This window comes from Nonomuraea sp. NPDC049625 (genome assembly GCF_040675285.1).
Taxonomy (GTDB): domain Bacteria; phylum Actinomycetota; class Actinomycetes; order Streptosporangiales; family Streptosporangiaceae; genus Nonomuraea; species Nonomuraea angiospora_A.
The window spans coordinates 884253-940228 of record NZ_JBFAOQ010000003.1; the positions used below are offsets into that span (position 1 = coordinate 884253).

The window sequence follows — 55976 nt, forward strand, 5'->3', positions numbered from 1 at the left end:
GAGATGGCCCCCGACAGGAACGGCTGCGTGGCCGCCATCATGCGCACGTGGCCCATCGGCGCGATCGCCCGCTCGCCCATCGCGCAGTCGAACACCTCGTAGTGCTCCTGGCGCAGGCCGGGCGCGTCGACGACGTGGCTGTGCTCGCCGATGTACTCGACGATGGCCTCGATCTGCTCCTGCTGGTAGCCGAGCTGCTTGAGCGCCCGCGGGATCGTCTGGTTGACGATCTGCATGGAGCCGCCGCCGACGAGCTTCTTGAACTTGACCAGCGCCAGGTCCGGCTCGATGCCGGTGGTGTCGCAGTCCATCATCAGGCCGATGGTGCCCGTGGGGGCCAGCAGGCTGGCCTGGGCGTTGCGGTAGCCGTTCTTCTCGCCGAGCTTGAGGCACTCCGACCACTGGCGGGACGCCTCGGAGTGGATCTTCGCGTCCATGGAGCCGACGGTGCGCAGGTCGTCGTTGGCCGCCGCGTGCTTGCGCATGACGCGCTTGTGCGGCTCCGCGTTCCGGGCATATCCGTCGTACGGGCCGACCACCGCGGCCAGCTCGGCACTGCGGCGGTAGGACACGCCGGTCATCAGCGACGTGATCGCCCCCGCCACGGCGCGGCCGCCGTCGGAGTCGTAGGCGTGGCCCGTGGCCATGAGCAGCGCGCCGAGGTTGGCGTAGCCGATGCCGAGCTGACGGTACGCCCGCGAGGTCTCGCCGATCTTCTCGGTCGGGAAGTCCGCGAACGTGATCGAGATGTCCATCGCGGTGATGATCAGCTCGGTCAGCTTGACGAAGTTGGGGACGTCGAAGGAGTTGTCGTCCTTCAGGAACTTCAGCAGGTTGATGCTGGCCAGGTTGCAGGAGGAGTTGTCCAGGTGGACGTACTCGGAGCACGGGTTGCTGGCCGTGATCCGCCCCGTCTCGGGGGTGGTGTGCCAGTCGTTGATCGTGTCGTCGTACTGCACGCCCGGGTCGGCGCACTCCCAGGCGGCCTTGGCCATCTTGCGGAACAGCTCCCGGGCGTCGACCGTCTCGATGACCTCGCCGGTCAGGCGGGCACGCAGGCCGAACTTCTCGCCCTTGTCCACCGCGCGCATGAACTCGTCGGAGACGCGCACGGAGTTGTTGGCGTTCTGGTACTGGACGGAGACGATGTCCTTGCCGCCCAGGTCCATGTCGAAACCGGCGTCACGCAGCGCGCGGACCTTGTCCTCTTCGCGCGCCTTGGTCTCGATGAACTCCTCGATGTCGGGGTGATCGACGTCGAGGACGACCATCTTGGCCGCCCGGCGGGTGGCGCCGCCGGACTTGATCGTCCCCGCGGACGCGTCGGCGCCGCGCATGAAGCTCACCGGGCCGCTGGCCGTGCCGCCGCTCGACAGCAGCTCCTTCGAGGAACGGATGCGAGACAGGTTGACACCCGAGCCCGAGCCGCCCTTGAAGATCACACCCTCTTCCTTGTACCACTCGAGGATCGACTCCATCTGGTCGTCCACCGAGAGGATGAAGCAGGCGCTCACCTGCTGGGGCGACTTGGTGCCCACGTTGAACCAGACCGGCGAGTTGAACGCGAACACCTGGTGCGCCAGCGCGTGCTTGAGCTCGTGATCGAAGATCTCGGCGTCCTCGTCACTGGCGAAGTAGCCGTGCTCGATGCCCGTCTTGGTGTAGACGCCGACGACCCGGTCGATCAGCTGCTTCAGACTCCACTCGCGCTGCGGGGTGCCCACGGCGCCGCGGAAGTACTTGGTCGTCACGATGTTGGCCGCGTTGACCGACCAGAACTCGGGAAACTCGACGCCCCGCTGCTCAAAATTGATCGAGCCGTCGCGCCAGTTCGTCATGACGACGTCGCGGCGCTCCCACTGGATCTCGTCATACGGGTGCACGCCGGGCTTGGTGAAGATCCGCTTCATCTTCAGCCCCTTACGCGGACGCTTCCCCCCGCGCGCGACTGAACCGCTGGCCGTCTCCGTCATGACTCCCCCTTCTCCGCCTTCAACTGTGAGATCTCGGCCTCGAAGTCCGCCAGGCTCTCGAAACCGCGATATACCGATGCGAACCGCAGGTAGGCCACCTCGTCGAGGTCCCGCAACGGGCCCAGGATGGCCAACCCCACCTCGTTGGAGGGGATCTCGGCCGCGCCCTTGGCCCTGATGGCCTCCTCCACCCGTTGCCCGAGCTGCGCCAGCGAATCCTCGCCCACCGGTCTGCCCTGACAGGCGCGCCGCACGCCCGCGACGACCTTGTCCCTCGAGAACGGCTCTGTCACTCCGCTGCGCTTGCTCACCATCAGCAGTACGGTCTCCTGCGTGGTGAACCTGCGCCCGCACTCGGGACAGGTGCGGCGTCGCCTGATGGCCGCGCCGTCATCCGTGGAGCGGCTGTCGATGACCCTCGTGTCAGGGTGGCGACAGAACGGACAGTGCACGCTTTCGCCTCCTAGACCTACGGCCACCACACGCCGCGAAACCGCCGTCGAGGGACGCTCGCGCACGCTCCACGGCTAGCCGTGGAGCGGTACATAAAACACAAGGTGTGGTGAACTACATCGGTGTAACTACTAGATGTTGTGGTCCAACCGTAGAAGCGAGCGACCATGAACGCAAGTTGAGCAAGCCCATCGAACCGAAGTCGCTGATCAGCCCGCCGTCACCGGCGGAGCTTGGGCGTGTCGCCCGTCGAGGTGATCTTTGTGCTGCTGGAGGCGTCACACGAGTTGCTTACGCACCCCTTCGTGAACAAACCTCACAACGGTACCCAACCCCCAAACCTTCCCCCACCAGCCCCACCACCGCACCCCCCGAACCACTCCACAACCGGACAGCCTCATAACGCCAACGGCCCCACGGGCAACCGTTCCCATGCCCCGACCCGGCCCCCACCGCCAGGCCACTCCGCACCCCACGCGACACACCGCCAGTCAGTCGCACCCGAGCAGCCTGACGACGCAGCTCCCACGCGTGAACCTCGCGGCCCAGACGGACTCCCGACCCGGACGGACTCCCGGGTTCAAGCGGACCAGCGTCTCGGTCGCAATCACGGTCCGAGCGGACTGGCGGTCCGAGCAGGCTCGCAGGTTCGAGCGGGCTCGCAGGTTCGAGCGGGCTCGCAGCCCAAGTGGACCAGCGTCTCGATCGCAATCACCGTCCGGGCGGGCTGGCGGCCCCAGCAGGCTCCCGGGCCGAGCAGATCCACAGCCCAGCCAAACTGGCGGCCCGAGCAGACTCACAGCCCGAAGCAGGGTTGCGGCCCGGGCAGCCCGGCGAACCGAGCGGACCGGCAGCCCGGCGAACCGAGCGGGCCGAGCAGACCGGCGGGCCGAGCGGGCCGGCCGAGCTGGTGACCTGGGCGGACTGGCGAGCCGAGCGAACTCACAGCTCGGGCGGACCGGCGGGCCGGACGCACCCGCGGGTCGGGCGGTCAGCGTAAGGCGGCGGTGTTGCTCGGGACGTACAGGCGGGTGCCCGGGCGAACGGGGGAGTCGGACAGGCCGTTCAGGCGCTTGATCTCCTCCACCACAGGGCCGGGATCGTCCCCCTGGGAGAGCGCCTCCCCGATGGCCCAGAGCGTGTCACCCTCGCGCACCTCCACCCACGGCAACCCCGCATGGCTGGTCACGACGACCTGCACCGCTGCCTGCCCCACCGCACGCGTACCGAGCCAGAACCCGCCGAGCGACAGCAACGCCACGGCGACCACCAGCACGACCCGCCCGCGCCGGGTCAGCCGCAACGGCGGAGCGGACCGCCGACGCACGCGCGCCAACGCCCGCCGCGCGCGCCACCTCGCCACCCGACGGCCCCACCGGCGAGATCCCCACCGCCCGCCACCTGTGCCACGCCGAGATCGGCCGGCCCGGACGACGCCTCCCCGCGCAGCCCGATCACCCCCGCCAGCACCCCGAACGCCCTTCCCGTCCCCCTGGACACCCCCACTCCGAACACCACGAACGCCTCCCCCAACACCCCGGACGCCACGCCGGACACCCCGAGCGTCCCTGCCAGCGCCTTGGACACCACTCCGGAGCCCCCGCACGTCCCCGCCAGCACCGTGGACACCACCCAAGGGCTCCCGAGCGTCCCCATCAGCACCCTGGACACCATCCTGGGGGCCGCGAGCGCCTCCCCCCGCACTCCGGGCACCACTCAGCGGGCTGCGAACGCCTTCCCCAGCACCCTGGGCGGCACGACGACCGCCGCGAGCGCCCTTTCCAGCACTTCGGCCATCACCCCCGGGACCGAAGTCCTTTCCCCCAGTGCTTCGGATGCCGCCCCTGGGGCCAAGGATCTTTCCGACGGCTTTCCGGACGCCACCCCTGGAGCCAAGGGCCTTTCCCACGGCTCTCCGGGCGGGACCCCGGGGACTGCGCGCGCCTTCCCCAGCGCTCCGGGCCAGGCCCCGGGCACCGCGAACGCCTTCCCCGGAGCCCCGGACACCACCCCCGAGACCGAGAACCTCTCCCCCAGCACCCCGAGCTCCGTCGACGTCTCCCCCCGCGATCTGCGCGGAGCGCCGACTGCCGCGTGTGCCACCCTCGGCGGACTGGACGCCACCTCGAGGGCCGACGGCGCCTCCCGCTTCTCTCGTCCCGGAGTTTCCTGGTCCGCGCGCCCGCGACCGCGCGTCGCCCGCAGGGGCGCGTGCACCCCGATCGTCCACTCTCGTCCCCCGCCCAGCGTCGGCACCCCCGCCCGAGCGCCGTTGGTCTCTGTCTGCGCCGGATCTCCGGCCGGCCGCCGTTTCGTCGCCCTCGTCCGCACGGGCTCCTCCCCTGCCCGGCGGTACGGTGGCGTCCGCGTCGGAACCCGGACGCGGCGGCGGTACCAATCGCAAATGGGGCCTTCCACCATGAGCCGTGCGGGGCCCCAACCTCTTCCCCGAATTCCCGCGGGAACCGGCCTCAGTCCGCGTATTGTCTCCCCGTCGATCGTTACCCTGCGTGGCGTCGGCGATGAGTGTGAGTCGTTTGGCGTCTTGGCTGGTCGTGTCGGTATTTGTGGGTGTTCGCATGGTTGACCTCCTGCCGTGCGGCCCGAGGAAAAGGCCAAATAAAGATCAGCAAATCGAACACGGTGTCGATCGAACTCCCGTACGATGTTGTACACCACGCTGGCGACAATTTCGAGGAAGACTCGAACAATTGTTTGAAGATGATCTTCAACAGCGATACGGTCGCTGTGTGCGACATTGGGACCACAGACCGGGAGGTGCGCCGGTGAGGCGGGCCGCCAGGCGAGGAGGAAGAGCATGAGCGAGCAGGATGGCGCAAACGGGGTCAGCGACCTCGCGGTGCGCCGGCGCGACTCTCTGGGCCTGACGCCCAGGCAGCGCAAGATCCTTGAAGTCATCCGCGACTCGGTGCAGCAGCGCGGTTATCCGCCCTCCATGCGCGAGATCGGCGAGGCGGTCCAGCTGACCAGCACGTCGAGCGTGTCGCACCAGTTGACGGCGCTTCAGCGCAAGGGTTACCTGCGTCGCGACCCGCACCGGCCGCGCGCGCTCGAAGTGCGCCTCCCGGGCGAGCCCGTGCTGTGGGTGGACCCTGACGCGACCGACGAAGAGCCCACGATCAACCGCCCCACGGCCGCCTATGTCCCGCTCGTCGGCCGCATCGCCGCCGGTGGTCCGATCCTGGCCGAGGAGAGCGTGGAAGACGTCTTCGCGCTGCCCAAGCAGCTCGTCGGCGAGGGCACCCTGTTCCTCCTGCAGGTCGCCGGTGACTCGATGATCGAGGCCGCCATCGCCGACGGCGACTGGGTGGTCGTCCGCCAGCAGCCGGTGGCGGAGAGCGGCGACATCGTGGCCGCCATGATCGAGGGCGAGGCCACTGTCAAGACCTTCAAGCGCAAGGACGGCCATGTCTGGCTCGTCCCCCACAACCCCAACTACGAGCCCATCCCCGGCGACGAGGCCAGCGTCCTGGGCAAGGTCGTGGCGGTCCTGCGCCGGCTCTAGCAGCGGTCAGGGCCCCGAAAGGGTCTCGGGCGCGCGTCCAACCGCTCGCGCCGCGTTCCGGCGCGCGCCGAAACACACCTGTTCATGGGTACGTACGGCTCCAACTCCACCTCGCCCTCGGGCCGAAGCCCCGTCACCGGCCATCCGGACCGGCGAGGGACGCCATGCCCCTGGAGACTGAGCCGTCCGGGGGGCGCCATCCAGTCCCATGTTGTCGGTCGCGGCGCTCAAGGCCACCCAACGCCGACATCGCACCGTGTCGCCACCCCGCCATCGGACATTGGCGCCGAACTCGGTCTCGGCATCGAACCATTCCGCGAAACTCGGTCTCAGCATCGCTCCATGTCGCCACCTGGCCCTCGGGCACTGGCGCGGAACTCGGTCTCAGCATCGCTCCATGTCGCCACCTGGCCCTCGGGCACTGGCGCGGAACTCGGTCTCAGCATCGCACTGTGTCGCCACCACCCCATCCTTCGCCCACACCCGCAGTACCCGGAAGTCGCCGCCTCCATGACCGCTTGACGAAGCCACAAGCCGCCCGCTCGACTCGATCAAGGGCCCAGATCGGGAGGGCGTCTACAACGCACCGCCTTCAGCAACGCCCGATGGGGAAACGTCGCGCTGTTTGGGGCAGCCGCTCGGATGCGCGCCCGGCGCGGTGCAGGAAGTCGCCGCACCGGCCCGCTCACTCCAGCACGAAGCTCGCGCTGCCCTTGAAGGCGCTCGACCCGTCGTTCTGCTCGACCCTCGAGCCGCGGCCCGCGTGCGGCACCGACTGAAGGTCCCGGGGCTTCTAACGGGCCGCGTACAGCTCGTGCGCGGCCATGATCGCCTGGTCGGCGAAGGCGAGCACGTCGCGCCGCCGTTCGAACGGCGAGCCGTACAGGGACTTGCGGGGGGTGCCGAAGTGCTCGCTCAGCCCGCTGACCGCGCCCGAGAGCGTCGGCAGCGCGGTCTCGTCCTCCTCGCGCAGGCGTAGCGCCTCGTTCACCACCCGATGCCAGCGCTCGGGGAACACCGCCAACGCGTACTGCCCGGCCCTCGACTTGGAGGTGATCTCGCCGGTCGCCAGCGTGTAGTGGAGCCGGGCGACGCCCGTGACGACCCAGACCGTGTTGTAGCCGCCGAGACAGGCCAGCCCCCAGGGCGAGGCCAGGTGGGAGGCCCTGGCCACCAGGCGGCGCCAGTACCGGTCGAGGTTGCCGTCGGTCCAGGCCGCGAGGACGGCTGGATCGTGCCAGATATCGATCTCGTCCGGCTTGGGGCCGCGGCAGGTCAGGCCGTTCTGGGCCAGCGTGTGCCAGGTGACCGGGTTGAGGCCGCCCCGTGGGTTGATCTTCCCCGCGTGCGCCCGGGGACGCGTCCCCAGCTCCGCGGGGTCCCGGCCGAGGTCGTCCCACGTGAGGTAGCAGCCCTCGAACGGGTACGCGCCCAACCGGGCGTGAATGCGCTCCACCACCCCGAACGGCGCCTCCGAGGCCGTCACCGCGACGAAGTCCACGTCGCTCGCGCCGGGCCGGTAGTCGCCCAGCGCCGCCGAGCCCTCCAGATAGAGACCCTCCACGAGCCCGGGAGCCTCCGCGTCGGCCACCGACAGGTAGGTCTCGACAATGGCATCGACCTTGGGGTTAGACATCATCGCCGTCCAGCCTCCCATAAGCGGCCTCGCCACCTCATCACAATCAATAATCCTAGAATTGCCGCGTGAATGAGGCATATACCCCTGAAGACCTCAAGACATCCCACGATGGCATCAAGTGGTCAGAAGTCCCACCGGGCGTCATCCCCGCCTGGGTCGCCGACATGGACCTGTCCACCGCTCCCGAGGTGATCGAGGCACTGCGGCGCCGGGCCGCCGGCGACCTGGGCTACCCGACCTGGCTCGAACAGCCCTCAGCCGGGCCGCTGGCCGAGGCGTTCGCCGAACGCATGGCGAACCGATACGGCTGGCAGGCCGATCCCTCGCTCGTGCGCTCGTTCAACGACCTCAACCAGGCGCTCCAGGTCCTCCTCCAGGTCTGGACCCGGCCGGGCGACGGGGTCGCGTTGCACACCCCGGCCTACCATCCGTTCCTGGAGACGCTGAAGGTCATGGAACGGCCCCTCCATCCGATCCAGCTGGAGCCCGACGGGGACGCGTGGCGCTTCGAGGTGCCCGACCTGTCGGGCTGCCGGGTGCTCCTCCTCGTCAACCCGCACAACCCGACCGGCCGCTCGTTCACCCGCGAGGAGCTGGCGAAGCTGGCCGAGCACGTCGAACGCCATGACCTGCTGGTCATCGCGGACGAGATCCACGCGGACCTCACGTTCGAGCCGCACCAGCACATCCCGTTCGCCACGATCCTCCCCGAACGCACCGTCACACTCACGTCCGCCACGAAGGCGTTCAACCTGGGCGGCATCCGCTGCTCGGTGGCCCACCTGGGACACGCGGGCGTCCGCAAGGCCCTGGAGGCGCAGCCGCCCTTCGTGTACGGCTCCGCGAACCTCTTCGGCGTGGAGGCCACGGTGGCGGCGTGGCGGCACGGGGACGCCTGGCTGGAGTCGACCCGCGCCCTGCTGGACCGCAACCGCCGCATCATCGCCTCCCGGCTGCCGGCATCGGTCGGCTATCGGGTTCCGCAGGCCACGTACCTGGCGTGGCTGAACGTGGGGCGGCCGGGCATGGCGGAGGTGTACGAGCGGGAGGCCCGGGTGCGGCTGGTCGACGGCGCGGTCTTCGGGCCTGGCGGCGAGCATTACGTCCGGCTGAACTTCGCCACCACGGAGGCGATCCTGGCCGAGATCCTCGACCGGCTGACCCAGATGCCCTGACCCTGGTTTTCCCAAGGGGCGTGGCGGGATCCCCACGACACTCCTGCCACGCCGCCCGGCTGGGTGGTGATGGACCCGCGCACCGGACAACGAGGCGCCAGGCAGGCGCCCGTCCCACTGGGCGCGCGAATGGCGCGACGCACGAGGTGGCGCGGCACGCATCGCGTGGAGAAGGGGCACGGCGGGCTGCGCAGAGCGAAGGCGTGGGCGGCCCAGCAGTGCAGCGTGCCGGCGCCAAAGGCGCGCGGCTCGGTGTGGCGGCATGGTGTGGCGGCGCGGCGTTGGCGGCGCGGCGTGGCGTTGGCGGCGCGGCGTGGCGACGTTGGTGCGGAGGTCGGCAGGGGTGCGGCCCGGTACCGGAGGTGGCGGAGCGGCGGGAACGCTCGGGGCGCGGCACGTCGGTGTGGACATGAGGCGCAGGGGGGGTGGGCCCGACGGCGAGGCTAGCTGCCAGGTGGCGAATGGGGGGTGAGTGGGCAGAGGCCCCGACGGCGAGGCTGGCGGCCGGGTGCCGGTCGGGGCGGTGGGTGAGGCGGTGAGTGGGGGGTTACCGCAGCGAGGTTACTGCAGCGGCGGGAGGTCCGGCGGCGTGGCGGATGGGTGTTCTTCGAGGGCGGCCAGCGCCAGCTCGATCGCCTTCTCGAGCTGCGGGTCCCGCCCCGCCACCCGGTCCTGTGGCGTGATCACCACCTCGATGTCCGGCTCCACCCCGTAGTTCTCCACGCCCCAGCCGTGCCCTTCGAGCCAGAACGAGTACCGGGGCTGCGTGACCCGCGTCCCGTCGACGAGCGAGTACCGGGAGTCGATGCCGATCACCCCGCCCCACGTCCGCGTCCCCACCAGCGGGCCGATGCCGCGGATCTTGATCCCGGCGCTGACGATGTCCCCGTCCGAGCCCGCGAACTCGTCGGTGATCGCCACGATCGGCCCCCGGGGCGAGTCCTCCGGGTAGCGCATCGGCTCGTAGCCTCGTGCCCGCGACCACCCCGTGACCTTGCGGGACAGCTTCTCCAGCACGAGCTCCGACAGGTGCCCGCCGCCGTTCTCGCGCACGTCCACGACCAGCCCGTCGAAGGCCATCTCGGTACGCAGGTCGCGGTGGAACTGCGCCCACCCCGTCGCCACCATGTCGGGCACGTGCAGGTATCCGAGCCTGCCGGCGGAGGCCTCCCGGACGCGGGCGCGGCGGCTCTCCACCCAGTCGTGGTAGCGCAGCCGGGTGTCCTCCGCGATGGGGCTGACCACGACGCGGCGGGTGTCCCCGCCGGCGGCCGGCCGTACGGTCAGCTCAGTGGGCTGGCCGGCGGTGCCCGCCAGGAGGGCCAGCGGACCGCGTACCGGATCCACGGGACGCCCGCCCACCGCGACGATCGCGTCGCCGGGACGGACGGCCACCCCGGGCGCGAGCAGCGGGGAGCGCGCGTCGTGGTCGGAGGACTCGCCGGGCAGGATGCGTACGACCCGCCACACGCCGTCGTCGTCCCTGGCGAGGTCCGCGCCCAGGAGCCCCTGGCTGCGGCGCGGGTCGACGCCGGCGCCGGTGGCGCTCGCGTACGCGTGGGAGGTGCCCAGCTCGCCCTGCGTCTCCCAGAGCAGGTCGATCAGCTCGGAGTGAGCGCCGATGCGCCCCACCAGGGGCTCGTAGCGGTCGAGCACGCCTTGCCAGTCGACGCCGTTCATGTCCTCGCGCCAGAAGTGGTCGCGCATGAGGCGGCCGGCCTCACGGAAGCCCTGCCGCCACTCGGCGATCGGGTCGATCTCCACGGCGATCCGGTCGAGGTCGATGGAGACGACCTCGTCGCCCTCGGTGGCGGCGCGGGTCTGCAGGCCGTTCTTGCCGTTGGTGACGAGCCTGCCGCCGTCGCCGCTGACCTCGAACGCACGCACCTCCTTGCCCAGCTCGGACTTGGCGCGCTTCTTGAGGTCGTAGCGTTCGAGCACGATCTCGGTGACCGGCTCGGTGCCGTCGCCGATCTGCCCCGCGAGGGGGTGGCGCAGCCAGAGCAGGGCGTCCTTGGCGGTACGCAGGTTGCCGTAGCGGCCCGCGGGCACCGGCACCGGCACCACGCGCGAGGGGAGCCCCTCGGGATCGACCTCGGTACGCGGTGCGGCGTCGTCCTTCTTGTCGTCCTTGGCAGGCTTGTCGTCCTCGCCGTTGAACCCGCGTCCCTGCAGGGAGGGGTCGAACGGCGACGGCGTGGTGGCCTGCAGGGGCACAATGTACGGCTTGCACCCGCCATGGAAGGACATGTCGAAGACGTGCGCGTCGTACACCGGGTCGAAGGTCCGCATCGACAGGAACGCCAGGTGCTTCCCGTCCTTGGTGAACATCGGATCGAAGTCGGAGAAGCGCACCGACGTCACGTCGATCACCGACGTCCCGTCGACCCGCCCCATCTTGATCTGCGACAGCGGCTCGTGGTGCGGGTGCACCCAGGCCAGCCACCCCGAGTCGGGCGAGAACGTGAGCCCGCTGACGTCTCCCTGCGTGGTCCGGTCGAGCTGCCGGATATTTCCGGACTCGATGTCGACGACCAGCAGCCGCCCGTCATGCGTGGCGACCGCCACGTGCTTGCCGTCGGGCGAGACCGTCAGTTCGAGCACCCGCCCGAGCTCCCCGGTGGCCAGCGTCCTGATCTCGCCGCCCGGCGTGCCGATCTCCAGCCCGTCCTCGCCGCTGGCGTCCGACACCCAGACGGCCCGGCCGTCCGCGTCGAGCACCTGCGGCAGCCGTACGCGGACGCCCGGCTGCGCCCGCAGCACGCCCGCGGGCCCGTCGCGGTGGGTCACCCAGTGGGCGGTGCCGCGGATCTCCACGGCGCTGGCCCGCCCGCTCGCGTCCGGCGAGAACGCGCCGACCCGCAGCGGCGCGGGGCGCTTGGCCCGCCCCGGCCGCGGCCCGCCCAGCGTCACGTCCAGCCGGTACGGCTCCGCGTCCAGGCTCTCCAGCAGCCAAAGGTCCCCGGCGTGGCCGTAGATGACCCGCTCCCCGTCACCGACGGCGTGGCGGGCGTAGAACTCCTGGTGATCGCTGTGCCTGCGCAGGTCGGACCCGTCGGGCAGGGCGGAGTAGACGTTGCCGACGCCGTCGACGTCGGACAGGAAGACGAGCCGGTCCCCCACCCAGTTGACCGCCCAGTACTGCGCGGTGCTGTCGGCGAACAGGCGGGCGAACTCCCCGTCGCCCTCCGCGTCGACCCAGATCTTGCCGGCCGTGCCACCCCTGTACCGCTTCCACTGCGACGGCTCGCGCCACATCGGCGACACGGTGGCCACCCGCGCGCCGCTGACGGCCACGTCGCTGACCCACCCGTACGGCAGGCGCGTGGCGGGGCCACCGTCGAGCGGCACCGCGTACGCCCAGGTCCGGCCCCGCTCGCTCTGCCCGGCCGCGGTGACCGCCAGCACGTCGCCCTCACCCGTCCAGCCGCGTACGCCGGTCGTGGCGCTACCCCAGTAGGTCAGCCGCTCGCCCTCGGGGCCGTCGATCCCGGCCGCGAACACCTCCGGCGCGCCCTCCTTGCCGCCCGTCCACGCGATGCGCGTGCCGTCGGGCGAGAATCTCGGGTGCGACACCGGGACGCGGTCGGCGGTGAACCGCCAGGCCCTGCCTCCGGACAGGGGAGCCAGCCAGACATCGTCGTCTGCGACGAAGGTGACCATGTCACCGTGGATATGCGGGTATCTGAGGTATGCGCCATTTGTCACATGTGCACATTAATGCCAGATGCCAAGGTCAGCCCAAGAATTCTCCCTCGAACGGGCCCACCACGTCCCGCGAACTGTCAAGTAGGGGATGTGCCTGAAATGCCGGGAAGAGGGTGGACTATGAAGTTTTGCGCCCGTCCACACCAGCTCCCGTCCCGCCTGGCGGCCGCGGCCGTCATCCTCAACTCCGGGCTCAGCAAGGTCCACGCCGACGAGCAGACCGCGGCGGGCCTGCACGGCATGGCCGCGAACACGTACCCGTTCCTGCGTGACATGGACCCGGTGGCCTTCACCAGGCTGCTCTCCAGAAGCGAGATCGCGCTCGGGACCGCGCTGCTCGTGCCGATCGTGCCGTCGCTGGTGGCGGGGGCCGCTCTGACCGGGTTCGCGGCGGGGCTGGTCGGCCTGTATCTCAGGACGCCGGGGATGCGGCAGGAGGGCAGCCTGCGCCCGTCCGAGCAGGGCATCGGGCTGGTCAAGGACATCTGGCTGCTCGGGATCGGCATAGGGCTGGTGCTGGAGGAACTCCAGTCCGGCGACTAAGACCGACAAACCCGGGTACGCGGCACCATATGGTACAAATCGGCTACACCTTGATGTCCGAACAGACCCCCGCGCGGGAGCTGGTCGATCACGCCGCGGTGGCCGAGCGGATCGGCTTCGACTACGCGGTCATCTCCGATCACTACTTCCCGTGGATCGAGGAGATGGGGCACTCGCCGTACTGCTGGTCCGTGCTCGGCGCGGCGGCCCAGGTCACCCGGCGCCTGCCGCTCATGACGTACGTGACCTGCCCCATCATGCGCTACCACCCGGCCGTGGTGGCCCAGAAGGCGGCGACCATGGGCGTGCTGAGCGAGGGCAGGTTCACGCTGGGTCTCGGGGCTGGCGAGAACCTGAACGAGCACGTCATCGGCGAGGGCTGGCCACCCGTGGACACCCGGCACCGGATGTTCGCCGAGGCGATCCGGATCATCAAGCTGCTGTTCGGCGGCGACTACGTCACGTACCAGGGCGAGTTCTACGACGTCGACTCGGCCAAGCTCTACGACCTGCCGAAGCGGCCGGTCCCGCTCGCCATCGCCGCCTCGGGCGGCCAGTCCGCGGAGATCGCCGCCGAGTACGGCGACGTGCTGGTGGTCAACGAACCGCTGCCGGACGTGGTCAGGCAGTTCAACGCCGCGGGCGGGCACGGCAGGCCCGTGTACGGGCAGCTGCCCATCGCGTACGACACCGATCCCGAGGCTGCCAGGGATCGGGCACACCGCCTGTGGCGCTGGGCGGCCGCCGGCGGTTGGAAGGTCATGGCCGAGCTGCCCGGTCCGGTGAACTTCGCCGCCGCGACCGGCACCGTACGGCCCGAGGACGTGGCCCAGAGCGTGCCGTGCGGGAACGACGTGGACGCGGTCGTGCAGGGCGTCAGGCAGTTCGCCGACGCCGGGTACACCCACGTCGCGCTCGTCCAGATCGGGCACGACCAGCAGCAGCCCTTCTTCGACTGGGCGGAGAAGGAGCTGCTGCCGGCACTGCGCGAGCTATGAGTTACGGGACGATGTTGACCAGCTTGGGCGCCCGGACGATCACCTTGCGGGGCGAGTTCGTCAGGTAAGGGGCGACCTTCTCCGAGGCCAGCGCCAGCTGGCGCAGCTCGTCCTCGGTGATGTCCGGCGAGACCTCCAGCCGGTCGCGCACCTTGCCCGCCACCTGCACCACGCAGGTGACCGACTCCTGCACCAGCAGCGCGGGCTCGGCCACCGGCCACCCGGCGAAGGCGACGGCGCCGGTGCGGCCCAGCCGCTCCCAGCCCTCCTCGGAGGTGTACGGGGCCACCAGCGACAGCATGATCGCCAGCGTCTCCGCGGCCTCGCGCACCGCGGGGTCGCCCGCGCCGGGGCCGGAGTCGATGGCCTTGCGCGTGGCCGAGGTCAGCTCCATCATGCGGGCCACCGCGACGTTGAAGCGGTAGGACTCGACCAGCTTGGTGACCTCGTCGATCGTGCGGTGGGTGACCTTGCGCAGCTCCACGTCGCCGCCCTCGAACGCCACGCCGGGCGCGCTGTCCACCTCGGACATGACGCGCAGCGCGCGGGCCAGGAACTTCAGCGACGCCGCCGGCGAGAGGTCGGCCCAGTCGATGTCGTCCTCGGGCGGCCCGGCGAAGACCATGGTCAGGCGCACGGCGTCGACGCCGAAGTCGTCGATCTGCTGCCCCAGATCGACGCCGTTGCCCAGGGACTTCGACATGGCCTTGCCGCCGTTGATCACCTGGCCCTGGTTCAGCATGCGCCGGAACGGCTCGGTGAAGTCGACCATGCCCATGTCGTGCAGGACCTTGGTGAAGAACCGCGAGTAGAGCAGGTGCAGCACCGCGTGCTCGATGCCGCCGACGTACTGGTCGATCGGGCCCCACTTGCGCACCCGCTCGACGTCGAACGGGCCGTCGGTGTAGCCGGGCGAGCAGTAACGCAGGTAGTACCACGACGAGTCGACGAACGTGTCCATCGTGTCGGTGTCGCGCTTGGCCGCGCCGCCGCACTTGGGGCACTCGACGTTGACCCACTCGGTGGCGCTGGCCAGCGGGGAGACGCCCTTGGGGGCCAGTGCCTCGCCGCGCATGTCGGGCAGCGTGACCGGCAGCTGCTCGTCGGGGACGGGCACCTCGCCGCAGTCGCCGCAGTGGATGATCGGGATCGGGGTGCCCCAGAACCGCTGGCGGGACAGCAGCCAGTCGCGCAGCCGGTAGTTGACCGCGCCCGTGCCCCTGCCCTCGCGCTCCAGGATCTCAATGATCTTGGAGATGGCCTCGACCTTGGTCAGGCCGTCGAGCGGCCCGGAGTTGACCAGCGTGCCCTCGCCCGGCGTGGCCTCGCCGGTCTCGCCCGGGTCGGCCAGGCCGGTGTGCACGACGACCTTCACCGGCAGCTCGAACTTCACCGCGAAGTCCAGGTCGCGCTGGTCGTGGGCGGGCACGGCCATGATGGCGCCGTGGCCGTAATCGGACAGCACGTAGTCGGCCGCCCAGACCGGGATGCGCTCGCCGTTGACCGGGTTGACCGCGTAGCGGCCCAGGAAGACGCCGGTCTTCTCCTTGTCGGTGGACAGCCGCTCGATGTCGCTCAGCTTGGCGACCTCGGCGCGGTAGGCCTCGAACTCGGCGCGGTGCTCGTCGGTGACGATCTCGTCGGCCAGCTTGGCGTCCACGGCGACCACGAAGAAGGTGGCGCCGAACAGCGTGTCGGGCCGCGTGGTGTAGACGTGGACCGGCTCCTCGCGGCCCTCGATCTCGAACAGCACGTCGGCGCCCTCGGAGCGGCCGATCCAGTTGCGCTGCATGGTCAGCAGCCGCTCGGACCAGCCCTCCTGCAGCTGGTCCATGTCGTCCAGCAGGCGCTGCGCGTAGTCAGTGATCTTGAAGTACCACTGCGTCAGCTCGCGGCGGACGACGTCGGCGCCGCAGCGCTCGCACTTGCCGGCCACGACCTGCTCGTTGGCCAGCACGGTCTGGTCGTTGGGGCACCAGTTGACCAGGCCGCCCTTGCGGTAGGCCAGGCCGCGCTCGAAGAACCGGTTGAACAGCCACTGGTTCCAGCGGTAGTAGTCGGGGTCGCTGGTGTGCAGACGGCGCGACCAGTCGAAGGACAGCGCGTAGCGCTTGAACGAGGTGACCTGCGTCTCGATGTTGGCGTAGGTCCACTCGGCCGGGTGGGCGTTCCGCTTGATCGCGGCGTTCTCCGCCGGCAGGCCGAAGGAGTCCCACCCGATCGGGTGCATGACGTTGTAACCCTGCTGGTACCAGTAACGAGCGACCACGTCGCCCAGCCCGAAGGCCTCGGCGTGCCCCATGTGCAGGTCGCCGGACGGGTAGGGGAACATGTCGAGCATGTAGCGGCGCTCGCGCGGGTCAGCCGGGTCTTCGCTCGCCCGGTAGGGTTCCTGCTCCTCCCACCGCTGCTGCCACTTGGCCTGCAGCGCCTGCGGATCGTACTCACTCACGGCTACTGTCCTTCTGGCTTGATTCGGACCCCATAAGAAAACCCCCCGTGCACACAACGAGGGGTAGCCGCGACGGCGAGAATCTTCAGGGCCGTCGCGGCCCGCTAAGAAGCAGGGTCGCGGAACGCATGTGTCAAGCCTAGCGCACGTCTTCGGCTGAATGCAGATACTCGATCGAGGTCCGCAGGCACAATGGACCCTTCAGGTCCAGCGAGACCTGATGGTGATGTATCCGTTGTGACCTCATTCGTCCCCTATGAATACCCTTGTCACCGTGGTGTACCCAGCTGAGCCCGAGCGACCGGAGGCAGGCCTGCCCATGCAGGACCCGCCGACGGATCCGCACGGCTTCGCTCGTTTCGCTGCGGAACCACCTGTATCTCCTGGAAAATCCCATGAGATCATGCCTGGTACGTCGAATCCGGATATAACGGGCTATCCGGACAGATACTCGGGAGGGCCGGCAGCAATGGCAACGGAGAATTCCGGACCACACCTGCCACCGTCCTGGCCAGACGCACCGCGCCGCGACGCGCCCGGCTCCCCCGCAACGGAGGTCCCCATGTCCTGGCCCGAGGCCCCGAGGTCCGCTCAGCAGGACCCGGCGTGGCCCGAGCCGCCGCGCACGGACGACTCCTGGCCGGAGCCACCCCGCAGGTCCCGCCCCGAGCCCGCCCGTTCCGAGGCCGGGGGCCCGCAGTCGTGGCCGGACCTGCCGCCCCAGGGCGCCACCGGACCCTCCTGGCCGGCCCCGCCGGCCCGCGACGCCACCGGCCCCTCCTGGCCCGAGCCCTCCCCGCAGGGCGCCTCCGGCCCTTCCTCCTGGCCGGACGTGCCGCCCCCGAGCGCGGCGGGCCCGTCCTCCTGGCCCGACTCGTCGCCGCAGAGCGCCGGACCGTCCTCCTGGCCGGAGGCGTCGCCGCAGAGCGCGCCGACCGCCTGGCCCGACTCTCCGCCGCAGAACGGCCCCTCCTCGTGGCAGGACTCCCCGCCACAGAACGGGCCTTCCTCCTGGTCCGACTCCCCGCCGCAGAACGGCCCGGCCTCGTGGCCGGATGCCGCGCCGCAGGGCGGGCGGTCCTCCCGGCCCGACCTTCCGCTCCCCAGCGGACCGTCGCCGCTCCCCGGCGGGCCGTCCTCATGGCCGGACGGGCCTCAGCAGGGCAGCGCCGGGCCGGCCTCCTGGTCCGAGGCGCCGGCACGGGGCGGCTCGGAGTTCCCCCCGCGAGGCGGGGAGCGCCCGGTGCCGGACCCGATCCCCGCGTGGGAGCAGCCGCCGGACCCGATCCCGGCGTGGGAACAGCCGCCCCCGGCCGCCGGCTCCTGGTCGAACCTCTCCTCCCCCGCCCCCTGGCCCCCCGCCGAGCGGGACAACGCCGGCTCCCCGGAGCAGGCGACGGCCATGTACCAGGTCGACGACCTTCCGCAGGGCGCGCACGCGCCGCCCCGGCAGGCACACCCTTCCGAAGAGCGGACGATGACGTACGGCCAGCACACGGAGAACCTGCTCAACGACCGCGCCACCCCCTCCCCCACCATGGACTCATCGAACATCAGCGCCACGCCCCCCGCCGAGGACACCGGCGCCCCGCGCCCCGGCTCGAACCTGAACCGCGACCCCTCGGACCCCGACCGCCCGTTCGTGACCGCAGGCCAGATCAGCGGCTCCCGCACACCGCCGCCGGAGCGCCAGCAGGAGCTCTGGAACACCGTCTTCGGCGACGACTACCAGGCCATGGGCGACGAGGACTCCCTGGAGGAGGAGAGCCAGGGCAGGCCCATCTGGATCTACGCGCTCGGCGGCTCCGTGGCGATCGCGCTGGTCGCGGCGCTGCTGTGGGCGTTCCTCGCCGGCCCGCTGGCCGGTGACGACCCGGCGGCCTCCAACACCGTGGCCGAGAAGCCCACGACCTCGCAGAAGCCGAGCTCCACGAGGTCCTCGACCACGATCGGCGCGCTGCCGAAGTACCCGGGCAAGGCTGCCCCGATCCTCGGCAGAGTGCCCGACGCCGCCGCCGGGATCTCGCTCCCGCGCCTGGGCGGCACGTGGCGGCTGGACACGCGCACCACCGTCAAGGCCACGTACAACTACGACACCCGCCAGTTCGTCCCGATCACGCAGGACACGAGCGCCCAGCTCATGTCGGGCCCGCTGCCGCAGAAGCTGGCCTCGTACTACGAGAAGGACAACCTGGAGCCGGTCATCAAGCAGGTGGTGCTGGACGCGCGCAAGCGCTTCTTCCCCACCGGCAACAAGGTCCGCAAGATCGCCCAGCAGCCGATCAAGGTGGGCGACAACACGGGACGGCTGATCGCGTACTCGCTGACGTCGGAGACCGAGAAGGCCACGATCGTGACGATGGCCGTCAACACCGGGGGCAACGTCCCGGCCATCGTCTACATGTCGATCCCGGCGGACAGCAAGCAGCTCCTGCCCGACATCCGCACGGTCATGAACCAGCTGAGGATCGGCGCCCAGGGCTGATCAGAAGTCGCACTCCATGTGCTTGATCCCGTTGATGAACATGGAGTGCAGCCGGTCGGGCCGGCCGCCCTCGATGCGCGGCACGCGGCGCAGCAGCTCGCGGAACATCACCGTGATCTCCCGCCGGGCCAGGTGCGCACCCAGGCAGAAGTGGGGCCCGGGCCCGCCGAAGCCGACGTGCGGGTTGGGCTGCCGGGTGATGTCGAAGCGGTGCGGGTCGGCGAACACGCTCTCGTCCCTGTTCGCCGACCAGTAGAACAGGACCGCCTTCTCGCCCTTGCGGTACAGGTGCCCGTTCATCTCGTGGTCCCTGGTGACCTTGCGGCGCATGAAGTTCACCGGGGAGGCCAGCCGGACGATCTCCTCCACGGCGCCGGGCGCGTGCCCGTCGATGTCCTCCAGCCAGAGCGCGCGCTGGTCGGGGTTGTTGGTGAGCAGGCGCAGCCCGTACGAGATGGCGTTCCTGGTGGTCTCGTTGCCCGCCACCACCAGCAGGATGAAGAACGACCCCAGCTCCTGCATCGTCAGCCGCTCGCCGTCGATGTTGGCGTTGACCAGGGACGACGTCAGGTCCTCCGTGGGGTTCTCGGCGCGGTGGGCGGCGAGGTCCTGCACGAGCTGCTGGAGCTCCATGCCGGCGGTGAGCAGGCGCTCGGCGAGCTGGGTGAGGTCGGCGCCGCCGTACTCGGGGTCGAAGCCGCCGAGGATGACGTTCGAGTGCTCGAAGACGAACCGGTAGTCCCGCTCGGGGATGCCCATCATGTCGCAGATGATCTTCAGCGGGAGGCGCGCGGCGACCTCGGTGACGAAGTCGCCGCCCGGCCCCTTCGCCAGCAGGTCGTCCACGATGCCGGCGGCCGCCGCCTCCACGTCCGCCTCGAACTGCTTGATCATCTTGGGCGTGAACGCGCGCGAGACGATCCTGCGCAGCCTCGCGTGGCGCGGGTCGTCCATGTTGATCATCGAGCCGAAGTACTCGGCGAACTCGGCGGGCATGTCGGGGATGTTCGTCGCGCCGCCGTCGCCCGAGCAGAAGACCTCGGGGTTGCGGCTGGCCTCGAGGATGTCGGCATGCTTGACGAGGGCGTGGTAGCCGGGGCCCCTGGGCGCGAAGTCGATCTCCATCTCCTGGAAGAAGGCGGGGGTCCGCAGCGCGCGCAGCCGCTCGAACGCCTCCTCGCGCTCGCTCATGGGCCTGGCCCAGAAGTCGCGATCAGACAGATCGAAGTCAAGGACGCTCATAAGGCCATCTTTTGTGAAAGCAACCACTTACGTCAATGTGCTCATGGCCCCGGAAAACCAGTGGCTCCCGGTGGCGGGCGGGCTCTAGGGTGGCGCGCATGACGTTCTTCTTCTTCCACCTCCGGTAGCGATCCGCCGGCGGGTCGCGGACGACCCCACCGCCGGCGATGCGGGACGGCTGAGCGAGCGCCGTCCCGGGTCGCGACGTGGGAGAAGGACACGTGCATACCTTTGCCGTGGCCAGGGCGGTGCATGGCATCGAGCCCCTGGTGGCCACGGAGATTCGACGTTCCCGGCTGGGTGTGGTGCACGGGGTGCGCCATCGCGAGGTGTGGTTCGAGGCCGCGCCGGGAGCCGACCTGACGGGCCTGCGGACCGCGGACGACGTGCTGCTGGCCGCCGCCGTGGTGGACGGGATCGGCCACGGCCGCTCCGCACTGCGCCGGCTGGCCCTCGCGGCCCGCTCCGTGAGCCTGGGAGGGCTGACGGGCAGCGGGGTGGAGGTGTCGGCGTCGTTCGTCGGGCGGCGCAACTACACCCGGTTCGAGATCGAGGACGCGGTCGGGGCCGAGCTGGCGCGGCCGCTGCGGCTGCCGTACCACTCCAGGAGGGACGGGGGGCGGCCGCCGCGGGACGCGATGTCGTGGCGGGTCACGATCGAGGGCGACCGGGCGCTCATCGCGCTGCGGCTGGCGGACCGGCCGCTGCACCGGCGGGCGTACAAGACGGACTCGATCCGGGGCACGCTGCACCCGCCGGTGGCCGCCGCCATGGCGGCGATGGCCCGCCTCGGGGGCGCGGGGACGGTGCTCGACCCGTGCTGCGGCGCGGGCACGACGCTCATCGAGGCCCACGCGCTGGCCCCCAGGGCGCGTCTCCTGGGCTTCGACCACGACCCGGCCGCACTCCGCGCCGCCACCGCCAACGCACGGGCCGGGGGCGCAGCAAGCGCCGGGGTCGGGGGCGGGGCGGCGTTCGGGTGGGGGGTGGCGGACGGCGGGCGGATCCCGCTGGCCGACGGGAGCGTGGACCGGGTGCTGGTGAACCCGCCCTGGGGGCGTCAGGTGCCGCCCCGCGGGCTGCTCGCGCGGGACCTCGGCCCGCTCTGGCGGGAGGTCCGGCGGGTGCTGGCCTCCGACGGGCTCGCCGTGGCGCTGGTGCACGACGGGATCCCGCGCGGGTTCGCGCTGGAGGAGGCGGTCCGGGTCAGCCTCTCGGGGCAGCATCCGGAGATCGCGGTCCTCAGGAAGGAGGCGGGCCGCGTCAGGAGGTGAACCCCCGCGGGCGGACCTGGGTCATCTCGGCCGCGGACGGCGAGCCGAGCCAGTCCAGGATCAGCCGGTTGACCTCGGCCGGGCGCTCCAGGTGGAGGAAGTGCCCGGCGCCCGCCACCAGCTCGGCCCGCGACCCCGGGGGCAGGTGGCTCATCGCGTTCTTGGCCAGCTCGGCGCTCAGGCATCCGTCCTGGGCGCCGTGCAGGAACAGGACGGGGGCGGTGATCCCGCCCTCCAGGGCCGGGTAGCGGCCGGACGGAGGCGTGGTGCCGAGCATGGCCCGGTAGTAGCCGAGGGCCGCGCTCAGGTTGGCGGGCTCGCCGATGCTGCGCCGTACGAACTCCAGGTCCTCGCGCGCGTCGTAGCCGGGCGACCAGTCGCGCCAGAGGTTCTCGAGGAAGCCGGGGCTCGCGGCGGCCGCCTCGCCCACGGCCGTCTGGAAGAGGAAGACGTAGAACGACCGCTTGAGCTGCTCGTACTCCAGGAACCCGGCGCCGAGCGAGCCGGGCGGCGGCACCGCGAGCGTGACGGCGCGCCGGAAACGTCCTGCCAGGTGGTACACGGGGAAGGCGCCCCAGTCGTGCCCGATGACGACCGCGTCCTCGTCGCCCCCGAGCTCCTCGTGCAGCGCGCGGACGTCGGCGACCAGCGCGGCGTCCTCGTACGCGCCGTCGGCGGGCACCTCGGTGGGCGCGTATCCCCGCATGAACGGCGCGACCGCGCGGTAGCCGCGCTGGGCCAGCGCGGGCATCAGGTGCCGCCAGGTGTGCGCGGAGTCGGGGAAGCCGTGCAGGCACAGCGCCAGCGGCCCCTCACCCAACGACAGATACGCGAACTCCACCCCGTTGGCGTGGATAGTCCTGATCTCCATGACTGCGAAACCTAGCATTCGGCCCGCCTCGGAGGTACCACTACTCGAAGGGGCCTGTATCACAGAGGAGAACTCATGCGGCGGGGATGGGTGCTCGCGCTCGCGTCATTGACCATCGTGCTCGTCGTGGTGGACCTGACCGCCGTGACGATCGCGCTGCCCGACATCCGCTCCGGCCTGGGGGCGAGCCTGCCCGAGGTGCAGTGGGTGGTGGACGCGTACGCGCTCACGCTGGCCGCGGTCCTGTTACCCGCCGGGGTCCTGGCCGACCGCTACGGCAGGCGCCGGCTGCTGACGATCGGGGTCTCGGTCTTCACCCTGGCCTCGCTGGCCTGCGCCCTGGCCCCGACGGCGCCCCTGCTCGACCTGGCCAGGGGCGTGCAGGGCCTGGGCGCGTCGGCGCTGTACGGGACCACGACACCGTTGATCGCCTCCGTCTACCCCGAGGGGCCGGAGCGGGGCAAGGCGCTCGGGATCTTCAGCGCGGTCTCCGGCCTGGCCATGACGCTGGGCCCGGTCGTGGGCGGGGCGCTGACGGGGGCGTTCGGCTGGCGGGCGATCTTCCTGATCAACCTGCCGATCGGCGCGTTCGTGCTGGTGGCGCTGCGGCAGCGGGTGGCGGAGTCGCGCGGCAGGGGCCATCTCGACCCGGCGGGGATCGTGCTGGTCGCGGCGGCGCTGTTCGCGATCATCCCGGCGCTCATCCACGACCTCCCGTGGCTGCTGGTGGCGGGGCTGGTCCTGCTGGCGGCGTTCGTGGTCGTGGAGCGGCGCTCGGCCGAGCCGATGATCGACTTCGGGCTCTTCAGGAACGGGGTGTTCGCGGTCGGCACGGGAACGACGCTGCTCATGCTGGCCGCGCTGCTGGGCGCGTTCACGTACCTCACCCTGTACGTGCAGGGCGAGCTGCACACCAGCCCCGTCGAGGCGGGCACGCGTTTCCTGGCCTTCAGCGCGGCGGCCGTCATCGGGCCCGTCGCGATCGGCCGGGTGCTGCACCGGTGGCCGATGGGCGTGCTCATCGCCGCCGGCCCGGCGCTGATCGCGGTCGCGCTGCTGGTCATGAGCGTCCCCGCGGCCGACCCGTGGACGCCGATCATGTTCGGGCTGTTCCTCGGCGGCCTGGGCCTGGGCGCCGGGAACGTCGTCGCCAACCAGGTCGGCCTGACCGCGCCGATGGACCGGGTGGGCATGGCCACCGGCGTCGTGAACACGGTCAAGCAGGTCGGCACGGCCGTGGGCGTGGCCGTGCTGGCGGCGCCGTACCGGGCGGGGGTCACCTCGATGTTGCTGGTGGCGGCCGGGCTGGCGCTGGCCGGAGCGCTGCTGCCGGTGGCGCTGCTCCGGCGCGCAGGTCAGAAGGTGTAGCTCATGTGCTTGATGCCGTTGATGAAGTTGGACAGCAGGTGGTCGGGCTCGCCCACGGCCTTGATGTGCGGCACGCGGGTGAACAACTCGCGGAACATCACGGTCATCTCCCTGCGCGCCAGGTGCGCGCCCAGGCAGTAGTGCGGCCCGGGCCCGCCGAAGCCGACGTGCGGGTTGGGGTCGCGGGTGATGTCGAAGGTGTCCGGGTCGGCGAAGACGGCTTCGTCGCGGTTGGCGGAGTTGTAGAAGAGCAGCACCTTGTCGCCCTTCTTGTACCGCATGCCGTTCATCTCGTGGTCCCGCGTCAGCGTGCGGCGGAACTGGATCACCGGCGTGGCGTAGCGGATGATCTCGTCGCACGCGGTGACGATGTGGCCGTCGAAGTTGTTCAGCAGGATCGCGCGCTGGTGGGGATGCTCGGTGAAGAGCCTGAGGCCGTGCGCGATGGCGTTGCGGGTGGTCTCGCTGCCCGCCACCACGAGCAGGATGAAGAACGACCCGAGTTGCTGCGGGCTGAGCCGCTCCTCGCCGTTGACCAGCAGGCTGACCAGGTCGCCCGTGGGGCGCTTGCGCCGCTCGTCGCCGAGGCGGGCGGCCAGCCGGTTGAGGGAGTAGCCGGCGCGCAGCAGCTTGCCCAGACCCTTGGCGACGTTGCGGCGGGTGAGGTCGGTGCCGACGCCGGTGTACTCGGGGTCGGTGTTGCCCAGGATGACGTTGGTCTGCTGCAGCACCATGTCATGGAACTCGGCCGGGATCCCCATCATGTCGCAGATGACCCGTACGGGGAGCTTGGCGGCCACCTGCGCGACGAAGTCGCCCGGCCCCTGCTCGATCGCGTCGTCCACGATCTCGGCGGCGGCCCTGGCGAGGTCCTCCTCCATCTTCGCCAGGATGCGCGGCGTGAACGCCCTGGAGACGATCCGCCGTAACTGCGCGTGCTTCGGGTCGTCCATGTTGATCATGGAGCCGAAGTACACGCTCAGCCAGCGGGGCATGTCGGGGATGCTGTTGGAGCAGGGCTCGCTGCTGAACACGGCTGCGTTCCTGCTGGCCTCGGTCACGTCGGCGTGGCGCACCAGGGCGTAGAAGCCGGGGCCGCCGCCGATGAACGGCACGATCTGCTCCCGCATGAAGACCGGGCGGTCCATCTGTCTCAGCCTGCGAAAGGCCTCATTGCGCTCGGACTGCGGCAGGCCCCAGAACGGAATCTGCGACAGGTCCAGGTCGGCGGACAGTGTCATATCACACAAGCCTTCTGCAAGTGCCCACTTACGTCAAGAGGCACTTACCGGTGCTTCCCGATCAGATCGGCTGCCTTTTCGCCGATCATGATAGCCGGGGCATGGGTGTGGCCGCGGTTCAACGTCGGCATCACCGACGCGTCGACGACCCTGAGCCCTTCGACCCCGCGTACGCGCAGGGAGGGGTCGACCACGGAGGCGTCGTCCGTCCCCATGCGGCAGGTGCCGACCGGGTGGTAGAGCGTCTCGCCGCGCTCGCGCACCCACCGCGCTAGCTCCTCGTCGCTCTCCGGCGCCCAGTACGGCGCCATCGGCCCGCCCGCCCACGGCTTCATCGCGGTCGTGGCGAAGACCTGCTTGGCCGTCTTCAGCCCCGCGACCAGGCGTTTGACGTCGGCCTCCGCGCTCAGGTAGCCGGGGTCGATGACCACGTCCCGGCCGTTGAGCCCGACCCTGCCGCGGCTCTCCGGCTGCAGCAGCACGACGCCGACGGTGAGCCCGTGGCCGGTCGGCGGGGTGAGGCCGTGGTCGACGAACGGCCCGGGCGCGAAGATCAGCTCGATGTCGGGGGCGGGCTCCTCGGCCGAGGTCCTGATGAACGCGACCGCCTCGCCCACGTTCGTGGTGAGCATGCCGGAGCGCAGCACGATGTACCGCAGCAGGTTGCTGATCGACTCGGCCTTGGTCAGCGTCACCGGCTGCTTGCACTCGACGTACACGCCGCTCGAAAGGTGGTCCTGGAGGTTCTTGCCGACCTCGGGCAGCTCGTGCACGACCGTGACCCCGGCGTCGCGCAGCTCGTCGGGGGCGCCCACGCCGGAGCGCATCAGCAGGTACGGGGACCCGATCGCGCCCGCGGACAGGATGACCTCGCCCTTGGCCCTGACCTGGGCGCCGCCGCTGTGCTCGATGCCGATCGCGCGCCTGCCCTCGAACACCACCCGGTTCACGGTGGCCCCGGTGATCACGTGGAGGTTGGGCCGGCCCTTGGCCGGGCGCAGGTAGGCGTCGGCCGAGCTCCATCTGCGGCCCCGGTTCTGGGTGACGGGGGTGGGGCTGTAGCCCTCGTTGGAGGGGCCGTTCAGCTCCTTGAGCCGGGTGAGCCCGAGCTCCTCGCACGCCTTGAGGAAGGCGGCGGTGGTGACGTTGGGACTGCGCAGCTCGGAGATGTAGAGGGGCCCGGAGGTCCCGTAGACGCCGCCCTCGTTGCTGCCGACGCGGTGCTCGGCCCTGGTGAAGTACGGCAGGACCTCGCCGTACGACCAGCCGGGGACGCCCCACTGGTCGTAGTCGCGTTCGCAGCCGCGCACCCACATCTGGGCGTTGAGCGAGGACGAGCCGCCGATCACGCGGCCGCGGGGCCAGTAGAGCTCGCGGCCCGACATCTCGCCCTGTTTGGCCGTGGTGTAGTTCCAGTCGTAGTCGGTCTTGAACAGCTTGGCGAAGCCCGCGGGCATGCGGATCTCCAGTTTGTCGTCCTGGCCGCCCGCCTCGACCAGCGCGACCGTCACGCCGGGATCGGCCGAGAGCCTGTTGGCCAGCACGCACCCGGCGGATCCCGCCCCGACGATCACGTAGTCGTACTCCATGGCTCCTCCAAGTAACTTGTTACTTGCTTACTCCAGGCCGGGCGGCACGTCCATACGCAGTTGTGACCTCCGTTACCTACCGGTCGGTATGGCCTGCTGCGAGGATGGCGCCCAAGCCCCGGCTTTGAGGAGGAAGGCGTCATGCTCAACCTGTCGACCGTCCTGGAGGACAGCGCCAGGAACACCCCTGACGGCACCGCCATCGTCTTCGGCGACATGCGACTGCCGTACTCCATGATCGACACCATAGCCAACCAGGTCGCGAACCTCCTGGTCGCCCGCGGTGTCGGCAAGGGGGACAAGGTGGCGCTGGCGTGCCCCAACCTGCCGTATTTCCCGTTCGTCTACTTCGGCATCCTGAAGGCCGGCGCCACGGTGGTGCCGCTCAACGTGCTGCTGCAGTCGCGGGAGATCACCTACCATCTCGGCGACAGCGACGCCAAGGCCTTCTTCTGCTTCGAGGGCACCCCCGAGCTGCCACTGGGCGAGCGCGGCAAGGCGGGCTTCGAGGCCGCGGAGGGCTGCGAGCACTTCTTCGTGCTGCCCGCGACCCCGCTCGCGACCGAGTCCGAGTACGGCGAGTCGGTCTGGGCGGCGCTGGGCGGCATGGCGGGCGAGTTCGAGACCGTGCAGACGTCGCCGGACGACACCGCGGTGATCCTCTACACTTCGGGCACCACGGGCCAGCCCAAGGGCGCCGAGCTCAGCCACCAGAACATGCTGCTGAACGCCATGGTCAGCGACAAGATGTTCCCCCGCTCCGACGAGGGCGACACGTACCTGGCGGTCCTGCCGCTGTTCCACTCCTTCGGCCAGACCGTGGTCATGAACACCGGCTTCCTGCGCGGCGCCACCGTCGTGCTGCTGCCGCGCTTCGATCCGGGCGACGCGCTGGCGCTCATGGCCAAGGAGGGCGTCACCTTCTTCGCCGGGGTGCCGACGATGTACTGGGGCATGCTCACCAAGATCCACGCGGACGGCGTGGAGGTGCCCCGCTCCCTGCGCGTCGCCGTCGCGGGCGGCGCGTCCTCGCCGGTGGAGGTGCTCAAGGACTTCGAGCGCACCTTCGGCATCGGCATCCTGGAGGGGTACGGCCTGTCGGAGACGTCGCCGGTGGCCAGCTTCAACCAGCTCGGCCGTCCCACCAAGCCCGGCACCATCGGCACCCCGATCTGGGGCGTGGAGATGAAGCTGGTCGACGGCGACTGGAAGACCGTCGAAGGCGAGGGCCCCGGCGAGATCGCCATCCGCGGCCACAACATCATGAAGGGCTACTACGGCCGCCCGGAGGCGACGGCCGAGGTGATGAACGACGGCTGGTTCCGCACCGGTGACATCGCCACCCGTGACGCGGACGGCTACTATTCCATCATCGACCGGGCCAAGGACATGATCATCCGTGGCGGCTTCAACGTCTATCCGCGGGAGCTCGAAGAGGTCCTGATGACCCACGAGGCCGTGTCGCTGGCCGCCGTGGTGGGGGTCGCGCACGAGTCCCACGGCGAGGAGATCAAGGCGTACGTCATCCCCGCGCCGGGCTCTGCGATCACCGAGGACGAGCTGATCGCCTGGGCCAAGGACAACATGGCGGCCTACAAGTACCCCCGGATGGTCGAGTTCCGCGACTCCCTGCCGATGACGGCCACGGGCAAGATCCTCAAGCGCGAGCTGCGGTAACCGGTCGACTCCTTTCCCTCAGGCGCGGGCACTCTGCCCGCGCCTTTCTCTTTGTGGAGGTCTCGTGGCGGACGGGTACGTCGTCATCACCGGAGGGCCGGGCGCCGGGAAGAGCACCCTGGTCGAGCACCTCGCCTCGCTGGGGTTCCGGGTGCAGCCGGAGGCCGGGCGGGCGATCATCCGGGACCAGGTGGCGATCTCGGGGCCGGCGCTGCCGTGGCTGGACCCGGAGCTGTTCGCCGAGCTGATGCTGGCGTGGGACCTGCGGTCCTACCACGCCGCCTCGGGGACGGGGCCCGTGGTCTTCGATCGGGGGCTGGTCGACACGATCGGATATCTGCGCATGCTGGGACGTACGGTGCCGCGGCATCTGCACAACGCGGCGCGGACGTACCGCTACCACCGGCGCGTGTTCGCCGCGCCGCCGTGGCCGGAGATCTACGAGCACGACAGCGAGCGGAGGCAGAGCCTCGGGGAGGCCGAGCGGACGTACGACGCGGTCGTGCGGGCCTACGCCGACTACGGCTACTCGGTGGTCACGCTGCCCCGGGCGCCGGTCGAGGAGCGGGCCGCGTTCCTCATCCGCGAGGCCGGCTGGCCGGCACGTACGTGAACGACACCGCCTCCATCAGCGGCCGGCGCCGGGTGTTGTGGAAGGACGCGATGCGCCACCTGCCGTCGGCCTCGCGGACCAGCGTGTACGTCTGCACCTTGGCCAGCTTGGCGGGGCGCTTCTTGGCCACGTCTCCCCTGCCGGTGACCACGGCGGCGCCGGGACCGTAGAAGCGCACCTCCGTGATCTCGTTGAACATCTTCGTGCCCTTGAGCACCGTGTCGAAGAGGGCCTGGTGACCGGCGGCCAGGTCGTCGCGGCCGTGGTAGACGGTGCCGACGAAGGTCGTGTAGCTGGCGTCCTCCGTGAAGCATGCCCCGTACGCGATGCCGTCGCCGCGGTCCCAGGCGCCCTCCAGCTCGGTGAACAGGTTCTGGATCTCGCTGGTGATCATTTCCGCTCCCTCTGATATTATTTGCACTGGTTAAATCTCTGCTCTCATGCAGATATCAACTTAAGGAAGAGGAGTTGGGCTTGTCAACCGACCCGAGCGCCGTCTTCCGGCGCTACCTGAGCGCGATGGTGCTCAACAGCCTGGCCGCCGCCGAGGCCGCCGGGCTCAACGCCACCGACTACTACGCGCTCAACCTGCTCGACCTCACCGGCCCGCTCACCTCCGGCGAGCTGGCCGCCCAGACGGGGCTGACCACCGGCGCCACGACGCGGCTCATCGACCGGCTGGAGCAGGGCGGGTACGCACGCCGCGCGCCGGACCCCGCGGACCGGCGCAAGGTGATGGTCGAGTCGGTGGGCCGGCCGGAACGGCTCGACGAAGTGCTGGCGGGGACCAGGGCCCGGCTGGCCGAGCTGCTGCAGGGCTATCCGGAGGCGGAGCGGACCACGTTGTTCGACTACTTCGAGCGGGCCGCGACGGCGTACCGGTCGGCCACCGACGAGCTCATCGCGGCGCGGGACGCATGACCAGACGCCTGGCCCTCTTCGACCTGGACAACACGCTGATCGACCGGCTGGCCGCCTTCGAGCTGTGGGCCGCCGAGTTCGCCGCCGGGCGAGGGCTCGGCGAGGGGGCGGCGGCGTGGATGGTGGCGACCGACGCGGACGGGTCCCTGCCCATGGACGCGTTCTTCGGGCTGGTACGCGAGCACTTCAGGCTGGCCGAGCCGGCCGACGAGCTGTGGGCGGCGTACCGGGCCCGGCTGCCGCACCTGGTCCGCTGCCCCAGCGAGGTGCTCGACGGGCTCGACCGGCTTCGGGCGGCCGGATGGGCGGTGGGCATCGCGACGAACGGGATGGCCGACAACCAGACCGGCAAGATCGAGCGTACGGGGCTCGCGACCCGCGTGGACGGCTGGGCGATCTCCGGGGCGGAAGGCGTGCGGAAGCCCGACGTTCGGCTGTTCGAAATCGCGGCCAGGAGATGCGGCGCGTCGCTGGAATCGGGCGGCTGGGTCATCGGCGACGACCCCGAGAAGGACGTCGAGGGCGGCCGCCGGGCGGGGCTGCGGACGATCTGGATCGACCGGGGAGTCACCGGCGGGGTCGTGGCCGATCACACGGTGACCGACGCGCTCTCCGCCATCGAGCTGCTAATCCAGCTGAACTGAACCGCCCGGATCGATAGCGTGGCCGGATGCGAGACAGGCCGGATGCTTTCGACGAGGGGTTGCTGCTGCCCGCGCTCGGCGCGTGGGGCATCGGGGCGCGCACGCTGGACTACGCGCCGGTCGGCTTCGGCGACTACCACTGGGTCGCGGACGGGCGCTGGTTCATCACGGTCGCGGACGTGCGGCGGCGCGGCTTCGACGGGCTCGGGCTGGCCATGGACACGGCCGCCGCGCTGCGGGCCGAGGCGGGGCTCGACTTCGTGGTGGCGCCGCTGCGCACCGCCGACGGCGCGACGCTCCTGCGGCTCGACCGCCACCGGTGGGCGATGAGCGTCTTCCCCCACGCGAACGGTCTCGCCGGCGAGTTCGGCGAGGAGCAGCCGGCCGGAGACCGCGCCGCGATCATCGACCTGCTCGCCGCCCTCCATGCCACGCCGCCACCCCTGTCCACTCCCCCGCGCCCCCTGGAGCTCTCGGGCCGGGCCGTCCTGGAGCAGGCGCTCCAGGACACGCGCCTGCCCTGGCCGGGCGGCCCGTACGCGGAGCCCGCCAGGGAGGTGATCGCCGACCACGCCGGGGTGCTGCGCCGCAGGCTCGCGGAGTTCGACCGGACGGCGGCCGGCGCCGGCGAGCCCGTGGTGACGCACGGCGAGCCGCACCCGGGCAACCTGCTGCGTTCCGGCGAGCGGTGGCTGCTGGTCGACTGGGACACGGTTGGGCTGGCGGTGCCCGAACGCGACCTGTGGCTGGTCGCCAGGGACGCCGACGACCTGGCCCGCTACGCCGACGCCACCGGCCGCACGCCCGACCCGGCGGCGCTGGAGCTCTACCGGCTGCGGTGGGCCCTCGACGACGTGGCCGAGTTCGTGGAGTGGTTCCGCTCGCCGCACGGGCGCACGCCGGACGCCGAGGAGAGCTGGGACGCCCTGACGGGCACCCTCAAGACGCTGGCCTCCTAGGGTGACGGCCGGGCGATCCACCACGCACGACATCGAGATCCGCGACGACATCGTGATCAAGCGATACCGCTCGTGGGAGCGTGGCGAACACCGCCGCGAATGGGCCGCCCTCAACGTGCTCGCCGAGCACGCCCCCGGTCTCGCGCCCGCTCCCGTGCGCGCCGACCTCGACGGATCGCCGCCCACGGTGGTCATGAGCCGCCTGCCCGGCACCCCGCTCCGCGGCCTCCCCACCGGCCCCGAGCAGGTCCGCGCCCTCGCCACCGCCCTCACCCACCTCCACCACGCCATCTCCGGAGCAGACCCCCTCGACTCCACCTCCCGGCACTCCCCCGACCCCTCCCCCGGGCACCCGCTCGAACTCGCCACCGGGCACGTGCTCAAGCCTGCCGCCTGGCATCCGGCCGCGGCCGTCGCGCACGTGCGCGCCCTCGCCGCCGCCCACCCCGACCTGGGCGACTCCCCCGGCGCCCGTCGGGCCTTCACCCTCGGGACGGCCTGGCTGTCCGACCCGTCCCTCGACCGGCTGCCGGTCAACCCGTTCCCGCCCGTGCTCGGCATGGCCGACGGCAACCTCGCCAACTACCTCTGGGACTCTGACACCGCCCGCGTCCACATCATCGACTGGGAGGACTCCGGCCTCGCCGACCGTGCCTTCGAACTCGCCGAGGTCGCCGAGCACATCTCCCACGTCGACGGCGACCTGGACAGGGACCTCCTCCTGGCCCACCTCGGCCTGGCACCGGCGGAGGCGGCCCGCGTCCACGAATTCCGGCGGCTGCTCGCGCTCGGCTGGCTCCTCATGCTCGGCCCCGACGGCCCCGCCACCCGCCGCAATCCCCCCGGCACCCTCGACCGCCAGGCCGAACGCGTGCTCGCCCTCCTGGATTCGTGAATCTTACTCTTGCTTCAATGCATACTGTAGCCATATGGTCACCCTTAGCAATGACGTTCGCCAAAGGAGATCACGTGGGCAGGCACGCCAAGCCCCATAGTCCCAAGGACGAGCTACCAGAGCCCCAAGAGGACTCCACCGAGGACGAAATCCACACCAGTCGCGGAAAACACGCCAAGGACCGGCAGCCCTCACAGTAGACGCGCATCGCTCCCCACCAGGGGACGGCGCCCCGGGAGATCGATCGCCTGGCCGCGGCAGGCCTGGTGGGCACTCGGAAAGCAGGCAACATGCGGATGGCCAGCGCCGACACGAACGCGGTCGTGGCCCGCCCGCTGACCGAGTTGCTCACCTTGACCTACGGCCCGGTGGCCGTGCTCGGCGAGCAACTGTCCGGCATCGCCGGCATCGAGGAGGCCTGCATTCACGGCTCCTGGGCCGCACGCTACTCCGGCGAGCCGGGCAGGGTGCCGAACGACGTGGACGTCCTCGTCGTCGGCATCAGTGAGGTGAGAACAAGGACGTGCCGACGGCGGAACGAGGCCGAGTAGCCGCGGCCGGGCGCTCCGCGACTCACGGCGGACGATGTTCGCGCCGACATACCGATGGTCGAAGCGATCCTTGCGATTGCGGCAACGGTGCTCGACGAAATGCGACCCTTCTGACGGGCGGACGAGACCCTGATCGCCGCGGATCAGCAGCGTGGCCGCCTTGATGCCGTGCGGCCGCCCGCGAGGCCGAGCCGCCTGCCCACATCCCACTGGATAGTTGCGCGCTGAAATAAGTAGGAGATAGTCTCGCACTAAATCTTCCAGTGCTGAACTAACTGTGGAACGGAGCACCGGCATGCACCCCAGCGACCTCACCGGCACCTACACCCTCGACCCCGCGCACAGCCGGTTCGGCTTCGTGGCCCGCCACGCGATGGTCACCAAGGTTCGCGGCGACGTCCCCGTCAAGGAGGCCACCGCCTCCCTGGACGCGGGCGACCCGGCCGCCTCCACCGTTCACGTGGTCCTCGACGTGGCCGGCATCCAGACCGGCAACCAGCACCGCGACGACCACCTGCGCACCGGCGACTTCCTGGACGCCGCCGCGCACCCGTACATCACCTTCGACGCCACCGACGTCAAGCACCTCGGCGGCGACAGCTTCGAGGTCACCGGCGAGCTGACCATCCGCGGCGTGACCCGGCAGGTCACCGTCCCCCTCGACTACACCGGCACCGCGATCGACGCCCAGGGCCTGACCCGGGTCGGCTTCGAGGGCAGCACGGTGATCAACCGCAAGGACTTCGGCATCACGTACAACGCGGTTCTGGAGACGGGCGGTGTGATGATCTCTGAGAAGGTCACGCTCGAGTTCGACCTGTCCGCCGTCAAGGCCGCCTGATCACCGCATGTCGCCGCCCCGGCGCCACGCCCGCAGTACCAGCACGAGTCCGGCCGTGTAGGCGAGGGCGTACCAGAGGGGCAGCGGGGCCCCGGTCACCGCGGCGGCGAGGCTGACGGCGCCGACCAGGGCCAGCAGTGTCGCGGCCACGGCCTGCTCCGCGAGGGCCGTGGCCGCCACCGCGAGCCCGCCGAGCACACCCACGGCGGCGAGCAGATCGGCGACCAGCCAGATGTCCAGCAGCCCCGCCTCCGTGACCAGACGCAGCAAAGGCATCGGGAGTGACGGCGTCCAGATCCACGTCGGGCCGCCGCCGGCCAGGTTCGCGACGGTCGGGATCGCGACGAGCACCAGCAGGACGCCTGCCGGAGACCTCAACGAAGGTTGGCCAGCCGGTAGCCGTCGCCGGACCTCCACAGCAGCCAGTCGCCTGCCGCCAGGACGACGTCCGGGCTCTTGTACCGCCGGCCGGTGACCGGATCGAGCACGAACGAGGTGGCCCCGGTGTTGTAGGTGATGATCCGGTTGCCTGCCGTCATCCAGGGAGAGACGCCCTTCTTCGGCCTCGGAACTCCGGGCAGCACCGACACGGCCCCCCAGGTGTCGCGCGGCGTCCATCGCAGCGTGTCGCCGGCCACCCAGGCGAACCACTTCCCGGACGCCGCCGCGTACCACTTCTGGTCCGGATCGCCCATCCCCTGCGCGCGGACGCCGTCGGGCAGCGGATGCTCGGCTGTCACCTTGCCGGTCTCGACGTCGACGATGCGCAGCACCTTGTCGTTCGCCCGCTCGGCGGTGAACAGGTCGGGGTAGGAGAACGCCACCGCCGGCCCGCTCGCCGGGTCCCCGGACTTGACGACCGTACCCACCTGCGCACATCCCTTGGCCATCCAGGGCTGCCGCATGACGTCGTTGCCGACGACCACGCCGCCGTCCACCCAGACCCTCCCCCGGGGGTCCGTGCCCTGCGGGCTGATCGTGCGCGTGGTCCCGCCCGCCGTGCGGCACCGCTGGTCGGCCGCCGAGCCGTTCAACTCCGTCCAGGTACGGAAGGCCGCGGCCGTCCCCAGCCCCGACCGAGCCCGCAAGCCGAGTTCCTCGGGCGTGCCGCCGCCGGCGTCCACCTCCGCCACCTGTCCGTCGGGCGTCGCGCCCAGGACCGTCCCGTCGCTGCCCAGGGCCGCGGGCACGAACGGCTGGCCTTGCGCCGTGCGGCCCTCGACGTCCACGACGCTCGTCACGTTCATGAACTGACGCAGGGCCTGTTCCAGGCGGACCCCGGCGGGGAGGTGGACGTCAGCCTGGTCCGGGGTTGTCGTCACGGTCTCGGTCACGGTCGGCTCGGGCCGCTTGGGCGCCGTCACGGTCTTGGTCACGGTCGGCTCGGGCCGCTTGGACGCCGTCACGGCCGGCTCGGAAGGTGCGGTCGAGGCGAGGGTCGGGCTCAAGTTCGCCGTGGTCGCGGCGTCGCCGTTCCCACCGCGTACGGCCAGGGGCACGCCCACCAGCACCGCCGTCGCCCCCGCCGCTACGGCCAGCGCCAAGGCCCGCCTGTTCCTGCGGCGCGTGGCCACGGCCCGGTGGATCCGATCGGCCAGGCCGGGCGGCGGATCGTCCGGGGAAGGCTCGCTGAGCAGCGCGGCGAGACGGCGTTCCAGGTCATCCATGCTCGATCTCCTCGGTCTTGACGGCCTCGCGCAGCCGGGCGAGCCCCCGCGACGCCTGGCTCTTGACGGTCCCGCGGCTGCAGCCGAGCAGCCGGGCGATCTCCTCGTCGCCGCGTTCCTCGACGTAACGCAGCACCAGTACGGCCCGCATGCGCGGAGGCAGCTCGGCGATCCTGGCGCGGAGGCCGTCGTCCAGCAGGCGTTCCAGCCCCGCGTCCTCCGTCGCGGGCTCGGGCGGATCCGGCACGCTCACCTCACGCTTCGGCCGCCGCCAGCGGTTGGCCATGATGCGGACCATGGCCGTGCGGACGTACCCTTCCGGGTCGTCCTTGCGCCTGATCGCGCTCCACCGCAGGCCGGTACGGGTCAGCGCTTCCTGCACCAGGTCCTCGGCATCATGCCTGTTCTGGGTCAGGACCATGGCGTAGCGATAGAGCGCCGGCAGCCGCTGCTCCGCGAATCTCTCAAACGTCGGGTCGTCCACTCCTACCTCCGGCATCCAAGGACACTTCAGTCGGCCGGATGGTTGAGTGACGACGGAAAAATGCCGCGGACAGCACTCGGGCCGGGAGCCTCACCAGGTGTTGCGGACCTTGGCCACGATGAACGGCGACAGTGGGGGCGTCACTGCCTGGCGGTTTCGGTCGTCTCCTTGATGTGCGCGTTCCGCAGCAGGATCAGCTTGGTCATGTAACGCCGCAGGACGAGAGCGTCGGCGAGAGTGCCCAGTGGCCCGGCGGGCGCGGCGAAGTCGACGATGTCTTTCATGAGGGTCGCCTCGACGCCGCTGTCGCCGTCGCGTGCCGGTTCGAAGGTGTGCGCGTGGCGCCAATACCGGAACGGGCCGCTTACTTGCTCGTCGACGAAGTACGACGGGCGGATGTGGGCGCTGATCGTCGAGGTCAGGTGCCAGGTGAAGCCGAAGTGCCGCGCTCGCCACGTGACCTGGTCGCCCAGGGAGAGCTGTCCGGAAGTGACCCCTGCGACCGCTTGCTCCCGCGAGCCGCGCATGGAGGAGGCGTGCAGCTCGACCGACAAGGACGCATCGAAGACGACCGGCGGCGGTGCGAGGACCAGGGTGGCCACCTCGAAACGGGACATGCGCGGATCTTAGCCATCAGGTGGAAGGCGCAGGGACGTGCCCGGAGAGCTTCCCCTCCGGACGCCTCACGGTGGAGGTTCTTCCTACCCGGGGGAAGGATCCTCCGCTCTGGAGGAGAAATAGCACCCCGTGCCATGCCGATCACTTGAGCCGCGAGGAACCTTCGAGCGCCGGCGAGCGTAGCGAGCGGGGGTTTGCGGGGGATCGAAAGGGGGCGGCAGCCCCCCTTGGGAGGCGCTGGCTGAGCGCGCGCCTCCCAAGGTGAAGGCCGTGTTTCAGGGCCAGTCGAGGGCCGGGCGGAGGGGGATGCTGGAGCGGCCGTTCTTGTCGAGCTTGACGCCCAGCACCTGGTGCAGCTGGACCTTGTTGCGCTCGAAGCCCACGATGCAGCCCGCCATGTACAGGGCCCACACCCGGGCCGTGCCCATGCCGACCTCCTCGACCGCGTCCGACCAGTTGGCGTCGAGGTTGTCGCACCAGTGGCGCAGCGTCTTGGCGTAGTGCTCGCGCAGGTTCTCCTCGTGGCGGATCTCGAAGCCGGTGTCCTCCATCTGCCTGACCAGCCAGCCGACCGACTCCAGCTCGCCGTCGGGGAAGACGTACCGGTTGATGAAGCCGCCCTTGTTGAACGTCTTCTCCTTGCCGGTCGGCCGCGTGATGCAGTGGTTGAGGATCCGGCCGCCCGGCTTGAGCTTGCCGTACAGGAACTCGAAGTACGACGGGACGTTGTCCTTACCGATGTGCTCGGTGAGGCCGATCGAGCTGACCGCGTCGAAGTTCGACTCCTTGACGTCGCGGTAGTCCATGAAGCGGACCTCCGCCAGGTCCTGCAGGCCGGCGTCCGCGATGGCCTTCTGGGCCCATTCGGCCTGCTGGCGGCTCAGCGTCACGCCGAGGGCCTTGACGCCGTAGTGCTTGGCGGCGTGCATGACCATCCCGCCCCAGCCGCAGCCGACGTCCAGCAGGCGCATGCCCGGCTTGAGGTCGAGCTTGCGGGCCACCAGGTCGAACTTGGCGTACTGGGCCTCCTCGAGCGTCGACTCCTCCGAGGGGAAGACGGCGCACGTGTACGCCATGGACGGCCCCAGGACCCACTCGTAGAAGCGGTTGGAGACGTCGTAGTGGTGGTGGATGGCCTCGGCGTCACGCTGCTTGGCGTGACGGGAGCCCAGCCTGGCCAGGGCGCTCTGCCGCATCTCCTGTGGTGGTGGTGGCACCCGCATGAGGAGTGGTTTGACGCCCAGGGCACGGACGGCGGCGATCTTCTCTTGGGTGGTCAGGTCGTTGGTGGTGATGTTCCACATGCGGTCGAGCAGTGCGTACATGTCGCCGTGTACGTCGATGTGGCCGGAGATGTACGCCCTTGCCAGGCCCAGCTCGCCGGGCGCCTGCGCCAGATAGGCGACCGCGATCGGCGACTTGACCTCGATGCTCAGGTCGGACCCGTCCGGACCTGCCTTGCTGCCGTCGTACGCCTGGAACGCGACGTTCGCTTCCGAGCCGACGATTTTCTCAAAGATGGTTGCCAGCGCCACAGCTCACCTTCCCGCTACACATTTTTCGTAGAGGTCAAGCAGGCGACCGTTCGGATCGTATTCCCGCTTGACAGGCCAGTAGGCGTCGCCGTTGTACAGCTGCCAGAACTGCTCGCGAGCGTAGAACGAGGTCGAGTAGAGCGACTTGTGACCGTCGAGCTCGTGCACTTCGCGCTCGATCAGCCGGTTGTAGTAGCCGTCGAACTGCCCCCGCGGCAACGGCACCATGCCCCAGAATCCGAAGTTGACGTAGAGCCTGCCCGGCTCCAGAGGGTAGAGCGGCCAGCGCGAGTTCGAGCGCAGCGGGCACATCCACACCGGTGTCATGCCCACCTTGTCGTGGAAGAACTCCAGGAACTCCGCCCCCCGCTCGACCGGAGCCTCGACGTCCTGGATCACGGACTCCTGCACGGGCTGGTCGCGCCACCTGTCGACGCGGGCGGTGACGCCGTACTTCCTGTCCAGCGCCACGAGGCGGCGGTAGACGTCGGAACGCATCCAGCGGCGCGGCATGAGGGAGCGCACGACGGGCTGCTGCACGCCGAACGCCCGCGAGCACCAGAACCAGTCGGTGTCCCAGCGCCACAGGTAGTCGCGCACGGTCAGCCAGTCGCGGTTGCGCTGCCTGATCGACTGGTAGTAGATGCGCATGCCCGTGTAGTCCGAGGCATAAGGGGCACGCTCGGCGAACCGGCCGACCGTGATGTACATCTCCCCCGGGTTGAAGTAGACGCCGTCGACGAAGTCGACGCTCTCCCCGTCGTGCACCATGCTGTCGCAGATCTCCTGCAGGGCCAGCATGCACTTGGCCGCGTCCGTGAACTTGACGTGCGTGAGATGCACGTACGGCTGGACCTTGCGGAGCTTGATCCGGATGCGCAGCGCGTAGCCCAGCGTGCCGTAGGAGTTGGGGAACGCGCGGAAGAGCTCCCGGTGCTCGTTGTCGTCGCGGGCCACGACGACGCGCCCGTCACCGGTGAGGATCTCGAGCTCCTCCACCGACTCGTGCGGCAGGCCGTCCCGGAAGCTCGTGGACTCGATGCCGAGCCCGGTCACGGCGCCGCCCAGCGTGATCGTCTTGAGCTGCGGCACCACGTACGGCATGAGCCCGTACGGCAAGGTGGCGTCCACCAGGTGCTCGTACGTCGTCATGCCCTGGACCTCGGCCGTCATGGTCTCGGGGTCGACGCTGATGACCTCGTCGAGATCCCTCGCCGAGAGCTTGGCCGTCCTGCCGCCGTCGCGGAACCTGAAGAGGTTGGACGTGGACTTGGCCAGGCGCGGGGCGGCACCGCCCGGGATCTCGGCGTACGACTGCCGGATCTGCTCTACTGCCCGTTGGTGTGTCGACATCTTCGTCGGCACGGCAAGCACCCCCTTGAGCTGGTAGAGATCGTCCGTAAGACGGTATCTCCCGTGAGCGACCTCGAATAGACCGGGGTCGTTAAAGACACGAAAACTGTTCATAGTGACAGGTGAAATGCCTACTTGGTAGGCGATTGCGTAAACTTTCTGAAGATCACGGAGCTTACGCCGTTAAGCACGTCATGCACCTCGCGGCCCCCGACGGCGGCGGTGAGGTTGTCCAGAGTCGCCGTGAGCAGACGGCCCGTGGCCTCGGGCGTGACGCCGGCGACATGCGGCGACAGCAGGACGTTCGGGAGGTCCCTCAGCGGGTCGTCAAGCGGCAGCGGCTCCACGTCGAACACGTCGAGCGCCGCGCCGCCCAGACGCCCCTCGCGCAGGGCCGTGACGAGCGCCTGCTGGTCCACGACGCCACCCCGCGCGGCGTTGACGAGCAGGGCGCCCTGCTTCATGCGGCCGGGGTCGACGAGGCCGCGGGTCTCGTCGGACAGCGCGATCACCACGACGAGCACGTCGCTGGAGGAGATCAGCTCCGGCAGGTCAGCGAAGCCGGGGTCCGCGCGGGGCGTGCGGGTCCAGTAGGAGACGTGGCAGCCGAGGGCGCGGAACATCTCCGCGCAGGTGGCGCCGATCGGGCCGTACCCGACGATGCCGACGCGGCGCCCGCGCAGCTCGTACGGCTGCAGGCCCTGCTGCGGCCATTCACCCGCGCGTACGGCGGCGTCCGCGGCGGCCAGCCTGCGCGACAGCGAGAACGTGGCCGCCAGGCACCACTCCGAGACCGCCACCGCGCTGACGCCCGGCGTGTTGGCCAGCGGCACCCCGGCCGCCGCCAGGGCGTCGAGGTCGTGGCCATCCACGCCCACGGACGGCTGCTGCACGAACGCCAGCAGGGGCGCGGCCTTGACCGCCTCGGCGTCCATCGCGAGCGTGCCCGTCCAGTCGCCGAGCACGATCTCCGCCTCCGGCAGCGCGGCCAGGAGCGCGTCCCTGTCGCGGGCGGCCGGCACGCGTACGGTCACCTGGTCGCCCAGCGGGGCGAGCAGGTGGCGGATGAGCTCTTCGGGGAGCGGGGGCAGAGCGAGCAGGTTCCAGGGGCTCATGCCCCCACAGTAAAGCTGCTGATCACCTGCCGCATCAGTCCTCTGTTACGCATCCACTGGGCCTCGTCGACCGTCCAGGACAGGATGTACGCCGTGTCGCCGATCGCGACGGCCCGGCGTATCTCGTGGTAGCGGGTGCCCGGCGTGGCCCACGGGGCGTCACCCCCGGTGCCCGCGGTCCAGGAGAACTCCCACTCCACGGCCTTCGTGCCCTGGTGCACGACCACCCTGCGGCCGCGGTTGACGACGTTCTGGGCGTTCTGGGCGACGGTCTCCTGCGCGTCGCGCATGATCTGGTGCGGGTCGACGACGGAGTAGACGGCCTCCACCCCGAGATGCGCGTTCCGGTCCCGGCGCGTCCACTCCGTGTAGGCCTCCTTGAGGGCTCCGCGCCAGCCGGTGGGCCGCATGATGGACCAGCCGTCACGCGACCTCCACATGCGCGTGATCGGGACGGCCCTGGTCACGCTGGGCGTCGGGGTGGGTGTCGTGCTCGGCTCCGGCGTGTCCGTGGCCGCCGGAGTGAGCGGCTGGGTCGCGGCGGCGGGCTGAGCGGTCTGCCGCGGGGCGCCCTCCGCCGGGGACGCGAGCTTGAAGTACGCCACCGAGCCGCCCGCGATCACCAGGACCACCGCCGCGGCCGCCGCGAGCAGGGCACGGCCCCGGCCGCCGCCCGGTTTCCGCTCCGGCACGTCCCGGTCGGCGCTCGCGGGCCTGGCCGTGAGGATGTCCTGGAGCAGCCGGTCGGCCTCCGCGGCGTCGACCCGCTGCTCCGGCTCCTTCTTCAGCAGCCCGCGCAGGACCGGATGCATGATCGGCGGGATCCTGCGGTAGTCGGGCTCCTCGCTGAGCAGCGCGTTGAGCGTCGACATGGGGTCGCCCCGCTCGAACGGCGAGCGGCCCACCATGCACGCGTACAGCGTGGCGCCGAGCGACCACAGGTCGGAGGGCGGTCCCGCGTGCTCGGCGCGGACCCGCTCGGGAGCGAGGAAGCTCGGCGAGCCGGTGACCATGCCGGTCTTGGTGAGCGACGGGTCGCCCTCGGCGGTGGCGATGCCGAAGTCCATGAGCACGGCCCGGCCGTCCTCGGCCAGCAGGATGTTGCTCGGCTTGACGTCGCGGTGCAGGATGCCCACCTCGTGGGCGGTCCGCAGCGCCGACAGCACCTGCCGGCCCAGCTCGGCCGCCTCCCGCACGGGGAGCGCGCCGGAGGTGAGCACGACCTCCTCGACCGTGGGGTGGCGCAGCAGCTCCATCACGATCCACGGACGGCCGCCCTCCTCGACGACGTCGTAGATCGCGACGACGGACGGATGGCTCAGCTTGGCCGCGGTACGGGCCTCACGGGCGGTCCGCAAAAGCTGGCGCTCCTGCTCGCCCGGCGACAGCCCGTCGGGCAGCAGCACCTCCTTTATGGCGACCTGCCGGTTGAGCAGGGTGTCCTGCCCTTCCCAGACCACGCCCATGCCCCCGCGGCCCAGTTCGCGTACTAACTGGTAGCGGGCCGCGATGAGCCGGTTGCTATCCGAAACCATGTCCTACCCCTGTTGACCACCCGAACACAGTGGGCAAGTTTCCCATACCTCCCACCTCTTCGCCGGAAGGTCGCGAAGGCCGCTTGCGATAGATCACCGAATGTTGTTCTACTGGGGAGATGCCTGAAGTTCACAACGGCCCGCTCGCCGGGGTACGCGTACTCGAGCTCGCAGGGCTCGCACCTGGGCCGTTCGCCGGGATGATGCTGGCCGACCACGGCGCCGAGGTGCTGCGCGTGGACCGGGTCAAGGCGGTCTCCGACCGGCCGCGCGGCGATGTCATGGATCGCGGGAAGCGCACGATCGGGCTGGACCTGAAGTCCCCCGAGGGCGTGGCCGCATTCAAGGAGCTGGCGCGGCACGCCGACGTCGTGATCGAGGTGTTCCGCCCGGGGGTGGCCGAGCGGCTCGGCATCGGCCCCGACGACCTCCACGCGGTGAACGAGCGGCTGATCTACGGCCGGATGACCGGCTGGGGTCAGGACGGGCCGCTCGCGTCCACGGCCGGCCACGACATCGACTACGTCGCGATCTCCGGTGTCCTGTCGATGCTGGGGCGCGAGGGCGGCCGGCCGACCCCGCCGATCAACATCCTCGGCGACTTCGCCGGCGGCGGGCTGATGCTGGCGTACGGGGTGCTACTGGCCCTGTTCGAGCGGGAGCGCACGGGCAAGGGGCGGGTGATCGACGCGGCCATGGTGGACGGGGCGTCGATCCTGTTCTCGATGTTCTATCAGGCGGCGCAGAGCGGCTACTGGGGGCCGCGCGGCACGAACCTGCTCGACACCGGCGCCCCGCAGTACGACACGTACGAGACGGCCGACGGCGAGTTCGTGGCCGTGGGCTCGCTGGAGCCGCAGTTCTGGGACGCGATGGTGAACCTGATGGGGCTGGCCGACCTGCCCGACAGGAACGACAGGACGCAGTGGCCCGCGCTGAAGGCCCGCCTGGCCGAGGAGTTCAGGAAGCGCACGCGGGCCGAGTGGGAGGCGCTCTTCGAGGGCTCGGACGCGTGCGTCTCGCCCGTCCTGTCCATGGCCGAGGCCCCCCACCACCCGCACAACACCGCCCGTGGCTCCTTCGTCGAGGTCGGCGGCGTCACCCAGCCGATGCCCGCGCCCCGCCTGCTCGGCGCGCCCCGGCCGGACCTCTCCCCCGCGACCCGCCTCAGCGACCTTTCCGAGTGGGGGCTGTCTCAGGAGGAGGCGGACAAACTCCGCGACCAGGGAGTGCTCGCGTAGTCCTTCAGCACGATCGAGTCGTGCAGCCGCACGCGCTTGCTGCTGATCTTGGCGGCCGCCGTGGTGAGCGCGACCGGCAGGTGGTTGATCAGCCGCACCGTCGCGGCCAGCGCCCAGAGGTCGAACTGGCTGCCGGGGACGATCTTCTTGGCCGCGTTGATGGCGAACGTACGGCTGCGGCGCACGTAATCGCCTATCTCGGCCTCATAGGCGGGGAAGGCCCGCGTGTGGTCGCCGCCGTAGGTCGCTAGCTCGCCCGCCAGGATGTACGCCCCGACGACCGCCAGGCTCGTGCTCCCGCCGACGGCCGGACCGGGGCAGTACCCGGCGTCACCCACGAGCGTCACCCGGCCGCGTGACCAGGTGTCCATGCGGAGCTGCGTGATCGAGTCGAAGTAGAAGGCCGGCGTGCGGTCCAGCTCCTCCAGCAGCCGCGGCACCTCCCAGCCCATCCCCTCGAAGTGCTCGCGCAGCAGCTCCTTCTGCCGGGGGACGTCGCGGTGGTGGTAGTCGAGCTGCCGCGGCGTCCTGAACAGGAACAACGCCCGCGCGTCGCCCATGTCCACGGTGCCGATCCCGGCCATCCGGCCCGCCCCAGCGATGACCTCCGTCCGGCCGTCGAGCCCGAGGTGGTTGGGCACCGAGACGACGGCCAGATAGGCGCCGATCCACGTGGCGTAGTCCGACTCGGGGCCGAAGACCAGGCGGCGGACGTTCGAGTGCAGGCCGTCGGCGCCGATGACCAGGTCGAACGTGTCCGTCCTGCCGCTGTCGAAGGTGACCTCGCCGTCGTCGGAGATCGAGGCGATCGAGTCGCCGAAGACGTAGCCGACGTCGTCCTTGGTGGCGTCGTAGATGATCTCGCTCAGGTCGTCGCGCATGATCTCGACGTGCCGGTCGGAGACGGCGCTCATCACGCGGCGCAGCTCCAGCTCGATGGGCCGCGACTCGCCCTCCCGGTGCATCGTGAGCCGCTCGATGCCGGTCTTCTTCGCCATGACCTGCTCCAGCAGGCCCATCTTCTCGACGATGTCCATCGCCGGCCTGAACAGGTCGACGGCGTGGCCCCCGGTCTTCCTGAGCGCCGGGGCCCGTTCCACGACGGTGACGGTGAAGCCGTACCTGGTGAGCCAGTACGCGAGAGCCGGGCCCGCGACGCTCGCTCCCGAGATGAGGATCCGCATGACCGCCTCCTTACTTAACGATAGGTAAGTGCCAGGCTAGCAGCTTACTTAACGATAGGTAAGGGGTATTCTTCAGCCATGCCCAGTGACACGAGGACGCGCATCCAGGAGGTGGCCCGCGAGCTGTTCGTCTCCCAGGGCGTTCAGAACACGAGCCTGCGCCAGATCTCAGACCGCCTGGGCATCACCAAGCCCGCGCTCTACTACCACTTCGCCTCGCGCGACGACCTCGTCCGCAGCATCGTGCAGCCGATGGTGGAGGACATCGAGCGGTTCGTCGCGACGCGTCAGCCCGGCGACGCCCGGCAGCTGCTCGACGACTACTTCGAGCTGATCTGGCGGCACCGCGAGGTGACCATGATGATGGTGCGGGAGCTGTCCGTGCTGGGCTTCCTCGACCTGGGCACCCGCATGTTCGACTGGCGGCGGCGGATCATCACGCTGCTGCTGGGCCCGGAGCTCACACAGGCGCAGCACATCCGGGCGACGGTGGCGCTGGGCGGCATGTCCGACTGCTCGGTGGAATACGCGAACCTGCCGGTCGAAGAGGTCAAGCCGGCGGCCGTCGAGGCGGCGGCCGCCGCGCTCGGTCTCTAGATGGCCAGGTAGAGGTCCACGCCGTCCGGGTGGTGGACCTCGAGGTCAGTGGTGAACGCGCGGGACGGCGTACCCCCTGACTCGGTGTGCTTCCACACCTGCTGCCACATGTCGGCGAGGGCCTGCGGCATCGGGCCGCGGACCTCCACCCGCAGCGACGGGACCGCCGGCACGCGCACGGCCACCATGCCCTCCGGCAGCCGCGGCACGGTGCGCACGCCGGTGCCGACGATCTGCGTGTAGGCGCCGTGATGGTCGCTCTCGTAGTCGGTCAGCACCGCGTACAGGTTCTCGTCCACGCGCCCCGGCACGTGCGCGAAGGCCCCCGGAGCGCCGGCCCGCTGCCAAAGTACGGGCAGCTTCGCCCGCGACGGATCCATCTCGTCTGCATTCGTGGTGCGTACGGCGAAGCCGACCACGATCAATTCGCCCCGTTCGGTGACGTCCACAGAGCCCTCCCTCCCCCAAAAGTGTCCCGGCCGATCATAAGCCCCATCCAACGGGGGAAACCCCTCAATGGGCGGTCACCGCATAAGATGAATGAACGTGAAGTTTCTCAACGACCTCGAGCCTCATTACGACCTGACCTATAGCGACGTGTTCATGGTGCCGTCGCGATCCGCGGTCGGTTCGCGGCTCGCAGTCGATCTGTCGACGAACGACGGCACGGGCACCACCATTCCCGTCGTCGTGGCGAACATGACCGCGGTCGCCGGCCGGCGCATGGCCGAGACCGTGGCACGGCGGGGCGGCATCGCCGTGATCCCGCAGGACATTCCGCAGGACGTCGTGACCGACGTCGTCGACTGGGTCAAGAAACGCGACCTCGTCCACGACACGCCGCTCACGCTCACCCCCCACGACACCGTCGGCGAGGCGCTGCAGCTGCTGCCCAAGCGGGCGCACGACGCGATCATCGTGGTCGACTGGGACAACCGGCCGGTCGGGGTCGTGACCGACGCCGACTGCCAGGGCGTCGACATGTACACCCAGCTCTCGCAGGTCATGTCGAGCGAGCTGCTGACGCTGCCCGCCGGGCTGGACCCGCGCACGGCCTTCGAACGGCTGCACGGCGGCCGCCACCGGCTGGCCCCCGTCGTCGATCCCGGCGGGCGGCTGGTCGGCATCCTCACCCGCCTCGGCGCGCTGCGCGCCACCCTCTACCAGCCCGCGATCGACGCGCAGGAACGGCTGCGCATCGCGGCCGCGGTCGGCGTGAACGGCGACGTGGCCGCCAAGGCCAAGGAGCTGCTCGACGCCGGGATCGACTGCCTGGTCGTGGACACCGCGCACGGCCACCAGGAGAAGATGATCTCGGCCCTGCGCGCCGTCAAGGCCCTCGACCCCGGCGTGCCCGTCGTGGCGGGCAACGTGGTGACGGCCGAGGGCGTGCGCGACCTGGTGAATGCCGGGGCCGACATCCTCAAGGTCGGGGTCGGGCCCGGCGCCATGTGCACCACGCGGATGATGACCGGGGTGGGCCGGCCGCAGTTCTCCGCCGTGCTGGAGTGCTCGGCGGAGGCCCGGCGGCTGGGCCGGCACGTGTGGGCGGACGGCGGGGTACGCCATCCACGCGACGTGGCGCTGGCGCTGGCCGCGGGGGCGTCGAACGTGATGATCGGCTCATGGTTCGCGGGGACGTACGAGTCGCCCGGCGACACCCACACCGATGCGAACGGGCGCAAGTACAAGGAGAACTTCGGCATGGCCTCCGCGCGGGCCGTGCGCCTGCGGACGGCCGACGACTCGGCGTTCGAGCGGGCCAGGAAGGCGCTGTTCGAGGAGGGCATCTCGACCTCCCGCATGTATCTGGACCCGAAGCGGCCGAGCGTGGAGGACCAGATCGACGGCATCGTGGCGGGGCTGCGGTCGGCGTGCACGTACGCGGGGGCGTCGAACCTGGAGGAGTTCCACGCGCAGGCCGTGGTCGGGATCCAGAGCTCGTCCGGGTACGCCGAGGGGATGCCGCTGCACCAGAGCTGGTGACTTGTGCGTTCTTGACTTCGGCCGATTCGGCTTCCGCTGTTTCGGCTTCCGCTGGTTCAGCTTCGGCCGGTTCAGCTTCGGCGCCAGCCGCCGGCGGCGTGGATGCCGCCGTCGACGTGCAACGTCGCCCCCGTGACGAACCTGGCCAGGTCGCTGGCCAGGAACACGGCCGCGCCGGCGGCCTCCTCCGGGCCGCCCAGCCGGCCGAGCGGCGGGACGCGTACCGGCTCGTAGGGCAGGGGTCGGGCCAGCATGCGCTCGCGCACGCCCGACTCGCCCTCGGTCCGCAGCGCGTCGGGCGCGATCGCGTTCACCCGGATGCCCCTGGGAGCCAGCTCCAGGGCGAGCGTCTTCGTCAGGCTCTCCAGACCGGCCTTCATCGCCGCGTACACCGCGAACCCCGGGGCCGCCTGGTGGGCCTCGCTCGAGGTCACGTTGATGATCGACGCGCCCGGCGACATCATCGGCAGCAGCCGCCTGATCATGCCGGTGACCTGCGTGAAGTTCTCCTCGACGAGGATCTGCTCGCCACGGGGCGAGGTGTCGGCGAACGCCGCGTGGAAGGTGCCGCCCGCGTTGTTGACCAGGATGTCCACCCGGCCCCACCGCTCACGGATTGCCTGGGCGAAGATCTCCACCGCCACGTGGTCGCGTACGTCGAGCTTCATCGCCAGCTCGGCCCGCGGCTTGTCGCGGTCGCACACCGCGACATGAGCGCCGAATGCGGCGAACGTCTCCGCGATCGCCAGCCCGATGCCCCTGGCCGCCCCGGTGACCACGGCGACGCGCCCGGTGAGCAGGATCCCATCCGGAGAAAGGGCGGTCATGAACGATGACGATATCCCGACCGCATAGAGTCGTCGGGTCTCATTGTCAGCAATCATCAACAGGAGCACTTCGTGGCACTCGAAAAGCCCGAGATCGACTTTCCCGAGGGCAACCCGCCCGCCGACCTGGAGATCGTCGACCTGACCGTGGGCGACGGCCCGGAGGCCAAGCCCGGCCACACCGTACGCGTCCACTACGTGGGCGTGGCCTTCTCGACCGGTGAGGAGTTCGACGCGTCGTGGAACCGCGGCGACGCGTTCGAGTTCCCGCTCGGCGCGGGCCGCGTCATCGCGGGCTGGGACCAGGGGGTCGCGGGCATGAAGGTCGGCGGGCGGCGCAAGCTCGTCATCCCGCCGCATCTCGGTTACGGCAGCCGGGGGGCCGGCGCGCGCATCAAGCCGAACGAGACGCTCATCTTCGTCGTCGACCTGCTCGGCGTCAGCTAGCACCTCCCGGGGCGGACCACCCAACCCCAAACGGCCCGCCCCACCCCTCCCCAGCCCGACACCCCACCCGTTTCCAGCCCGACACCCCATCCCTTCCAGACCCGACGCTCCTCCCCACGCTGCCCGCCCGAATCCGACGCTCCCACACCACCCGCCCCACCCTCTCGGGCCCGACGCCTCCACACCCACCCACCCCACCCCCTCCGGACCCGACGCTCCTCCTCACACTGGCCGCCCGCCCGGATCCGACGTCCCCACACCACCCACCCCGCCGCTTCCGGACCCGCGCCCCATGCGCTCGCGCCTCCGAACCGACGCCCCCACACGTGCTGCGCCGCCTGTCCAAACCGACGCCCCCACGCACCCTGCGCCGCCCTTCCGAACCGACGTCCCCACACGTCCTGCGCCGCCGTTCCGAACCGACGTCCCCCCGCACGTCCTGCGCCGCCGTTCCGGATCGACGACCCCGCTCCCTCCCGCCCCCTCCTTCCCGACCGACGTCCCCGACGCGCCTTGCCCCGCCTTGCCCCGATACGCCAGCCCACCCCGCTACGGCGATCGCCAATTCAACGCGACAGCCGCCCTGGCGCATGTACCGCCGTGGCACCGCATCACCCTCGCCCTCCCGCAACGAGAGGCCCCACCCGCGCACCCGAGTGCCCCCGCCCGAGAAGCCCCAAATAAGGGCCCTATACGCGGCATCCATATACGAAACCCACGCGGTGATCCCAAAAGGGAGCAACCGCACGAGGGGCCGTGCCGGGAACAAGGCAGACACTTGGCCGATATCGGGTGGGGAAATGTCGGCACCATAAGGCAACATAGGCGTGTGCTTCTGATCGACGTGGTCCGGGTTTCCGAGGCGGTGGCGCGCACGTCCGCTCGGCTCGGCAAGGTGGGCCATCTGGCGGAGCTGCTGGGCCGGGTCGGCCCGGAGGAGGCGGAGATCGCGATCTCGTACCTCTCGGGCGAGCTGCCTCAGCGGCAGGTGGGCGTGGGCTGGCGCACGTTGGAGGACATCCCCCAGCCCAAGCTGGCCGCCACCGCCACCCTGACCGCGGTCGACGAGCTGCTGAGCAGGATCAAGGCGGTTTCCGGGCCCGGCTCGCAGGCCGCGCGCAAGGCGCTGGTGGCCGAGCTGTTCGCGGGGCTGACGAGCCAGGAGCAGCAGTTCATGCGCCGGCTGCTGTTCGGTGAGCTGCGGCAGGGCGCGCTCGACGGCGTCATGATCGAGGCGGTGGCCAAGGCGTCCGGCGCGCCGTCGGCGGACGTGCGCCGCGCGCTCACGCTGCGCGGCTGGCTTCCCGCCGTCGGCGCGGCCGCGCTGAGCGGCGGGGTAGAGGCGCTGCGTGCGTTCCGGCTGCAGGTGGGGCAGGCGGTCTCGCCCATGCTGGCGGGCAGCGCGCCCAACGTCGCCGCCGCGCTGGAGAAGGCCGGCGCCCCCGCGGCGCTGGAGTGGAAGCTCGACGGCATGCGGGTGCAGGCCCACCGTTCGGGCTCTGAGGTCAAGGTTTTCACGCGTACGCTCGACGACATCACGCCGCAGGTTCCCGAGCTGGTCGAGGCCGTGCTCGACATGCCGTACGACGATCTCGTGCTGGACGGCGAGGTGCTCGCGCTGCGTCCTGACGGGCGGCCGCACCCGTTCCAGGTGACGGCGAGCCGCGCGACCAGCAAGACCAACGTCGCCCAGCTGCGCGAGCAGACGCCGCTGAGCGTGTTCTTCTTCGACGCCCTGCGGGTGGACGGCGCCGACCTGCTCGACCTGCCCTATTCACAGCGCCAGGAGGCGCTCGCCCGCGCGGTCCCTCAGGGCCTGCTGACGCCGCGGCTGGTGACGGGGGACGTTGCCGAGGCGGAGAAGTTCTTCACCGATGTGGTCAAGGCGGGCCACGAGGGCCTGGTGGTCAAGTCCCTGGCCTCCCCTTACGCAGCCGGCCGCCGGGGCGCCGGATGGATCAAGGTCAAGCCGCGTCACACGCTCGACCTGGTGGTCCTGGCCGCCGAATGGGGTCATGGGCGGCGTGAGGGCAAGCTCTCCAACCTCCACCTCGGAGCGCGTGACCCTTCGGGCGGGTTCGTGATGCTCGGCAAGACGTTCAAGGGCCTGACGGACGAACTGCTGGCCTGGCAGACCGAGCGCTTCCTCGAGCTGGCCGAGGGGCCCACCGACAACTGGACGGTCACGCTGCGGCCGGAGCTGGTGGTGGAGATCGCCTTCGACGGGGTCCAGCGCTCCCCCCGCTATCCCGGCGGCATGGCCCTCCGTTTCGCCCGGGTCCTGCGCTACCGCCCGGACAAGCGCGTCGAGGACGCCGACACGGTCGACACCGTGCGCTCTCTGATGCTGTAGCCGGCCCTGCCTGAAATCAGCAAGCAGCAAACCGTCAAGAACAAAAACACCCACGATTAACGGCTTGATCACCAGGCGCTCGGCATATCAACCCACCCAGCTCGGCCTCTCACCACACCCAGCTCGGCCTCTCACCACACCCAGCTCCGCCTATCACCCACCTGAGCTGCACCAATTGCCGATCAATCCTGCTTTCTCGCGTTTTCCGGAGTCCCAAAGATCCACGGCGCATGCTGGGCGTTCTTAGCAATCTTGTGACTTAAGTGAGATATGTCACTGACTGTCGCATTAAGTTGCCTTTACTCGGGCTTTGTCGCATATGTTCGTCCTCACTGCGCGGGATCCCCCTCCCCGCCTACGGATCGGCCGCCGTACGCCCTCCACCCCCTCCGGCCCGGCCTTTCCCTGCCCTATCCCCTAGCTAGGACTGTGGTTTACCTTGGGCCAGCATTCCCTCAAGCCGACCCCTCAGTACCGCAAGCTCATCGCAGGCAAGCGCCGCTGGATCACCCTCGCGGCCGGCGCCGCCGTCGTGGCCGCCGCCTCCACCGCTGCCTGGGCCGCCATGGACACCACCGGCTCTCCCAACCACCCCTCGGCAGCCCCCACCCCACTCCAGGCCAAGCCGCTTAACGAAGCCGCTCGCCAGGCGACCCCCCAGTCGCCCTCGCCGCTCCCCAAGCCCGCGGCGGCCCGCCCGAGGCCCACCAAGTCCCCGGCGACCGCCCAGCCGAACACCACCGCCTCCCCGGCAACGGCCTCCTCCAGCCCGGCCGCCAAACCCACGGCGACCAAGCGCTCAACCCCCGGGACCACGTCGCCCACGCCCACGAAGGCCGCCAAGTCCCCGCCCCACAAGCCGAAGACCCGCGTACTCTCATCCGGAACCTGCGGCGCCTCCTACTACGGCGACCCCCAGATGACAGCCAGCGGCGAGCGCTTCGACCCCTCGGCCATGACCGCCGCCCACAAGACCCTCCCCCTGGGCAGCAAGGTCCGCGTCACCAACCCCAGCACGGGCGAATCGGTCACGGTCCGCATCAACGACCGCGGCCCGTACGTGGGCGGCCGCTGCCTCGACCTCTCCGAAGCCGCCTTCTCCGCCATCGGCAACACCAGCGCCGGCGTCATGCGCGTCAAGTACGAGGTCCTGTCCCGCTAACCCCGTCTCCCCAAGGCCCTGCCCCGCGTACGCCTCCGAGGTCCCGACCCGCGTACGCCACCCACCCCAAGGCCTTGCCCCACTTACGCCGCCCGAGGCCCCGACCCGCGTACGCCCCCGGTGTCCCGACCGGCGTACGCCACCCCACCCCAAGGGCTTGCCCCGCCTACGCCACCCGCTCCAAGGCCCTGCCCGCTAACGCCGCCCCGTCCCGAGGTCCTGCCCCACTACCGCCAGCACGCACAAAGCTCCTGCCCCGCTACCGCAGCCCCCTCACCGCATCTGAACCACGCGGCCATTCAGTGTGACGCCAGCACGGGGCGCCCGGCTCAATGGTGACGTCAGTCCACCGCACCTCTACGCCTGGCCGGAGCCCCGCAGCCCTTCCACTGCACCCAATGCACTCACCCGGCGGCACCAGACGGGGCGCGGTCGTCACACCGAACCACCACCCACCCCGCACCAAGCCCCCCAGCCCAGACCCCCACCCTTAACCAGCCGGCGCGACCGTTCGACCGAACCAGTGCCCGCCCACATCAACTCCCGCCCTGACGCCCACCCCAAAGCCAGCCGACACGACCGTTCTACTGAACCAGCACGCGCCCGCATCAACCCCCCAACCCCGACACCCACCCCAAAGCTGGCCGGCGTGCGTTCGTCACACCGAACCAGCGCACTTCTCGCGCTGAACCCCGACCCAGCCGCCACTCCGAAAGGGCCTAACTGAATGCGGCCCCTTGCCGGGCTGGACCAGGCCGGGCTCGTATAGATCTCGGCGGGTGCTGGCGAGTGGAGTCACTTCACCAGGCGCAGCGTCATCGGGTAGCGGAAGTTGCCCTCCGTCAGGGACGTAATGCCACCGACGATGGAGAGGACGACGGCGGCGACCCAGATGAACGGGAGCAGCACGACGCCGATGACCGTGAACGGCAGGAGAACCGTGGCTCCCACCACCGTGAGCTGGAAGTTGAGTGCCTCGAGCGCCTGCCTGCGGATGTAGGGCGAGGTCTTCGCGCCAGTGAGCAGCAGGATCAGCGGGCCGGCGATCGGGATGCCGACAACCATCAGCAGGTGGCCGACGGCGGCGGCGAGACGTTCGTTGCTCTCCGGCGCCCGCTCAGGGCGGACCGGGGGCGGGAGCGGGGCGAGCCGGGGTACGGCTTGAGCGCCGTACAGCTCGGTCATGATGGGCATCAGGTCACCGTGCGTGCGCGCCGTCATCGCGCGCTCCAGCCGGTCGTCGAACTCGAGCTTGTCGAAGCGGCCCTCCGCGTAGGCGGCCTTGACGTGCTCGACCACGTGCTCTCTGTCCTGGTGGGTGACGCGCAGATGAGCTGGCTGCACCTGTCCCGGCCCAGGGGTTTGCGGTACCCCAGCCATAATCGCCATGCCTCTCCTTTGAGAATCGGGCAGTCACCTCTCATACTGCGTCCCTCGGACCCTCGGTGCTATCGGGAGAATCCCGGATGTGACCCCTAGATCATCCCCGACGCACGGAGGCTCCAGACGGTATAAAAAGGATGCATGAGATGGCGAGACCGCTACGGCATTCGTCGACTGCGCGGCCCCAAGGTCGCGAAGTTCGACCGCGAGGCGACTGACGCCGACATCGAAGCGCTTATCGCTTTTGCCCGCTCGCGCCGCGGCGTCGAGTTTTACGTCGAGCCAGAGACTTTCGCCACCGACACGACCGCCGTGGCGGTCGCCGACGACGGCGAATGGACCAGGCGCAGGGTTGGTTCCCCTGCCGTGATCCACAAGGTTGCCCGCGATCTTGCCCTCCCGGTTTATGACGTACAACTCACCGGCTATCCGCCGCGCATGCGCGCTTACAACGAACGCCGCCGCCGCGAAGAAGGCACCGGCAGCTGACCCCCCGACAACCGTCCGCCAGCGGGTCACCCGTTGGCGGACCACTGACTGGCGATTGGCGATTGGCGCAGTGGCGGCTCACACTGGCGGCCGCCAACTCACAACCGGCGGCCAGCGACCGGCAGCCACCCGACCTGCGGCCAGGCTTGCGGTTCACAACCAACAGCCGCCGTCCCACGGCCAGCGCGACCGGCGACCAACAATCGGCGATCGGCGACCAACCCCGCTTGCGACTGCGACCGTCAAGCGCGAACAGCAGCCCGCGGCTGGCGGCCAACCGCTCACGATTGGCAAACGGCGACCGACAACCCTCCGAACTGCGACCCGACCAGCAACCGCCACCTCGCGGCCAGCGACCGGCAGCCAACCGTTCACGGCCGATAACCGGCAGTCGGCAGCCCTCAATCAGCAACCCCGCAATCGGCAACCCGCGACCGACCGCCCCAGCTCACGCCAGCCGCCCGCGGCCAATCGCTCACGACCGCGACCAACCGCCCGCAATCGGCAGTCCGCGATTGACAGCCAGCGGTCGGTGGCCCGCGACCTGCAACCGGCAGTCGGTGGTTTACAACTGGCGACTGGCGGTTGGTGACGATCCGCTTCCGCGCGGCGGGCAGTGGGCGACGATCCGCTTCCACGCGGCGGGCAGTGGGCGACGATCCGCTTTCTTGTGGCTGGTGGATGGCGACGATGGGTGCCTCCCTGTGGATCGGGTCGTCCCCCCATTGCGTTGTTGCTCGGTGGTCTCGATTGGTGCTCTGGGCAGGGTGCCTGTGGGTGGTGGGTGGGCGTTATTCGGGTGGGGAGTGCGGGTCGTCTTCGTCCAGGAGGTTCACCAGGGGGAGGAGCCAGGAGGCGTGGGGTGGGCCCATGGCGGCGTCGAGTTCGGCTGGGGTGGGGAGGCGGTCTCGGAGGATCGTGGGAGACAGGAGGTTTTGAAGGGCGTGCATGAGGAGGTTGGCCATCGAGTAGCTGGGGTCGATGGTCAGGGCGCGTTCCAGGGCGATGGTGGCCTGGACGTTGTTTCCCGCGCGCCAGGAAGCCATCGCCAGGAGGGATGCGGCCGGTGGGATGAAGCGGGGCTCCAGCCTGCGGGTCAGGTCCTTCCAGAGGAGCACGTGGGAATCTTGCATGAGGGTCCAGGCCTCGTCGCGGGCTCGGGTTATCGATAGGGCCAGGCCCAGTTTCGCCGCCTCCGCGTCGTCCAGGCGGCCGCCTTCCTCGTGGGTCTGGAGGGCTGATCGGACTCTGTTCAGGCTTTCGGCGATGAACTGTGTCGCGAAGGTGTCGAGGTTTGTGGTGGCTGTCAGGTCGACTCGGAATTCTGCGATCGCGTCGGCTGTGGCTCGGCGCATGGCCATGCGTACGGGGCCTGCGATGGGGGCGATGGTACGTTCCAGGGATTCGCGATCGGGGAGGGCTACCAGGCCTCGGATGGTCGCCTCGGCGGAGATCTGGCTGGTGGTCAGGTCGTACGGAGTGCCTTCGGCCGGGCAGCACGTCGCGAGATCGCAGATGTAAGACCAGTAACGGCCCTCGTGTGCTCGTAGTGCTTCGCCTACATGGAGTTCGGTCTTGGCGGCAAGGAGTCTGGCCTCGTCGGCTGCCGGGGTCACCAGCTCCCCCGGGCCGTAGCCGACGACGACGATCTCTGTCACGCCCTCCCGGTCGAAGACCGGCTCCAAGGAGGCGAGAGTGCCGGGCGGAAACGGGAGGCTCCATCTGGCCACCAGCTTGGCCTGGCGACGGTCGAGGCCGATCACGATGAGGCTGGTCTTCGGGTGGAAACCGACGAGGTATGGCACGGCGGCCAGGATGTCGGTGGGGCTGGTGAGGGTGAGGCAGGGCTCCAGCGACGTGAAGCTGGATGAGGGGGAGGAGGAGGGAAGGGAGGGCGGGGATGGTGACGTAGGGGAGGTTGAGGGTGACGGCGAGGGAGCGACGGTGGTGGGGTCGGAGTCCTCGGAGGTGGAAGTGGGAGTGGGGTTGGGGGTTGGGGTGGTCGCGGGGGTGGAGTGGTTGGTCGTCATGGGCCCTTAGGGTGCCTGGGCGAGGGCTGTGGGATCGGGCCCGAATGCGATTCTGGGGATGGTGGGGACGTCCAGGAGTGGCGTTGTGGATAACTGCCCGCCGGTTTTCGGCTGGGGCTCTTTGGGTGATGGTGGTTCTTGCTGCCCAAGCCAGGGCTGGTGCTGGTGGCGGGCGGCGGCGACGGCTGGCGCCCGATGGGTGATGACGGGTGACGGCCCGCGAGGCCCCCAGGCGAAGTGACCGGACCCGGAGTGAGTGACCGGACCCGGAGTGAGTGACCGGACCCGGAGTGAGTGACCGGACCCGGAGTGAGTGACCGGACCCGGAGTGT

Annotated in this window: 48 protein-coding genes (1 of these 48 only partly in view); 23 read left to right on the forward strand and 25 right to left on the reverse strand. The window is 70.2% G+C overall.

All coding sequences use genetic code 11. The features are described 5' to 3' along the window. The 4 genes from AB0J87_RS17560 to AB0J87_RS17575 form a co-directional block, all read right to left on the reverse strand. Positions 1-1973, reverse strand: the 5' portion of a protein-coding gene (locus AB0J87_RS17560; protein WP_350739220.1) for a vitamin B12-dependent ribonucleotide reductase. The gene continues 868 nt to the left of window position 1, outside the view; the window shows 1973 of its 2841 coding nt (coding positions 1-1973); the start codon lies at positions 1971-1973; the stop codon falls past the left edge of the window. Next, positions 1970-2425 (reverse strand): transcriptional regulator NrdR, encoded by a 456-nt coding sequence (nrdR, locus tag AB0J87_RS17565; RefSeq protein ID WP_185078046.1) that lies wholly within the window; start codon positions 2423-2425, stop codon positions 1970-1972. Before nrdR ends, AB0J87_RS17560 begins: the two co-directional genes overlap by 4 nt. Before the next feature lie 992 nt (positions 2426-3417). Further along, entirely contained in the window at positions 3418-3729 is a 312-nt protein-coding gene (locus AB0J87_RS17570) for a LysM peptidoglycan-binding domain-containing protein (RefSeq protein WP_363966293.1), read from the reverse strand. Continuing rightward, on the reverse strand, positions 3720-4139 hold the full coding sequence (locus AB0J87_RS17575) for a hypothetical protein (protein WP_363966295.1): 420 nt from the start codon (positions 4137-4139) through the stop codon (positions 3720-3722). The genes AB0J87_RS17570 and AB0J87_RS17575 overlap by 10 nt, the downstream gene beginning before the upstream one ends. Positions 4140-5244: 1105 nt before the next feature. Between AB0J87_RS17575 and lexA the strand changes: the two genes are divergently transcribed. Beyond that, on the forward strand, positions 5245-5952 hold the full coding sequence (gene lexA / locus AB0J87_RS17580) for a transcriptional repressor LexA (protein WP_221520107.1): 708 nt from the start codon (positions 5245-5247) through the stop codon (positions 5950-5952). A 793-nt stretch (positions 5953-6745) separates the two neighbouring features. Here the strand turns inward: lexA and AB0J87_RS17585 are convergent. Continuing rightward, the gene (locus AB0J87_RS17585; RefSeq protein ID WP_363966297.1) at positions 6746-7591 is read right to left on the reverse strand and encodes an aminoglycoside adenylyltransferase domain-containing protein; all 846 of its coding nucleotides are present in this window, start codon (positions 7589-7591) and stop codon (positions 6746-6748) included. Positions 7592-7656: 65 nt separating this feature from the next. Between AB0J87_RS17585 and AB0J87_RS17590 the strand changes: the two genes are divergently transcribed. Continuing rightward, positions 7657-8766, forward strand: coding sequence for an aminotransferase class I/II-fold pyridoxal phosphate-dependent enzyme (locus AB0J87_RS17590; RefSeq protein ID WP_363966299.1), 1110 nt, complete (start codon positions 7657-7659; stop codon positions 8764-8766). 561 nt (positions 8767-9327) lie between these two features. Here the strand turns inward: AB0J87_RS17590 and AB0J87_RS17595 are convergent. Continuing rightward, positions 9328-12429 carry a PDZ domain-containing protein gene (locus AB0J87_RS17595; RefSeq protein ID WP_363966301.1) on the reverse strand — a complete coding sequence of 1034 codons (3102 nt, stop codon included), beginning with the start codon at positions 12427-12429 and terminating at the stop codon, positions 9328-9330. A 165-nt stretch (positions 12430-12594) separates the two neighbouring features. Here AB0J87_RS17595 and AB0J87_RS17600 point away from each other — a divergent pair, with 165 nt between their 5' ends. Together AB0J87_RS17600 and AB0J87_RS17605 are read left to right on the forward strand one after the other, a co-directional pair. Next, a complete protein-coding gene (locus tag AB0J87_RS17600) occupies positions 12595-13017 on the forward strand; it encodes a hypothetical protein (protein WP_363966303.1) in 423 nt (140 codons plus the stop codon). Positions 13018-13046: 29 nt separating this feature from the next. Next, positions 13047-14015 carry a TIGR03557 family F420-dependent LLM class oxidoreductase gene (locus AB0J87_RS17605; RefSeq protein WP_363966305.1) on the forward strand — a complete coding sequence of 323 codons (969 nt, stop codon included), beginning with the start codon at positions 13047-13049 and terminating at the stop codon, positions 14013-14015. Position 14016: 1 nt separating this feature from the next. On the opposite strand, the gene leuS is transcribed toward AB0J87_RS17605, so the two are convergent. After that, positions 14017-16467, reverse strand: a complete 2451-nt coding sequence (gene leuS / locus AB0J87_RS17610; RefSeq protein ID WP_355204652.1) for a leucine--tRNA ligase — start codon at positions 16465-16467, stop codon at positions 14017-14019. Positions 16468-17029: 562 nt separating this feature from the next. Between leuS and AB0J87_RS17615 the strand changes: the two genes are divergently transcribed. Continuing rightward, positions 17030-18952: a hypothetical protein gene (locus tag AB0J87_RS17615; RefSeq protein WP_363966307.1), complete on the forward strand. Its 1923-nt coding sequence runs from the start codon at positions 17030-17032 to the stop codon at positions 18950-18952. Here AB0J87_RS17615 and AB0J87_RS17620 read toward each other — a convergent pair whose 3' ends face one another. Further along, positions 18953-20194: a cytochrome P450 gene (locus tag AB0J87_RS17620; protein WP_363966309.1), complete on the reverse strand. Its 1242-nt coding sequence runs from the start codon at positions 20192-20194 to the stop codon at positions 18953-18955. 221 nt (positions 20195-20415) lie between these two features. Between AB0J87_RS17620 and AB0J87_RS17625 the strand changes: the two genes are divergently transcribed. Continuing rightward, positions 20416-21468, forward strand: coding sequence for a methyltransferase domain-containing protein (locus tag AB0J87_RS17625; protein WP_363966311.1), 1053 nt, complete (start codon positions 20416-20418; stop codon positions 21466-21468). Here AB0J87_RS17625 and AB0J87_RS17630 read toward each other — a convergent pair. After that, the gene (locus AB0J87_RS17630) at positions 21458-22339 is read right to left on the reverse strand and encodes an alpha/beta hydrolase (RefSeq protein WP_363966313.1); all 882 of its coding nucleotides are present in this window, start codon (positions 22337-22339) and stop codon (positions 21458-21460) included. The genes AB0J87_RS17625 and AB0J87_RS17630 overlap by 11 nt on opposite strands. A 75-nt stretch (positions 22340-22414) precedes the next feature. Between AB0J87_RS17630 and AB0J87_RS17635 the strand changes: the two genes are divergently transcribed. After that, entirely contained in the window at positions 22415-23707 is a 1293-nt protein-coding gene (locus AB0J87_RS17635; protein WP_363966315.1) for an MFS transporter, read from the forward strand. On the opposite strand, the gene AB0J87_RS17640 is transcribed toward AB0J87_RS17635, so the two are convergent. Together AB0J87_RS17640 and AB0J87_RS17645 are read right to left on the reverse strand one after the other, a co-directional pair. Beyond that, the gene (locus AB0J87_RS17640; protein ID WP_363966317.1) at positions 23695-24948 is read right to left on the reverse strand and encodes a cytochrome P450; all 1254 of its coding nucleotides are present in this window, start codon (positions 24946-24948) and stop codon (positions 23695-23697) included. The two genes, AB0J87_RS17635 and AB0J87_RS17640, sit on opposite strands and share 13 nt — an antisense overlap. A gap of 44 nt (positions 24949-24992) precedes the next feature. After that, positions 24993-26537 (reverse strand): GMC family oxidoreductase N-terminal domain-containing protein, encoded by a 1545-nt coding sequence (locus AB0J87_RS17645; RefSeq protein ID WP_363966319.1) that lies wholly within the window; start codon positions 26535-26537, stop codon positions 24993-24995. Positions 26538-26678: 141 nt separating this feature from the next. Here AB0J87_RS17645 and AB0J87_RS17650 point away from each other — a divergent pair, with 141 nt between their 5' ends. Together AB0J87_RS17650 and AB0J87_RS17655 are read left to right on the forward strand one after the other, a co-directional pair. Next, positions 26679-28214, forward strand: coding sequence for a long-chain fatty acid--CoA ligase (locus AB0J87_RS17650; protein ID WP_355204674.1), 1536 nt, complete (start codon positions 26679-26681; stop codon positions 28212-28214). A gap of 64 nt (positions 28215-28278) precedes the next feature. After that, complete coding sequence (locus AB0J87_RS17655) at positions 28279-28827, forward strand: AAA family ATPase (protein ID WP_355204677.1); 549 nt, start codon at positions 28279-28281, stop codon at positions 28825-28827. Here the strand turns inward: AB0J87_RS17655 and AB0J87_RS17660 are convergent. Further along, the gene (locus tag AB0J87_RS17660; RefSeq protein ID WP_363966322.1) at positions 28793-29221 is read right to left on the reverse strand and encodes an SgcJ/EcaC family oxidoreductase; all 429 of its coding nucleotides are present in this window, start codon (positions 29219-29221) and stop codon (positions 28793-28795) included. The genes AB0J87_RS17655 and AB0J87_RS17660 overlap by 35 nt on opposite strands. Positions 29222-29301: 80 nt before the next feature. Between AB0J87_RS17660 and AB0J87_RS17665 the strand changes: the two genes are divergently transcribed. From AB0J87_RS17665 to AB0J87_RS17690, 6 genes are all read left to right on the forward strand, one after another. Continuing rightward, on the forward strand, positions 29302-29748 hold the full coding sequence (locus AB0J87_RS17665; RefSeq protein ID WP_363966324.1) for a MarR family transcriptional regulator: 447 nt from the start codon (positions 29302-29304) through the stop codon (positions 29746-29748). Beyond that, entirely contained in the window at positions 29745-30392 is a 648-nt protein-coding gene (locus AB0J87_RS17670; RefSeq protein ID WP_363966326.1) for an HAD family hydrolase, read from the forward strand. The genes AB0J87_RS17665 and AB0J87_RS17670 overlap by 4 nt, the downstream gene beginning before the upstream one ends. A 26-nt stretch (positions 30393-30418) precedes the next feature. Then, complete coding sequence (locus tag AB0J87_RS17675) at positions 30419-31351, forward strand: phosphotransferase (protein WP_363966328.1); 933 nt, start codon at positions 30419-30421, stop codon at positions 31349-31351. 1 nt (position 31352) lies between these two features. Further along, positions 31353-32246, forward strand: a complete 894-nt coding sequence (locus tag AB0J87_RS17680) for an aminoglycoside phosphotransferase family protein (protein WP_363966330.1) — start codon at positions 31353-31355, stop codon at positions 32244-32246. 290 nt (positions 32247-32536) lie between these two features. Then, positions 32537-32797, forward strand: coding sequence for a hypothetical protein (locus tag AB0J87_RS17685; RefSeq protein ID WP_363966332.1), 261 nt, complete (start codon positions 32537-32539; stop codon positions 32795-32797). A 295-nt stretch (positions 32798-33092) separates the two neighbouring features. Continuing rightward, entirely contained in the window at positions 33093-33638 is a 546-nt protein-coding gene (locus tag AB0J87_RS17690; protein WP_363966334.1) for a YceI family protein, read from the forward strand. Here the strand turns inward: AB0J87_RS17690 and AB0J87_RS17695 are convergent, their stop codons facing one another. From AB0J87_RS17695 to AB0J87_RS17730, 8 genes are all read right to left on the reverse strand, one after another. Continuing rightward, on the reverse strand, positions 33639-34016 hold the full coding sequence (locus AB0J87_RS17695; protein ID WP_363966336.1) for a hypothetical protein: 378 nt from the start codon (positions 34014-34016) through the stop codon (positions 33639-33641). Then, positions 34013-35305: a hypothetical protein gene (locus tag AB0J87_RS17700; protein WP_363966338.1), complete on the reverse strand. Its 1293-nt coding sequence runs from the start codon at positions 35303-35305 to the stop codon at positions 34013-34015. The genes AB0J87_RS17695 and AB0J87_RS17700 overlap by 4 nt, the downstream gene beginning before the upstream one ends. Then, positions 35298-35804 carry a SigE family RNA polymerase sigma factor gene (locus AB0J87_RS17705; RefSeq protein ID WP_350739297.1) on the reverse strand — a complete coding sequence of 169 codons (507 nt, stop codon included), beginning with the start codon at positions 35802-35804 and terminating at the stop codon, positions 35298-35300. The genes AB0J87_RS17700 and AB0J87_RS17705 overlap by 8 nt, the downstream gene beginning before the upstream one ends. A gap of 125 nt (positions 35805-35929) precedes the next feature. After that, positions 35930-36406, reverse strand: a complete 477-nt coding sequence (locus tag AB0J87_RS17710; protein WP_363966340.1) for an SRPBCC family protein — start codon at positions 36404-36406, stop codon at positions 35930-35932. A gap of 276 nt (positions 36407-36682) precedes the next feature. Then, a complete protein-coding gene (locus AB0J87_RS17715) occupies positions 36683-37942 on the reverse strand; it encodes a cyclopropane-fatty-acyl-phospholipid synthase family protein (protein WP_350739302.1) in 1260 nt (419 codons plus the stop codon). A gap of 3 nt (positions 37943-37945) precedes the next feature. After that, positions 37946-39295 carry an FAD-binding oxidoreductase gene (locus tag AB0J87_RS17720; protein ID WP_363966626.1) on the reverse strand — a complete coding sequence of 450 codons (1350 nt, stop codon included), beginning with the start codon at positions 39293-39295 and terminating at the stop codon, positions 37946-37948. Between the two features lie 131 nt (positions 39296-39426). Beyond that, positions 39427-40410 carry an NAD(P)-dependent oxidoreductase gene (locus AB0J87_RS17725; protein ID WP_363966343.1) on the reverse strand — a complete coding sequence of 328 codons (984 nt, stop codon included), beginning with the start codon at positions 40408-40410 and terminating at the stop codon, positions 39427-39429. Then, entirely contained in the window at positions 40407-41945 is a 1539-nt protein-coding gene (locus tag AB0J87_RS17730; protein ID WP_363966345.1) for a serine/threonine-protein kinase, read from the reverse strand. Before AB0J87_RS17730 ends, AB0J87_RS17725 begins: the two co-directional genes overlap by 4 nt. 119 nt (positions 41946-42064) lie before the next feature. Here AB0J87_RS17730 and AB0J87_RS17735 point away from each other — a divergent pair, with 119 nt between their 5' ends. Next, entirely contained in the window at positions 42065-43186 is a 1122-nt protein-coding gene (locus tag AB0J87_RS17735) for a CaiB/BaiF CoA-transferase family protein (RefSeq protein WP_363966347.1), read from the forward strand. On the opposite strand, the gene AB0J87_RS17740 is transcribed toward AB0J87_RS17735, so the two are convergent. Further along, on the reverse strand, positions 43141-44370 hold the full coding sequence (locus tag AB0J87_RS17740; protein ID WP_363966349.1) for an FAD-dependent monooxygenase: 1230 nt from the start codon (positions 44368-44370) through the stop codon (positions 43141-43143). The two genes, AB0J87_RS17735 and AB0J87_RS17740, sit on opposite strands and share 46 nt — an antisense overlap. Positions 44371-44448: 78 nt before the next feature. Here AB0J87_RS17740 and AB0J87_RS17745 point away from each other — a divergent pair, with 78 nt between their 5' ends. Beyond that, positions 44449-44967 carry a TetR/AcrR family transcriptional regulator gene (locus AB0J87_RS17745; RefSeq protein WP_363966351.1) on the forward strand — a complete coding sequence of 173 codons (519 nt, stop codon included), beginning with the start codon at positions 44449-44451 and terminating at the stop codon, positions 44965-44967. On the opposite strand, the gene AB0J87_RS17750 is transcribed toward AB0J87_RS17745, so the two are convergent. Next, on the reverse strand, positions 44964-45416 hold the full coding sequence (locus AB0J87_RS17750; protein WP_363966353.1) for an effector binding domain-containing protein: 453 nt from the start codon (positions 45414-45416) through the stop codon (positions 44964-44966). The genes AB0J87_RS17745 and AB0J87_RS17750 overlap by 4 nt on opposite strands. 97 nt (positions 45417-45513) lie before the next feature. Here AB0J87_RS17750 and AB0J87_RS17755 point away from each other — a divergent pair, with 97 nt between their 5' ends. Then, positions 45514-46953, forward strand: coding sequence for a GuaB1 family IMP dehydrogenase-related protein (locus tag AB0J87_RS17755; RefSeq protein ID WP_350739319.1), 1440 nt, complete (start codon positions 45514-45516; stop codon positions 46951-46953). Between the two features lie 71 nt (positions 46954-47024). On the opposite strand, the gene AB0J87_RS17760 is transcribed toward AB0J87_RS17755, so the two are convergent. Then, on the reverse strand, positions 47025-47780 hold the full coding sequence (locus tag AB0J87_RS17760; protein ID WP_350739322.1) for an SDR family oxidoreductase: 756 nt from the start codon (positions 47778-47780) through the stop codon (positions 47025-47027). Between the two features lie 72 nt (positions 47781-47852). Here AB0J87_RS17760 and AB0J87_RS17765 point away from each other — a divergent pair, with 72 nt between their 5' ends. The 3 genes from AB0J87_RS17765 to AB0J87_RS17775 all read left to right on the forward strand — a co-directional run bounded on the left by AB0J87_RS17765 (position 47853) and on the right by AB0J87_RS17775 (position 51742). Continuing rightward, positions 47853-48227 (forward strand): FKBP-type peptidyl-prolyl cis-trans isomerase, encoded by a 375-nt coding sequence (locus tag AB0J87_RS17765; protein WP_363966356.1) that lies wholly within the window; start codon positions 47853-47855, stop codon positions 48225-48227. A gap of 829 nt (positions 48228-49056) precedes the next feature. Beyond that, a complete protein-coding gene (locus tag AB0J87_RS17770) occupies positions 49057-50580 on the forward strand; it encodes an ATP-dependent DNA ligase (RefSeq protein WP_363966358.1) in 1524 nt (507 codons plus the stop codon). A gap of 439 nt (positions 50581-51019) precedes the next feature. Beyond that, positions 51020-51742, forward strand: a complete 723-nt coding sequence (locus AB0J87_RS17775; RefSeq protein WP_363966360.1) for a septal ring lytic transglycosylase RlpA family protein — start codon at positions 51020-51022, stop codon at positions 51740-51742. Between the two features lie 795 nt (positions 51743-52537). On the opposite strand, the gene AB0J87_RS17780 is transcribed toward AB0J87_RS17775, so the two are convergent. Next, complete coding sequence (locus AB0J87_RS17780) at positions 52538-53086, reverse strand: DUF1707 and DUF4870 domain-containing protein (RefSeq protein ID WP_363966362.1); 549 nt, start codon at positions 53084-53086, stop codon at positions 52538-52540. 180 nt (positions 53087-53266) lie between these two features. Here AB0J87_RS17780 and AB0J87_RS17785 point away from each other — a divergent pair, with 180 nt between their 5' ends. Next, positions 53267-53614 carry a hypothetical protein gene (locus AB0J87_RS17785; RefSeq protein ID WP_350741812.1) on the forward strand — a complete coding sequence of 116 codons (348 nt, stop codon included), beginning with the start codon at positions 53267-53269 and terminating at the stop codon, positions 53612-53614. A 791-nt stretch (positions 53615-54405) separates the two neighbouring features. Here the strand turns inward: AB0J87_RS17785 and AB0J87_RS17790 are convergent. Further along, on the reverse strand, positions 54406-55419 hold the full coding sequence (locus tag AB0J87_RS17790; protein WP_363966364.1) for a DUF4192 domain-containing protein: 1014 nt from the start codon (positions 55417-55419) through the stop codon (positions 54406-54408). 10 nt (positions 55420-55429) lie between these two features. On the opposite strand from AB0J87_RS17790, the gene AB0J87_RS17795 reads away from it, so the two are divergent. Next, a complete protein-coding gene (locus AB0J87_RS17795) occupies positions 55430-55654 on the forward strand; it encodes a hypothetical protein (RefSeq protein WP_363966366.1) in 225 nt (74 codons plus the stop codon). The last annotated feature ends 322 nt before the right edge of the window (positions 55655-55976 follow it).

Excerpts from the sequence above, each read along its gene's own strand:
- AB0J87_RS17595 (WP_363966301.1), bottom strand. The coding sequence starts at position 12,429 with ATGGTCACCTTCGTCGCAGACGACGATGTCTGGCTGGCTCCCCTGTCC.
- AB0J87_RS17690 (WP_363966334.1), top strand. The coding sequence starts at position 33,093 with ATGCACCCCAGCGACCTCACCGGCACCTACACCCTCGACCCCGCGCAC.
- AB0J87_RS17740 (WP_363966349.1), bottom strand. The coding sequence starts at position 44,370 with ATGCGGATCCTCATCTCGGGAGCGAGCGTCGCGGGCCCGGCTCTCGCG.
- AB0J87_RS17585 (WP_363966297.1), bottom strand. The coding sequence starts at position 7,591 with ATGATGTCTAACCCCAAGGTCGATGCCATTGTCGAGACCTACCTGTCG.
- AB0J87_RS17745 (WP_363966351.1), top strand. The coding sequence starts at position 44,449 with ATGCCCAGTGACACGAGGACGCGCATCCAGGAGGTGGCCCGCGAGCTG.
- AB0J87_RS17720 (WP_363966626.1), bottom strand. The coding sequence starts at position 39,295 with ATGTCGACACACCAACGGGCAGTAGAGCAGATCCGGCAGTCGTACGCC.
- AB0J87_RS17670 (WP_363966326.1), top strand. The coding sequence starts at position 29,745 with ATGACCAGACGCCTGGCCCTCTTCGACCTGGACAACACGCTGATCGAC.
- AB0J87_RS17605 (WP_363966305.1), top strand. The coding sequence starts at position 13,047 with ATGGTACAAATCGGCTACACCTTGATGTCCGAACAGACCCCCGCGCGG.
- AB0J87_RS17760 (WP_350739322.1), bottom strand. The coding sequence starts at position 47,780 with ATGACCGCCCTTTCTCCGGATGGGATCCTGCTCACCGGGCGCGTCGCC.
- AB0J87_RS17600 (WP_363966303.1), top strand. The coding sequence starts at position 12,595 with ATGAAGTTTTGCGCCCGTCCACACCAGCTCCCGTCCCGCCTGGCGGCC.
- AB0J87_RS17700 (WP_363966338.1), bottom strand. The coding sequence starts at position 35,305 with ATGGATGACCTGGAACGCCGTCTCGCCGCGCTGCTCAGCGAGCCTTCC.
- AB0J87_RS17735 (WP_363966347.1), top strand. The coding sequence starts at position 42,065 with ATGCCTGAAGTTCACAACGGCCCGCTCGCCGGGGTACGCGTACTCGAG.
- AB0J87_RS17785 (WP_350741812.1), top strand. The coding sequence starts at position 53,267 with ATGAGATGGCGAGACCGCTACGGCATTCGTCGACTGCGCGGCCCCAAG.
- AB0J87_RS17615 (WP_363966307.1), top strand. The coding sequence starts at position 17,030 with ATGTCCTGGCCCGAGGCCCCGAGGTCCGCTCAGCAGGACCCGGCGTGG.
- AB0J87_RS17630 (WP_363966313.1), bottom strand. The coding sequence starts at position 22,339 with ATGGAGATCAGGACTATCCACGCCAACGGGGTGGAGTTCGCGTATCTG.
- lexA (WP_221520107.1), top strand. The coding sequence starts at position 5,245 with ATGAGCGAGCAGGATGGCGCAAACGGGGTCAGCGACCTCGCGGTGCGC.
- AB0J87_RS17725 (WP_363966343.1), bottom strand. The coding sequence starts at position 40,410 with ATGAGCCCCTGGAACCTGCTCGCTCTGCCCCCGCTCCCCGAAGAGCTC.
- AB0J87_RS17705 (WP_350739297.1), bottom strand. The coding sequence starts at position 35,804 with ATGCCGGAGGTAGGAGTGGACGACCCGACGTTTGAGAGATTCGCGGAG.
- AB0J87_RS17640 (WP_363966317.1), bottom strand. The coding sequence starts at position 24,948 with ATGACACTGTCCGCCGACCTGGACCTGTCGCAGATTCCGTTCTGGGGC.
- AB0J87_RS17650 (WP_355204674.1), top strand. The coding sequence starts at position 26,679 with ATGCTCAACCTGTCGACCGTCCTGGAGGACAGCGCCAGGAACACCCCT.
- AB0J87_RS17635 (WP_363966315.1), top strand. The coding sequence starts at position 22,415 with ATGCGGCGGGGATGGGTGCTCGCGCTCGCGTCATTGACCATCGTGCTC.
- AB0J87_RS17645 (WP_363966319.1), bottom strand. The coding sequence starts at position 26,537 with ATGGAGTACGACTACGTGATCGTCGGGGCGGGATCCGCCGGGTGCGTG.
- AB0J87_RS17620 (WP_363966309.1), bottom strand. The coding sequence starts at position 20,194 with ATGAGCGTCCTTGACTTCGATCTGTCTGATCGCGACTTCTGGGCCAGG.
- AB0J87_RS17730 (WP_363966345.1), bottom strand. The coding sequence starts at position 41,945 with ATGGTTTCGGATAGCAACCGGCTCATCGCGGCCCGCTACCAGTTAGTA.
- AB0J87_RS17795 (WP_363966366.1), top strand. The coding sequence starts at position 55,430 with ATGTCGGTGGGGCTGGTGAGGGTGAGGCAGGGCTCCAGCGACGTGAAG.
- AB0J87_RS17685 (WP_363966332.1), top strand. The coding sequence starts at position 32,537 with ATGCGGATGGCCAGCGCCGACACGAACGCGGTCGTGGCCCGCCCGCTG.
- AB0J87_RS17710 (WP_363966340.1), bottom strand. The coding sequence starts at position 36,406 with ATGTCCCGTTTCGAGGTGGCCACCCTGGTCCTCGCACCGCCGCCGGTC.
- AB0J87_RS17660 (WP_363966322.1), bottom strand. The coding sequence starts at position 29,221 with ATGATCACCAGCGAGATCCAGAACCTGTTCACCGAGCTGGAGGGCGCC.
- AB0J87_RS17675 (WP_363966328.1), top strand. The coding sequence starts at position 30,419 with ATGCGAGACAGGCCGGATGCTTTCGACGAGGGGTTGCTGCTGCCCGCG.